This is a genomic window from Ruegeria sp. AK4, from assembly GCF_056541025.1.
This window is the reverse complement of record NZ_JBQFXS010000003.1, coordinates 1-54,599: the sequence shown is the minus strand read 5'-3', so window position 1 is coordinate 54,599 and position 54,599 is coordinate 1. Positions and strand designations below refer to the sequence as shown.

General features: G+C 61.3%; 58 protein-coding genes (1 of these 58 running past the window's edge). 24 read left to right on the top strand and 34 right to left on the bottom strand.

Annotation, left to right across the window (positions count from 1 at the left end; all coding sequences use genetic code 11):
* On the bottom strand, window positions 1-1,138 hold the 5' portion of the coding sequence (locus tag ACR0EZ_RS06650) for an NADP-dependent malic enzyme (RefSeq protein ID WP_480612393.1). It extends 1,118 nt beyond the left edge of the window; only the first 1,138 of its 2,256 coding nucleotides appear in the window; it begins with the start codon at window positions 1,136-1,138; the stop codon falls past the left edge of the window.
* A 161-nt stretch (window positions 1,139-1,299) separates the two neighbouring features.
* On the opposite strand from ACR0EZ_RS06650, the gene mutS reads away from it, so the two are divergent.
* On the top strand, window positions 1,300-3,912 hold the full coding sequence (gene mutS / locus ACR0EZ_RS06645) for a DNA mismatch repair protein MutS (RefSeq protein ID WP_480612391.1): 2,613 nt from the start codon (window positions 1,300-1,302) through the stop codon (window positions 3,910-3,912).
* 58 nt (window positions 3,913-3,970) lie between these two features.
* On the opposite strand, the gene ACR0EZ_RS06640 is transcribed toward mutS, so the two are convergent.
* Window positions 3,971-4,534: a nucleotide exchange factor GrpE gene (locus ACR0EZ_RS06640; protein WP_480611867.1), complete on the bottom strand. Its 564-nt coding sequence runs from the start codon at window positions 4,532-4,534 to the stop codon at window positions 3,971-3,973.
* Between the two features lie 10 nt (window positions 4,535-4,544).
* The gene (hrcA, locus tag ACR0EZ_RS06635) at window positions 4,545-5,609 is read right to left on the bottom strand and encodes a heat-inducible transcriptional repressor HrcA (RefSeq protein ID WP_480611866.1); all 1,065 of its coding nucleotides are present in this window, start codon (window positions 5,607-5,609) and stop codon (window positions 4,545-4,547) included.
* A gap of 112 nt (window positions 5,610-5,721) precedes the next feature.
* Between hrcA and rph the strand changes: the two genes are divergently transcribed.
* The 4 genes from rph to ACR0EZ_RS06615 are packed head-to-tail and all read left to right on the top strand — an operon-like array spanning window position 5,722 to window position 8,547.
* Window positions 5,722-6,435 carry a ribonuclease PH gene (gene rph, locus ACR0EZ_RS06630; RefSeq protein WP_480611865.1) on the top strand — a complete coding sequence of 238 codons (714 nt, stop codon included), beginning with the start codon at window positions 5,722-5,724 and terminating at the stop codon, window positions 6,433-6,435.
* On the top strand, window positions 6,432-7,046 hold the full coding sequence (gene rdgB / locus ACR0EZ_RS06625) for an RdgB/HAM1 family non-canonical purine NTP pyrophosphatase (RefSeq protein ID WP_480611864.1): 615 nt from the start codon (window positions 6,432-6,434) through the stop codon (window positions 7,044-7,046). Before rph ends, rdgB begins: the two co-directional genes overlap by 4 nt.
* Window positions 7,036-8,190 (top strand): radical SAM family heme chaperone HemW, encoded by a 1,155-nt coding sequence (gene hemW, locus ACR0EZ_RS06620; RefSeq protein ID WP_480611863.1) that lies wholly within the window; start codon window positions 7,036-7,038, stop codon window positions 8,188-8,190. The genes rdgB and hemW overlap by 11 nt, the downstream gene beginning before the upstream one ends.
* A gap of 3 nt (window positions 8,191-8,193) precedes the next feature.
* Window positions 8,194-8,547, top strand: coding sequence for a YbaN family protein (locus ACR0EZ_RS06615; protein ID WP_480611862.1), 354 nt, complete (start codon window positions 8,194-8,196; stop codon window positions 8,545-8,547).
* Here ACR0EZ_RS06615 and ACR0EZ_RS06610 read toward each other — a convergent pair.
* The 7 genes from ACR0EZ_RS06610 to hemJ form a co-directional block, all read right to left on the bottom strand.
* The gene (locus ACR0EZ_RS06610) at window positions 8,537-9,433 is read right to left on the bottom strand and encodes a ParB/RepB/Spo0J family partition protein (RefSeq protein WP_480611861.1); all 897 of its coding nucleotides are present in this window, start codon (window positions 9,431-9,433) and stop codon (window positions 8,537-8,539) included. The two genes, ACR0EZ_RS06615 and ACR0EZ_RS06610, sit on opposite strands and share 11 nt — an antisense overlap.
* 20 nt (window positions 9,434-9,453) lie before the next feature.
* Entirely contained in the window at window positions 9,454-10,257 is an 804-nt protein-coding gene (locus ACR0EZ_RS06605) for a ParA family protein (RefSeq protein ID WP_480611860.1), read from the bottom strand.
* Window positions 10,250-10,870 (bottom strand): 16S rRNA (guanine(527)-N(7))-methyltransferase RsmG, encoded by a 621-nt coding sequence (gene rsmG, locus ACR0EZ_RS06600; RefSeq protein ID WP_480611859.1) that lies wholly within the window; start codon window positions 10,868-10,870, stop codon window positions 10,250-10,252. Before rsmG ends, ACR0EZ_RS06605 begins: the two co-directional genes overlap by 8 nt.
* Window positions 10,867-12,735: a tRNA uridine-5-carboxymethylaminomethyl(34) synthesis enzyme MnmG gene (gene mnmG, locus ACR0EZ_RS06595; protein ID WP_480611858.1), complete on the bottom strand. Its 1,869-nt coding sequence runs from the start codon at window positions 12,733-12,735 to the stop codon at window positions 10,867-10,869. The genes rsmG and mnmG overlap by 4 nt, the downstream gene beginning before the upstream one ends.
* A 12-nt stretch (window positions 12,736-12,747) precedes the next feature.
* On the bottom strand, window positions 12,748-14,034 hold the full coding sequence (mnmE, locus tag ACR0EZ_RS06590; protein WP_480611857.1) for a tRNA uridine-5-carboxymethylaminomethyl(34) synthesis GTPase MnmE: 1,287 nt from the start codon (window positions 14,032-14,034) through the stop codon (window positions 12,748-12,750).
* A 31-nt stretch (window positions 14,035-14,065) separates the two neighbouring features.
* Window positions 14,066-15,337, bottom strand: a complete 1,272-nt coding sequence (rho, locus tag ACR0EZ_RS06585) for a transcription termination factor Rho (protein ID WP_480611856.1) — start codon at window positions 15,335-15,337, stop codon at window positions 14,066-14,068.
* 120 nt (window positions 15,338-15,457) lie between these two features.
* Window positions 15,458-15,907, bottom strand: a complete 450-nt coding sequence (gene hemJ, locus ACR0EZ_RS06580) for a protoporphyrinogen oxidase HemJ (protein ID WP_480611855.1) — start codon at window positions 15,905-15,907, stop codon at window positions 15,458-15,460.
* A gap of 405 nt (window positions 15,908-16,312) precedes the next feature.
* Here hemJ and ACR0EZ_RS06575 point away from each other — a divergent pair, with 405 nt between their 5' ends.
* The 4 genes from ACR0EZ_RS06575 to dnaQ are packed head-to-tail and all read left to right on the top strand — an operon-like array spanning window position 16,313 to window position 19,047.
* Complete coding sequence (locus ACR0EZ_RS06575; RefSeq protein WP_480611854.1) at window positions 16,313-16,912, top strand: Maf family protein; 600 nt, start codon at window positions 16,313-16,315, stop codon at window positions 16,910-16,912.
* On the top strand, window positions 16,909-17,742 hold the full coding sequence (locus ACR0EZ_RS06570) for a shikimate dehydrogenase (protein WP_480611853.1): 834 nt from the start codon (window positions 16,909-16,911) through the stop codon (window positions 17,740-17,742). Before ACR0EZ_RS06575 ends, ACR0EZ_RS06570 begins: the two co-directional genes overlap by 4 nt.
* Window positions 17,739-18,332, top strand: coding sequence for a dephospho-CoA kinase (coaE, locus tag ACR0EZ_RS06565; protein ID WP_480611852.1), 594 nt, complete (start codon window positions 17,739-17,741; stop codon window positions 18,330-18,332). Before ACR0EZ_RS06570 ends, coaE begins: the two co-directional genes overlap by 4 nt.
* Window positions 18,325-19,047 (top strand): DNA polymerase III subunit epsilon, encoded by a 723-nt coding sequence (gene dnaQ, locus ACR0EZ_RS06560; RefSeq protein ID WP_480611851.1) that lies wholly within the window; start codon window positions 18,325-18,327, stop codon window positions 19,045-19,047. Before coaE ends, dnaQ begins: the two co-directional genes overlap by 8 nt.
* Window positions 19,048-19,071: 24 nt before the next feature.
* On the opposite strand, the gene secB is transcribed toward dnaQ, so the two are convergent.
* Together secB and ACR0EZ_RS06550 are read right to left on the bottom strand one after the other, a co-directional pair.
* Entirely contained in the window at window positions 19,072-19,572 is a 501-nt protein-coding gene (gene secB / locus ACR0EZ_RS06555; RefSeq protein WP_480611850.1) for a protein-export chaperone SecB, read from the bottom strand.
* 64 nt (window positions 19,573-19,636) lie between these two features.
* On the bottom strand, window positions 19,637-20,128 hold the full coding sequence (locus tag ACR0EZ_RS06550) for an FxsA family protein (protein WP_480611849.1): 492 nt from the start codon (window positions 20,126-20,128) through the stop codon (window positions 19,637-19,639).
* A gap of 108 nt (window positions 20,129-20,236) precedes the next feature.
* Between ACR0EZ_RS06550 and ACR0EZ_RS06545 the strand changes: the two genes are divergently transcribed.
* Genes ACR0EZ_RS06545 through ACR0EZ_RS06535 form a run of 3 tightly spaced genes read left to right on the top strand, consistent with a single transcriptional unit; the run spans window position 20,237 to window position 22,520 of the window.
* Window positions 20,237-20,896 (top strand): Tim44/TimA family putative adaptor protein, encoded by a 660-nt coding sequence (locus tag ACR0EZ_RS06545; RefSeq protein WP_480611848.1) that lies wholly within the window; start codon window positions 20,237-20,239, stop codon window positions 20,894-20,896.
* Window positions 20,893-21,933: a murein transglycosylase A gene (gene mltA / locus ACR0EZ_RS06540; protein WP_480611847.1), complete on the top strand. Its 1,041-nt coding sequence runs from the start codon at window positions 20,893-20,895 to the stop codon at window positions 21,931-21,933. The genes ACR0EZ_RS06545 and mltA overlap by 4 nt, the downstream gene beginning before the upstream one ends.
* Complete coding sequence (locus ACR0EZ_RS06535) at window positions 21,933-22,520, top strand: Smr/MutS family protein (RefSeq protein ID WP_480611846.1); 588 nt, start codon at window positions 21,933-21,935, stop codon at window positions 22,518-22,520. Before mltA ends, ACR0EZ_RS06535 begins: the two co-directional genes overlap by 1 nt.
* Here the strand turns inward: ACR0EZ_RS06535 and ACR0EZ_RS06530 are convergent.
* The 3 genes from ACR0EZ_RS06530 to hslU all read right to left on the bottom strand — a co-directional run bounded on the left by ACR0EZ_RS06530 (window position 22,517) and on the right by hslU (window position 26,242).
* A complete protein-coding gene (locus tag ACR0EZ_RS06530) occupies window positions 22,517-23,737 on the bottom strand; it encodes an MFS transporter (RefSeq protein ID WP_480611845.1) in 1,221 nt (406 codons plus the stop codon). The two genes, ACR0EZ_RS06535 and ACR0EZ_RS06530, sit on opposite strands and share 4 nt — an antisense overlap.
* Complete coding sequence (locus ACR0EZ_RS06525; protein ID WP_480611844.1) at window positions 23,734-24,834, bottom strand: alpha/beta hydrolase; 1,101 nt, start codon at window positions 24,832-24,834, stop codon at window positions 23,734-23,736. Before ACR0EZ_RS06525 ends, ACR0EZ_RS06530 begins: the two co-directional genes overlap by 4 nt.
* Window positions 24,835-24,934: 100 nt before the next feature.
* Complete coding sequence (gene hslU, locus ACR0EZ_RS06520) at window positions 24,935-26,242, bottom strand: ATP-dependent protease ATPase subunit HslU (RefSeq protein WP_480611843.1); 1,308 nt, start codon at window positions 26,240-26,242, stop codon at window positions 24,935-24,937.
* A gap of 198 nt (window positions 26,243-26,440) precedes the next feature.
* On the opposite strand from hslU, the gene ACR0EZ_RS06515 reads away from it, so the two are divergent.
* Together ACR0EZ_RS06515 and ACR0EZ_RS06510 are read left to right on the top strand one after the other, a co-directional pair.
* Window positions 26,441-26,842, top strand: coding sequence for a DM13 domain-containing protein (locus tag ACR0EZ_RS06515; RefSeq protein WP_480611842.1), 402 nt, complete (start codon window positions 26,441-26,443; stop codon window positions 26,840-26,842).
* Window positions 26,843-26,947: 105 nt separating this feature from the next.
* Window positions 26,948-28,189, top strand: coding sequence for an MFS transporter (locus ACR0EZ_RS06510; protein WP_480611841.1), 1,242 nt, complete (start codon window positions 26,948-26,950; stop codon window positions 28,187-28,189).
* 96 nt (window positions 28,190-28,285) lie between these two features.
* On the opposite strand, the gene hslV is transcribed toward ACR0EZ_RS06510, so the two are convergent.
* Entirely contained in the window at window positions 28,286-28,837 is a 552-nt protein-coding gene (gene hslV, locus ACR0EZ_RS06505; RefSeq protein ID WP_480611840.1) for an ATP-dependent protease subunit HslV, read from the bottom strand.
* A 197-nt stretch (window positions 28,838-29,034) separates the two neighbouring features.
* Here hslV and ACR0EZ_RS06500 point away from each other — a divergent pair, with 197 nt between their 5' ends.
* Window positions 29,035-29,229 carry a DUF1127 domain-containing protein gene (locus ACR0EZ_RS06500; protein ID WP_480611839.1) on the top strand — a complete coding sequence of 65 codons (195 nt, stop codon included), beginning with the start codon at window positions 29,035-29,037 and terminating at the stop codon, window positions 29,227-29,229.
* 60 nt (window positions 29,230-29,289) lie between these two features.
* On the opposite strand, the gene ACR0EZ_RS06495 is transcribed toward ACR0EZ_RS06500, so the two are convergent.
* On the bottom strand, window positions 29,290-29,652 hold the full coding sequence (locus ACR0EZ_RS06495; RefSeq protein ID WP_480611838.1) for a Lin0512 family protein: 363 nt from the start codon (window positions 29,650-29,652) through the stop codon (window positions 29,290-29,292).
* Complete coding sequence (locus ACR0EZ_RS06490; protein ID WP_480611837.1) at window positions 29,649-29,999, bottom strand: Lin0512 family protein; 351 nt, start codon at window positions 29,997-29,999, stop codon at window positions 29,649-29,651. The genes ACR0EZ_RS06495 and ACR0EZ_RS06490 overlap by 4 nt, the downstream gene beginning before the upstream one ends.
* A 192-nt stretch (window positions 30,000-30,191) precedes the next feature.
* On the opposite strand from ACR0EZ_RS06490, the gene ACR0EZ_RS06485 reads away from it, so the two are divergent.
* The gene (locus tag ACR0EZ_RS06485) at window positions 30,192-30,548 is read left to right on the top strand and encodes a hypothetical protein (RefSeq protein ID WP_480611836.1); all 357 of its coding nucleotides are present in this window, start codon (window positions 30,192-30,194) and stop codon (window positions 30,546-30,548) included.
* Window positions 30,549-30,630: 82 nt separating this feature from the next.
* On the opposite strand, the gene trxA is transcribed toward ACR0EZ_RS06485, so the two are convergent.
* The 8 genes from trxA to regB all read right to left on the bottom strand — a co-directional run bounded on the left by trxA (window position 30,631) and on the right by regB (window position 42,445).
* On the bottom strand, window positions 30,631-30,951 hold the full coding sequence (gene trxA / locus ACR0EZ_RS06480; protein WP_480611835.1) for a thioredoxin: 321 nt from the start codon (window positions 30,949-30,951) through the stop codon (window positions 30,631-30,633).
* Window positions 30,952-31,011: 60 nt separating this feature from the next.
* Window positions 31,012-34,371 carry a double-strand break repair helicase AddA gene (gene addA / locus ACR0EZ_RS06475; protein WP_480611834.1) on the bottom strand — a complete coding sequence of 1,120 codons (3,360 nt, stop codon included), beginning with the start codon at window positions 34,369-34,371 and terminating at the stop codon, window positions 31,012-31,014.
* A complete protein-coding gene (addB, locus tag ACR0EZ_RS06470; RefSeq protein ID WP_480611833.1) occupies window positions 34,368-37,292 on the bottom strand; it encodes a double-strand break repair protein AddB in 2,925 nt (974 codons plus the stop codon). Before addB ends, addA begins: the two co-directional genes overlap by 4 nt.
* Window positions 37,285-37,971 (bottom strand): nucleotidyltransferase family protein, encoded by a 687-nt coding sequence (locus ACR0EZ_RS06465; RefSeq protein ID WP_480611832.1) that lies wholly within the window; start codon window positions 37,969-37,971, stop codon window positions 37,285-37,287. The genes addB and ACR0EZ_RS06465 overlap by 8 nt, the downstream gene beginning before the upstream one ends.
* Window positions 37,968-38,972, bottom strand: a complete 1,005-nt coding sequence (locus tag ACR0EZ_RS06460) for an aminoglycoside phosphotransferase family protein (protein WP_480611831.1) — start codon at window positions 38,970-38,972, stop codon at window positions 37,968-37,970. The genes ACR0EZ_RS06465 and ACR0EZ_RS06460 overlap by 4 nt, the downstream gene beginning before the upstream one ends.
* Window positions 38,969-39,442, bottom strand: a complete 474-nt coding sequence (tsaE, locus tag ACR0EZ_RS06455; RefSeq protein WP_480611830.1) for a tRNA (adenosine(37)-N6)-threonylcarbamoyltransferase complex ATPase subunit type 1 TsaE — start codon at window positions 39,440-39,442, stop codon at window positions 38,969-38,971. Before tsaE ends, ACR0EZ_RS06460 begins: the two co-directional genes overlap by 4 nt.
* 41 nt (window positions 39,443-39,483) lie before the next feature.
* A complete protein-coding gene (locus ACR0EZ_RS06450) occupies window positions 39,484-40,980 on the bottom strand; it encodes a PAS-domain containing protein (RefSeq protein WP_480611829.1) in 1,497 nt (498 codons plus the stop codon).
* Between the two features lie 67 nt (window positions 40,981-41,047).
* Window positions 41,048-42,445, bottom strand: coding sequence for a sensor histidine kinase RegB (gene regB / locus ACR0EZ_RS06445; protein WP_480611828.1), 1,398 nt, complete (start codon window positions 42,443-42,445; stop codon window positions 41,048-41,050).
* Between the two features lie 91 nt (window positions 42,446-42,536).
* On the opposite strand from regB, the gene ACR0EZ_RS06440 reads away from it, so the two are divergent.
* Together ACR0EZ_RS06440 and ACR0EZ_RS06435 are read left to right on the top strand one after the other, a co-directional pair.
* A complete protein-coding gene (locus ACR0EZ_RS06440) occupies window positions 42,537-43,154 on the top strand; it encodes an SCO family protein (RefSeq protein ID WP_480611827.1) in 618 nt (205 codons plus the stop codon).
* An 85-nt stretch (window positions 43,155-43,239) separates the two neighbouring features.
* On the top strand, window positions 43,240-43,794 hold the full coding sequence (locus tag ACR0EZ_RS06435; RefSeq protein WP_050604676.1) for an ActR/PrrA/RegA family redox response regulator transcription factor: 555 nt from the start codon (window positions 43,240-43,242) through the stop codon (window positions 43,792-43,794).
* 89 nt (window positions 43,795-43,883) lie between these two features.
* Here the strand turns inward: ACR0EZ_RS06435 and ACR0EZ_RS06430 are convergent, their stop codons facing one another.
* Entirely contained in the window at window positions 43,884-44,426 is a 543-nt protein-coding gene (locus ACR0EZ_RS06430; RefSeq protein WP_480611826.1) for a hypothetical protein, read from the bottom strand.
* 79 nt (window positions 44,427-44,505) lie between these two features.
* Window positions 44,506-45,099 carry an HD domain-containing protein gene (locus ACR0EZ_RS06425; protein WP_480611825.1) on the bottom strand — a complete coding sequence of 198 codons (594 nt, stop codon included), beginning with the start codon at window positions 45,097-45,099 and terminating at the stop codon, window positions 44,506-44,508.
* A gap of 208 nt (window positions 45,100-45,307) precedes the next feature.
* On the opposite strand from ACR0EZ_RS06425, the gene ACR0EZ_RS06420 reads away from it, so the two are divergent.
* From ACR0EZ_RS06420 to ACR0EZ_RS06410, 3 genes are all read left to right on the top strand, one after another.
* Window positions 45,308-45,622 (top strand): hypothetical protein, encoded by a 315-nt coding sequence (locus ACR0EZ_RS06420; RefSeq protein ID WP_480611824.1) that lies wholly within the window; start codon window positions 45,308-45,310, stop codon window positions 45,620-45,622.
* Between the two features lie 104 nt (window positions 45,623-45,726).
* On the top strand, window positions 45,727-47,115 hold the full coding sequence (ahcY, locus tag ACR0EZ_RS06415; RefSeq protein ID WP_480612389.1) for an adenosylhomocysteinase: 1,389 nt from the start codon (window positions 45,727-45,729) through the stop codon (window positions 47,113-47,115).
* A 13-nt stretch (window positions 47,116-47,128) separates the two neighbouring features.
* On the top strand, window positions 47,129-47,875 hold the full coding sequence (locus ACR0EZ_RS06410; RefSeq protein ID WP_480611823.1) for an extensin-like domain-containing protein: 747 nt from the start codon (window positions 47,129-47,131) through the stop codon (window positions 47,873-47,875).
* Between the two features lie 7 nt (window positions 47,876-47,882).
* Here the strand turns inward: ACR0EZ_RS06410 and ACR0EZ_RS06405 are convergent, their stop codons facing one another.
* On the bottom strand, window positions 47,883-48,530 hold the full coding sequence (locus ACR0EZ_RS06405) for a DUF899 family protein (protein ID WP_480611822.1): 648 nt from the start codon (window positions 48,528-48,530) through the stop codon (window positions 47,883-47,885).
* 214 nt (window positions 48,531-48,744) lie between these two features.
* On the opposite strand from ACR0EZ_RS06405, the gene ACR0EZ_RS06400 reads away from it, so the two are divergent.
* Complete coding sequence (locus ACR0EZ_RS06400; protein ID WP_480611821.1) at window positions 48,745-49,086, top strand: DUF2853 family protein; 342 nt, start codon at window positions 48,745-48,747, stop codon at window positions 49,084-49,086.
* Window positions 49,087-49,300: 214 nt separating this feature from the next.
* On the opposite strand, the gene ACR0EZ_RS06395 is transcribed toward ACR0EZ_RS06400, so the two are convergent.
* The 5 genes from ACR0EZ_RS06395 to tsaD form a co-directional block, all read right to left on the bottom strand.
* Entirely contained in the window at window positions 49,301-50,584 is a 1,284-nt protein-coding gene (locus tag ACR0EZ_RS06395; protein WP_480611820.1) for a hypothetical protein, read from the bottom strand.
* A 165-nt stretch (window positions 50,585-50,749) separates the two neighbouring features.
* Window positions 50,750-51,172: an EVE domain-containing protein gene (locus ACR0EZ_RS06390; protein WP_480611819.1), complete on the bottom strand. Its 423-nt coding sequence runs from the start codon at window positions 51,170-51,172 to the stop codon at window positions 50,750-50,752.
* Window positions 51,172-51,441, bottom strand: coding sequence for a YciI family protein (locus tag ACR0EZ_RS06385; protein ID WP_480611818.1), 270 nt, complete (start codon window positions 51,439-51,441; stop codon window positions 51,172-51,174). The genes ACR0EZ_RS06390 and ACR0EZ_RS06385 overlap by 1 nt, the downstream gene beginning before the upstream one ends.
* A 1-nt stretch (window position 51,442) precedes the next feature.
* Entirely contained in the window at window positions 51,443-52,402 is a 960-nt protein-coding gene (locus tag ACR0EZ_RS06380) for an NAD(P)H-dependent glycerol-3-phosphate dehydrogenase (RefSeq protein ID WP_480611817.1), read from the bottom strand.
* Window positions 52,399-53,496, bottom strand: coding sequence for a tRNA (adenosine(37)-N6)-threonylcarbamoyltransferase complex transferase subunit TsaD (tsaD, locus tag ACR0EZ_RS06375; protein ID WP_480612387.1), 1,098 nt, complete (start codon window positions 53,494-53,496; stop codon window positions 52,399-52,401). Before tsaD ends, ACR0EZ_RS06380 begins: the two co-directional genes overlap by 4 nt.
* Before the next feature lie 96 nt (window positions 53,497-53,592).
* On the opposite strand from tsaD, the gene ACR0EZ_RS06370 reads away from it, so the two are divergent.
* Both ACR0EZ_RS06370 and ACR0EZ_RS06365 read left to right on the top strand, forming a co-directional pair.
* On the top strand, window positions 53,593-54,306 hold the full coding sequence (locus ACR0EZ_RS06370) for a uroporphyrinogen-III synthase (protein WP_480611816.1): 714 nt from the start codon (window positions 53,593-53,595) through the stop codon (window positions 54,304-54,306).
* 54 nt (window positions 54,307-54,360) lie between these two features.
* Window positions 54,361-54,599, top strand: a 239-nt coding sequence (locus tag ACR0EZ_RS06365) for a hypothetical protein (protein ID WP_480611815.1), incomplete at its 3' end; no start/stop codon positions are given.

The following is a 54,599-nucleotide window of genomic DNA, read 5'->3' as shown; positions in this document are numbered from 1 at the left end:
TGATGTAGTCGCGGCCAAAGGTCAGCGTCTTGCCATAGGCCAGCGCCACCTCGTCTGGTACATCCTCGCGCGCCAGCCGTGCCAGCGCGTGGGCGCAGGCAATTTTCATCTCGTCATTGATCGCCCGGGCATGGATGTCCAAAGCGCCCCGGAACAGGTAGGGGAAGCCCAGCACGTTGTTGACCTGATTGGGATAATCGCTGCGCCCGGTGGCCACGATGGCATCGACGCGCACCTCATGCGCCTCTTCCGGGGTAATCTCGGGGTCGGGGTTGGCCATGGCAAAGATCACCGGATTGTCCGCCATACTGGCAACCATATCCTGCGTGACCGCGCCCTTGACGGATACGCCCAGAAACACATCCGCACCCTTCATCGCCTCGTCCAGCGTGCGCAGATCGGTGGTGATGGCGTGGGCCGACTTCCACTGGTTCATCCCCTCGGTCCGGCCCTGATAGATCACGCCCTTGGTATCGCAAACGATGCAGTTCTCGTGCTTGGCCCCCATCGCCTTGAGCAGTTCGATACAGGCAATCCCCGCGGCGCCCGCGCCGTTCAGAACGATCTTCACATCCTCGATCTTCTTGCCCGAGATATGCAGCGCGTTGATCAGACCCGCCGCACAGATCACCGCCGTGCCGTGCTGGTCGTCATGGAAGACGGGAATATCCATCTCTTCCTTCAGGCGCTGTTCGATGATGAAACATTCCGGCGCCTTGATGTCTTCCAGATTGATGCCGCCAAAGGTCGGCCCCATCAGGCGCACGGCACGGCAAAATTCGTCCGGGTCCTCGGTATCCAGTTCGATATCGATCGAGTTCACATCGGCAAAGCGTTTGAACAGGACCGATTTCCCCTCCATCACCGGTTTCGAGCCCAGCGCGCCCAGATTGCCAAGACCCAGAACCGCCGTCCCGTTCGAGATCACGGCGACCAGATTGCCCTTGTTGGTATAGTCATAGGCGGTCTCGGGGGCTTCGGCGATGGCTTGGCAGGGGACCGCCACGCCGGGGCTGTAGGCCAGCGACAGATCGCGCTGCGTGGTCATGGGGACGGTGGCCTGCACCTCCCACTTGCCGGGGGTCGGGTCCAGGTGAAAGGCCAGCGCCTCTTCTTTGGTGATCTTGGCTTTGGGCATTTTGACGGTCGTTTCCATGGCTTCGGGGCCTCTGCCTCATAGCGCAGGCGGGCCGACGCCTCAACGACAATACGTTTTCGCCTTTCGCCGCCCGTGCCGGGTTTGTAAGGTCGCGTCCGGAATACGCCGGAAGGGGGCCGCTTTTGTCCACAGTCACGCCGATGATGGCGCAATATCTGGAAATCAAACAGGCCCATGCCGACGCCCTGCTGTTTTACCGCATGGGCGATTTCTACGAGATGTTTTTTGAGGACGCGGTGAACGCCGCCGAGGCGCTGGACATCGCCCTGACCAAGCGCGGCAAGCACAATGGCAATGACATCCCAATGTGCGGCGTGCCGGTGCATTCTGCCGAGGGCTACCTGCTGACGCTTATCCGCAAAGGCTTTCGCGTCGCCGTCTGCGAACAGATGGAAAGCCCGGCCGAGGCGAAAAAAAGAGGCTCTAAATCAGTCGTAAAGCGCGATGTTGTGCGTCTGGTCACTCCCGGCACGTTGACCGAGGACGCGCTGCTGGAAGCCCGTCGCCACAACTTTCTGGCCGCCTATGCCGAGGTTCGGGATCAGGCCGCACTGGCCTGGGCCGATATCTCGACCGGTGCATTTCACGTGATGCCCTTGACCGGCGCACGGCTGAGCCCGGAACTGGCGCGGCTGGCCCCGTCGGAACTGATCGTGGGCGACGGGATGGAACCGGCGTTGAACGAAACCGCCCGCGATCTGGGAATTTCGCTGACCCCCATCGGACGCGCCAGTTTCGACAGCACGGCGGCGGAAAAACGCATCTGCGGGCTGTTTCACGTGGGCGCCTTGGATGCGTTCGGCTCTTTTGGCCGGGCCGAGATTTCCGCCATGGGCGCGCTGATCGACTATCTTGAGATCACGCAGAAGGGCAAACTGCCTCTGCTGCAAACACCGCTGAAGGAATCCGAGGACCGCGTCGTCCAGATCGATGCCGCCACCCGCCGCAATCTGGAACTGACCCGGTCGCTCTCGGGTGGCCGCGCCGGGTCGCTGCTGTCCGTGGTCGACCGCACCGTCACCCCCGGCGGCGCGCGGTTGCTGGAACAGCGGCTCTCCAGCCCCTCGCGCAATCTGGACGTGATCCACGGGCGGTTGGATGCGGTGACATTCGCCGCCGAGGACAGCCTGATCGCCTCGGACCTGCGCGAGGCGCTGCGCAAGACCCCCGATCTGGACCGCGCCCTGTCGCGCCTGTCGCTGGAGCGCGGCGGCCCCCGCGATCTGGCCGCCATCCGTAACGGGTTGACGCAGGCGGCGGCAATTGCCGAGCTCTGCGCCGGTCAGGACCTGCCCGTCCTTCTCGCCACCGCTGTACAAAACCTGACCGGCTTCGACGACCTGCTGACCCTGCTGGACGAAGCGCTTGTCGCCGAACCGCCGCTACTGGCCCGCGACGGCGGTTTCATCGCGCAGGGTTACGACACCGAACTCGACGAGGCCCGCACCCTGCGCGACGAAGGCCGATCCGTCATCGCCGGGTTTCAGCAGAAATATGCGGAACATACCGGCATCGCCTCGCTGAAGATCAAGCACAACAACGTGCTGGGTTATTTCATCGAGACCACGGCCACCCACGCCCAAAAAATGCTGAACCCGCCGTTTTCGGAAACCTATATCCACCGTCAGACCACCGCCAATCAGGTGCGGTTCACCACCGTCGAACTGTCCGAGATCGAAACCCGCATCCTGAACGCCGGAAACCTAGCGCTGGAGGTCGAAAAGCGGCTCTATCAAAGGCTTTCTGACGAAATCCTCACCCTCGCCGCCCGCCTGAATCAAGCCGCCCAGGGGCTGGCCGAACTGGACCTGACCACCGCGCTGGCCGATCTGGCGCGAGGCGAAAACTGGTGCCGCCCCCAAGTCGATACCTCACGCGCCTTCAACGTGACCGGAGGCCGCCACCCGGTCGTCGAACACGCCCTGCGCCAGCAAAGCGGCGACGCCTTCATCGCCAATGACTGCGATCTCAGCGCCGATCAGGGCGCGGCGATCTGGCTGCTGACCGGCCCCAACATGGCTGGTAAATCAACTTTTCTGCGCCAGAACGCCCTGATCGCCCTGCTGGCGCAGATGGGCAGCTATGTCCCGGCGGAACAGGCCCATATCGGTGTGGTCAGCCAACTATTCAGCCGCGTCGGTGCCTCGGACGATCTGGCAAGGGGCCGCTCGACCTTCATGGTCGAAATGGTCGAAACCGCCGCCATCCTGAACCAAGCCGACGACCGCGCGCTGGTGATCCTGGACGAGATTGGTCGCGGCACCGCCACCTATGATGGCCTCTCCATCGCCTGGGCGACGCTGGAACATCTGCACGCCGCCAACCAATGCCGCGCGCTGTTTGCCACCCATTACCACGAACTCACCGCCCTGGCCGGCAAGCTCGAAGGCGTCGAAAACGCCACCGTCGCCGTCAAGGAATGGGAAGGCGAAGTCATCTTCCTGCACGAGGTTCACAAAGGCGCCGCTGACCGCTCTTACGGCGTGCAGGTCGCGCAACTGGCAGGCCTGCCCGCCTCGGTCGTGGACCGCGCCCGCGTCGTGCTGGACCAGCTGGAAAAAACCGAGCGCGAGGGCGGCAAGCAAAAGGCGCTGATCGACGACCTGCCTCTGTTCTCAGCCGCCCCACCGCCGCCGCCCGCGCCAAAAACCTCGCCCGTCACCGAGATGCTCACCGACATCCTGCCGGATGAGCTCACCCCGCGCGAGGCGCTCGACCTGATCTACAAACTGAAAGAGGCGGCCAAACCCTGACCGCCCCTTCATCTTTTCAAAAATACTCTCGCCGAAGGCTTGGCCTCGCAGAGGCCAATCAGTTCGCTGGCGTCGACGACACCCCAACCTGCGCCGGTCGCAGCAACCGGTCATGCAGCATGAACCCTTCGGCAGAGACCTGAATGATGTCACCCGCTTTGGTCCCCGGCACCGGCGCTTCAAACATCGCCTCATGCACGTTCGGATCAAACCGGTCGCCGACCTCGGGCGTGATCACCTCGATCCCGTGCTTCTGGAACACGTCCTTCAGCGCCCGCATGGTCAGTTCGACCCCTTCGATCAGTCCGGCGGCGACCTCCTTCTGCTCATCGGTCGCCGATTCAAGCGCGCGTTTCATGTTGTCGTAAACCGGAAGCATGTCGCGCGCCAGTTTCGAGCCGCCATATTGTTCAGCATCGCGGCGCGCCTTGTCGCCCCGTTTGCGCGCGTTTTCAGCATCCGCCAGCGCGCGCATGAACTTGTCCTTGTAATCGTCCCGCTCGGCCCGCAGGGCGTCAAGCTCCAACGCCTCTTCGCTGATGTCGATCAGCTCCTCGGCCAGTTCTTCCGCCTCGGCGGTTGCGATGTCATCCAGAAAATCTTCGTTCTTGGGCTTTGCCATCTCTTACCCTCTAGCTCCGGTCGGATATCAGCTTGCCGACCAGTTGCGCCGTATAATCCACGATCGGCACGATCCGTCCGTAATTCAGACGTGTGGGCCCGATGACCCCGACCGCACCGATTATCTTACGATCAGCGTTCATATATGGAGACACCACCAAAGAGGAACCCGAAAGTGAGAAAAGTTTGTTCTCAGACCCGATAAAAATGCGCACACCTTCGCCTTCTTCGGTCAATTCAAGGAATTCAGCGATGTCGCGCTTGCGTTCAAGGTCATCAAACAGGGTACGGATCCGGTCAAGCTCTTCGGCCTGACCCGGTTCGTTCAACAGATTCGCCCGTCCGCGCACGATCAGACGGGCCGAGTCGCCGTCATCGCCGTCCCACGCAGCAATCCCGCTGTCCACCATCTGCCGGGCCAGCACGTCAATCTCCTGCTTGCGCGCATCGATCTGAGACAACATCTGACGGCGCACTTCGCTGATCGTCCGCCCCTCGATCAGCGCATTCAGGAAATTCGCCGCCTCGCGCATGGAACTGGGCGTCTGCCCCGGCGGCGGCGTGAACAGGCGGTTTTCCACATGCCCGTCCGAGAACACCAGCACCACCAAAGCCCGGTCATGGCCCAATGAGACAAACTCGATATGCTTGATCTCGGCTTCGTGCTTGGGTGTCAAAACCAGCGAGGCCCCTTGTGTCACGTGGGACAGGGCCGAGCCCACACGGTCCAGCATTCCGCCCACATCGCCCGCGTTAGAGCCTAATGTCTCGTCCAGTTTCTGCCGGTCATCAGCACCCAGATCGCCGACTTCCAGCAATCCGTCCACGAACATCCGCAGCCCCTGCTGCGTAGGAATGCGGCCGGCGCTGACATGCGGGCTGTCCAGCAGGCCCAGAAATTCCAGATCCTGCATCACGTTGCGCACGGTCGCGGCGCTGACCTTTTCCGACAGCGTGCGGGTCAGCGTGCGGCTGCCGACCGGTTCGCCGCTGTCCAGATAGCTTTCGACGATCAGCCGGAACACCTCACGCGACCGGTCGTTCATCTCAGCCAGAATTTTGCTCGCTTCGCTCATCGGCGGTCCCCTGCTGAAACGCCATTAAATCGCAGGCAAATGAAAGGTCAATCGGGGTTGCATCGTATCGCTGCGGGACGGTATCCCCAAGCCAGCAGATAAAGGAAATTCCATGCGACCCTCTGGACGTGATCTAAACGAAATGCGCGCCGTTTCAATCGAGACGGGATTCACCAAACATGCCGAAGGCTCTTGCCTGATCAAGATGGGCGACACCCATGTGCTGTGCACCGCCACGATCGAAGATCGCGTGCCGCCCTTCATCAAAGGGTCCGGGCTAGGCTGGGTCACGGCCGAATACGGTATGCTGCCCCGCGCCACGAATACGCGGATGCGGCGCGAGGCTGCTTCGGGCAAGCAAGGCGGCCGCACCGTGGAAATCCAGCGCCTGATCGGCCGCGCCCTGCGCGCCGGGGTCGACCGGGTCGCCCTGGGTGAGCGCCAGATCACCGTCGACTGTGACGTGATCCAGGCCGATGGCGGCACCCGCTGCGCCTCGATCACCGGCGGTTGGGTGGCGCTGCGTCTGGCGGTGAACAAGCTAATGAAAGCGGGCGACGTGATCTCTGACCCGCTGGTCGATCCTGTTGCCGCCGTGTCCTGTGGCATTTACGCGGGCCAACCGGTGCTGGATCTGGACTATCCCGAGGACAGCGAGGCCGGGGTCGACGGCAATTTCATCATGACCGGTTCCGGCAAGCTGATCGAAGTGCAGATGTCAGCCGAGGGCTCCGTGTTCAGCCGTGCCCAGATGGATCAACTGATGGATCTGGCCGAAAAGGGCATCGGCGAACTGGCCGCCGCGCAAAAGGCCGCCACCGCATGACCCGCAAATTCACCGGTGACCGGCTGCTGGTCGCCACCCACAACACAGGCAAGCTTGAGGAGATGGCACATCTGCTCGAACCCTTCGGCGTGAGCGTTGTGGGCGCGGGTGAGATGAACCTGCCGGAACCGGAAGAGACCGAGGATACCTTTGTCGGCAATGCCCGGATCAAGGCCCATGCCGCCGCACAAGCCACCGGCCTGCCCGCCCTGTCGGACGATTCCGGCATAACCATCGACGCGCTGGACGGCGCGCCCGGCGTTTATACCGCCGATTGGGCCGAAACCGGCAATGGCCGCGATTTCCTGATGGCGATGACCCGCGCGCATAATGAGCTTGAGGCGAAAGAGGCGGCCCACCCGCGCAGGGCCCAGTTCCGCTGCACGCTGGTTCTGGCCTGGCCCGATGGCCATGACGAAGTGTTCGAAGGCATCGCCCCCGGCCATCTGACCTGGCCGATCCGGGGCAAGGACGGGTTCGGCTATGACCCGATGTTTGTCCCCGACGGTCACGACATTACCTTTGCGCAGATGGATCGCTGGGAAAAGAACAAGATCAGCCATCGCGGCCGCGCGGTGGAGATGTTCGTGAAAGGCTGCTTTGGCGGATGATTGGCGCAACGGGGGCTTTGGCCTGTACGTGCACTGGCCCTTTTGCGAGGCCAAGTGCCCCTATTGCGACTTCAACAGCCATGTGTCGCGTAATATTGATCAAAAACAATGGCTTGCCGCTTACCTTACCGAACTGCGCCGCTCGGCAACCGAAACGCCCGACCGGGTTCTGAACACGATCTTCTTTGGCGGCGGCACGCCATCGCTTATGGACCCTGACACCGTGGCTGCGGTGATCGACGAGGCCCGCGCGCTTTGGTATCCCGCCAATGACATGGAAATCACGCTCGAGGCCAATCCCGGCTCGGTCGAGGCTGGACGCTTCGCCGCCTATCGCGACGCGGGTGTGAACCGGATTTCCATGGGTGTTCAGGCGCTGAATGACGAAGACCTGCGCCGTCTGGGCCGCATTCACACCGTGGCCGAGGCCCGCGCCGCGTTCGACATTGCCCGCACCTGCTTTGAGCGCGGCAGTTTCGACCTGATCTATGCCCGCCAGCACCAAACCCTGGACGCATGGCGCGCGGAACTGACCGAGGCGCTGTCGATGGCGGTCGATCACCTGTCGCTCTATCAGCTGACCATCGAAGAAGGCACCGCCTTTGGCGACCGCTATGCCGTGGGCAAACTGCGCGGCCTGCCCGAGGATGACCACGCCGCCGATATGTATCTGGCCACGCAAGAGATCTGCGAGGCGCATGGATTGCCCGCCTACGAGATTTCGAACCACGCCCGCCCCGGTGCGGAATCGCAGCACAACCTGATCTATTGGCGCTACGGCGACTATGTCGGGATCGGGCCCGGCGCCCACGGGCGGATTACGGTGAAGGGTCAGAAAGTTGCAACTGAAACTTATCTGTCCCCGCAAAAATGGCTGACGGCAGCCCTTGGCGGTTCAGGCGAGAAGCAACGCAGCGCGTTGTCCGCTTCAGATCAGGCAAGTGAATACCTTATGATGGGGATGAGAGTAAGCGAAGGACTAGATGTTGATCGATACCGTGCACTCTCAGGCACGGTGCTACCGCAGCCCAAGATCGACCACCTGACCGAGATCGGCATGACCGCGCAGCAAGGCAACCGACTGTTTGCAACCAAGGACGGGCGAGCGGTCCTGAACGCCGTGATCCGGGAGCTGTTGGGATAGAGCATGCACTATGTCTGGGCCACTCTGGGATTGCTCTGCGTCGCGCTTGCGATGATTGGCGTGGTTCTGCCCCTGCTGCCGACCGTCCCGTTTCTGCTGCTGGCTGCGTTCTTCTTCGCCCGGTCCTCATCCCGCCTGCACAACTGGCTTGTCAGTCACCGCACCTTCGGGCCGATGATCCTCGACTGGCAAAGCTCGGGAGCCATCCGGCCCGCAGCCAAAAAAGCGGCCACCCTGTCGGTCGCCGCTGTCTTTGCCTTGTCTCTGGCGCTTGCCCTGCCCTCGCACGTGCTGATCATTCAGGCCATCGTGCTGGGCGGGGTCATGGTGTTTATCTGGACCCGCCCTAACGGCTGAGCTTGGCACACAGATCGTCCAGCTGATCGAGGTTTTCATAGGTCAGGATCACCTGCCCGGTCTCGGATCCCGGCTTGTGATTGATCGACACTTTCATCGCCAAAATCGCCGAAAGGTCCTTTTCCAACGCCCGCGTATCCGCGTCCTTACCTGCATCTAGGTTTCTGGATCGCGGGGCCGCCTGCGGGGTGTCGCCCTGCTGTTGCTTTTTGACCAGCGCTTCAGTCGCGCGCACCGACAACCCGTCCTTGACGATGAGTTTTGCCAGGTCTGACGGGTTCTCTGCAGTAATCAACGCCCGCGCATGGCCTGCGGACAGTTTCCCTTCGATGACCAGCGCCTGCACATCCAACGGCAGGGACAACAGGCGCAGCAAATTCGCGATATGGCTGCGGCTTTTCCCCAGCGCCTCGGCCAGTTTTTCCTGTGTGTGGCCGAAACGGTCCATCAATTGCTTGTAGCCCGCCGCCTCTTCCACCGCGTTCAGATCTGCGCGCTGGATATTTTCGATGATAGCGACTTCAAGAACTTCGGTATCGTCGAAATCCCGCACAATCACTGGAATATCGTGCAGCTGCGCCATCTGCGCGGCCCGCCAGCGGCGTTCGCCAGCAACGATCTCATAGTCCCCACCGCCAATTTCGCGCACGATCAGAGGCTGGATGATGCCTTTTTCCTTAACCGATGCGGCCAGTTCATCAAGCTGCTCGGGCAGAAATGTCCGGCGCGGCTGGTTCGGGTTTGCGCGCAACTTCTCGATCGGGACCTTCAGATCGGGCCGCCGGGGCTCGGTCGGGGATCGCTCTGCAACGTCCTGCGTAACATCGGCCATCAGCGCCGACAACCCGCGCCCCAGCCCTCTTGGTTTTGTTTTTTTGGAGTTCACGTGACTCTCCTTAGTGCCACTTATGCGGCGGCTTTATTGTTTTTGTGCATGACCTCGCGGGCCAGGTGCCGATAGGCCATCGCCCCCAAAGACCCCGAGTCATACTGCAAGACCGGCAGCGCATAAGACGGCGCCTCGCTGACCCGCACATTTCTGGGTATCTTGGTTTTAAATACCATCTCACCCAGATTGTCACGTGCATCCTTTTCGACCTGACGGGACAAGTTGTTGCGGTTGTCATACATGGTCAACACAACACCTTCGATTCTCAGGTCCGGATTCGCTGTCTGGCGCACCTCGCGGATCGTCAGCATCAGTTGCGACAGACCTTCCAGCGCAAAGAACTCGCTTTGCAGCGGAACAAGCACGGAATGCGCAGCCACCATTGCATTGACGGTCAGCAGATTCAGCGATGGCGGGCAGTCGATCAGCACAAAATCCAGATCAAACTGGTCAATCGCTGTCTGGCGCAACGCATCATGCAGCAGATAGCTGCGTTTTTCATTGGAAATCAACTCGATATCCGCTGAACTCAGGTCGACAGTGGCGGGAACGACAAACAATCCGCCAATCTCGGTCTCCTGCACCACCGCCTCCAGCGGCGCGTCGTCCAGGATCAGGTCGTAGGTCGTCCAATCCCGATCCTCGACCCCCAGCCCTGTCGATGCGTTGCCCTGCGGATCCAGATCCACCACCAGGACTTTACAGCCGGCTTCGGCCAGCCCTGCTGCCAGATTGATCGCCGTTGTGGTTTTTCCGACTCCGCCCTTTTGATTGGCGACCGCAATAATCCGGGGCCCGGTGGGGCGAGACAGATCAACCACGTGATACTCCTTTAATCTTAAGGATTACGGCTTGAGGTTCAGTTAAACTTGTAATCGGCTCGGCTTGGAAATTCCATTCCTTGCGCGCCTCTGCCAGTTCTTTTTTCCAGCTTGCGCCTTTCGGCAACAACGCGGTGCCGGTCTTGCTTAAATGTCTGTCACAAAAGGACAATAGCGTAGGTAAATCTGCCAGAGCACGGGCGCTCAGGATATCCGCAGTCAGGGGTTCAACAGCTTCGATGCGCTGGGATACCACCTTGCAGGAGACGCCGCATTCCCTTGCGACAGTGCGCAGAAAAGCAGATTTACGCTGATCGCTTTCGACGAAGGTGAACTGCGATGTGGGGGAGTCCTCAACCGCCATGATTGCGCAGACCATACCGGGAAACCCGCCGCCGCTGCCCAGATCAGCCCAAGTGTCAAACCCCTCGGCACACCGATAGACCTGCACGGAATCCAGGATATGCCGGGTCCAAATGTCGGTCAGGCTATTGCGGGATACCAGGTTGATCCGGGGATTCCAGCGCTTGACCTGCTCAACATACATCTCCAGACGCGCGAATGTTTCACGTGAAACATCCAACCGCTCAAAACTGGCATAATCAACTGTCATGCCTTGCGGACTTTCTGGTCCCGCCGCAGTTTTGCCAGAACCAATGTCAGGGCGGCCGGCGTCACACCCTCAACCCGGCTTGCCTGCGCAATGTTGGCGGGTTTGGCCTGAGACAGTTTTTGCTTCATTTCAGATGATAGCCCGTCCAGCGCGAAATAGTTGAATTCTCGTGGGATTTCATAGGATTCATCCCGCTTCATCGCCTCAACATCGCGCTGTTGCCGGGCGATGTAGTTTGCATAAAGGGCGTCACGCTCGACTTGCAGGCGGATATTGGGTTCGACATCTTCCAGATCCGGTATCAGGGGTAGCAAATCCTCGAAAGAGACATCCGGAAACGCCAAGATCGCCATACCGTCCCGCCGATTTCCATCCTGATTAACATTGATACCCGCCGCGCGGACCTCTTTCGGGGTATAAGTGCGCTCCGTCAGCTTGGACTTTGCTGCATCCAGTTGCTCGGTTTTTGCCTCAAAATGGCGCCGCCGGGTGTCGCCGACGCAACCAATCTGCAATCCAACAGGCGTCAAACGCTGATCCGCGTTATCCGCGCGCAGGGACAGGCGGAATTCGGCGCGCGACGTGAACATCCGATAGGGTTCCGCCACACCCCGCGTCGTCAGGTCGTCGATCATCACACCGATATAGCTGTCGGCGCGGGTGAAATGTATGGGATCGCGGCCCTGAACGGCCAGAGCCGCGTTCAGACCAGCGACCATACCCTGCGCCGCAGCCTCCTCATATCCCGTGGTTCCGTTGATCTGTCCTGCGAGGTATAACCCCGGGGCATCCGGCAGAGACAGCGAGGCCGTCAAAACTCTGGGATCAATGTAGTCATATTCAATGGCATAGCCGGGCTGTAGAATGTCAGCCTGCTCCAATCCCTTGATAGACCGGACATAATCCAGCTGAACGTCTTGCGGCAGTGAGGTCGAAATGCCGTTCGGGTAAATCGTGTGATCATCGACACCTTCGGGCTCCAAGAACACCTGATGGGAGTCCTTGTCCGCAAAACGCACGATCTTGTCCTCGATCGACGGGCAATATCGCGGGCCCACCCCATCGATATGGCCGCCATACATCGCGGATTTGGACAGGTTCTGTTCGATGATCTCATGCGTTCGGGCATTGGTATGGGTAATGCCGCAAGAGATCTGTGGCGCCACGACCGAGGTGGACAGAAAGGAAAACAAGGTGGGTTCTTCGTCCCCGTGCTGCTTTTCCAGATCACTCCAGTCGATTGTGCGCCCATCCAGACGCGGCGGGGTTCCGGTTTTCAGACGCGCCATGGGCAGGTTGTAGCTATCCAGACGCTCCGCCAGTTTGACGGACGGACGATCGCCCATGCGTCCACCGGGCCGCGATACATCGCCGATGTGAATAACGCCGCGCAAGAAGGTGCCCGAGGTCAGGATAACCGAACGCGCCGGGACTTCCGAACCATCGGCGAGTTTTACCCCGGCGACACGGTCGCCTTCCATCAGGAAATCAACAACTTCACCGACAAGTACCGAAAGGTTCGGCTGGTTTTGAGTTTCCTGCTGCATTGCCGCGCGGTATAGGGCGCGATCCGCCTGCGTTCTTGGCCCCTGAACGGCAGGTCCCTTGCGCCGGTTCAGCAACCGAAACTGAATTCCCGCCCGGTCCGCGACGCGCCCCATGACGCCGTCCAGCGCATCAATCTCGCGCACAAGATGCCCTTTGCCCAGGCCACCTATGGCCGGGTTGCAGGACATGACGCCAATGTCGCTGGCTGACAAGGTGACCAAAGCCGTCGTCGCCCCCATGCGGGCCGCGGCATGGGCGGCCTCGGTCCCGGCATGGCCAGCTCCGATGACGACGACATCAAATCTTGAATGTTTCACGTGAAACACTCCTTACTTACCCAGGCAAAAACTGGAGAATATTTCGTCCAGCAGGTTTTCGACATCTATGCGACCGACCAGTGATTCAAGCGCCCGAATAGCTGTCCGAAGCTCTTCGGCAGCGATATCATACAGGTCCGGGCCTGATTCCAGAACCGTCATTGCCGCCTGCAGTGCATCAGCCGCATTGATGATCGCAATGCGGTGGCGTTCGCGGGTTGCAATACCATAGCTGGTGGATCTCTCACTCAAGACATACGAAATCTGGGAAATCAGAGCGTCAATCCCCTGCCCCGTCCTTCCGGAAATCCCGCCAGAAGCCTCAGGCCGGAGGTCCGCTTTCGGCAAAACCTGAATGTCTCCGTCTTGCATCGCAACACCCAGCTGGTCGGGTGCGTCGGTCAAAAACACCCGAAGATCCGCCTGATCTGCGCGTTTGCGGGCCAGTTCGATCCCCAGATTTTCGACATAATCCTCGGTCTGCCGCAAGCCTGCCGTGTCCAAAAGGGTCACCGGAAGGCCCGCCAGATCCATCCGCACTTCGATCACGTCCCGCGTGGTTCCCGCGTATTCTGATGTAATCGCAGCTTCGCGCCCGGCGAGCGCGTTCAGTAAGGTGGATTTTCCCGCGTTGGGCAGGCCGACAATCGCGACTTCGAATCCGGTGCGAATCCGTTCGGCGATTTTGACGCCATCTGCCTCGCGTTGGAGATCAGCAATCACTCCGGTGACAAGCATGCGCGCTTCCGGTGTCACATCCGTGGGCACATCCTCATCCGCGAAATCGATCACGGCTTCCAACAACGAGGCTGCCCGGATCAGGTCGCGCCGCCACCGTTCCGCCAACGTGCCCAACCCGCCTGCCAGAATGGTCTGCGCCTGTTTGCGTTGTGCTTCGGTTTCCGCGTCGATGAGGTCCGCCAGACCTTCGACCTGCGTCAGGTCCATCTTGCCGTTTTCCAGCGCCCGCCGGGTGAATTCGCCTGGCTCTGCCATCCGCAGGCCCTCGGTCTCGGACAGGCAGCGCAAGACCGCATTGACCGAAGCCGTGCTGCCGTGGATTTGCAGCTCGGCGACATCTTCCCCCGTAAAGCTGGCCGGAGCCTGAAATGTCAGGACCAGCCCGTCGTCCAGGCGCGATCCGTCCCGGTCCCGCAGGGTGCGCAGGTTCAGCCCGCGCGGCGGCAGGGCGCTGCCGGTCAGACCCGCCGCAGCCGCATGCGCATCCGGTCCGGACAGGCGGATAACAGCAACGCCAGCTTTGCCCTGCGCGCTGGCCAAGGCGAATATTGTATCCATTCGAAGGCCTCGCTTGGGTTCAAGACCTGTGTCAGGTGTTCATCGAATCGAAGAACTCACCGTTTGTCTTGGTCTGTTTCAACTTCGACAGCAGGAACTCGATCGCGTCGGTCGTGCCCATCGGGTTGAGGATGCGGCGCAGGACAAAAGTCTTGGCCAGATCGCCCTTGTCGACCAGCAGGTCCTCTTTCCTTGTGCCGGACTTGAGGATGTCGATGGCCGGGAACACGCGCTTGTCTGCAATCTTGCGATCCAGCACGATTTCCGAGTTACCGGTGCCTTTGAATTCTTCGAAGATCACCTCGTCCATCCGGCTGCCGGTGTCGATCAGCGCGGTGGCGATAATGGTCAGCGAACCGCCCTCTTCGATATTCCGCGCGGCACCAAAGAACCGCTTGGGCCGTTGCAGGGCGTTTGCGTCCACACCACCGGTCAGAACTTTGCCCGAGGATGGCACGACGGTGTTAAACGCTCTACCAAGTCTTGTTATCGAGTCTAGAAGAATAACAACATCTCGTTTGTGTTCGACCAAACGCTTGGCTTTTTCAATCACCATCTCGGATACGGCCACGTGGCGTGTTGCCGGTTCGTCGAAGGTGGAGGACACAACCTCACCCTTCACCGAGCGCTGCATATCCGTCACCTCTTCCGGGCGTTCGTCGATCAGCAGGACGATCAGATAGCACTCGGGGTGGTTCTGTTCGATCGAATGGGCGATGTTCTGCAGGATCACGGTTTTACCGGTCCGCGGCGGCGCCACGATCAGCGACCGCTGACCTTTCCCGATGGGCGCGACAAGGTCGATCACACGGGCGGATTTGTCCTTGATGGTCGGGTCTTCGATTTCCATCTTCAGACGCTCGTCGGGATACAGAGGCGTCAGGTTGTCGAACAGGATCTTGTGCTTGGCTTTCTCGGGGTCTTCAAAGTTGATCTTTGTGACCTTGGTCAGCGCAAAATAGCGCTCATTCTCATCGGGTGCCTTGATCTCACCTTCGACGGTGTCCCCGGTCCGCAGCGAGTGCAGACGGATCATGTCGGGTGACACGTAGATGTCATCGGGACCGGGCAGATAGTTCGCCTCAGGCGAGCGCAGGAAGCCGAACCCGTCCTGCAGCACCTCGAGCACCCCATCGCCGCCAACGGTCCAGCCCTCATCCGCGCGTTCGCGCAGGATCTGGAACATCATCTCGCCCTTGCGCATGGTCGAGGCGTTTTCGATCTCCAGATCTTCGGCCATCGCCAGAAGGTCTTTAGGGCTTTTGGCCTTCAGATCGGCCAGATTCAGGGATTCAGTGGACATGATAGATACCTTCACCGCTAGCTGCGGCACGAAGTGGAATTTCAGTACGGAAGATACGCCGCCCGGACGGGCGTGTTGATCCCTACATAAGCGCGACCGCCTGCGGAGTCAAACAAGCCCTCAGAACTTCAGAACGACCGCCAGAACGATGATAACCATCAAAACGGTCGGAACCTCATTCATCATGCGATACTGCCGCCCAGTGAGCTTGTTTCGCCCCTCAAGGAAATCCTTGCGCCGGGCCATCAGCCAGTGATGGAACCAGGTCATGCCGATGACCGCAGCCCCCTTCACCCAGGGCCAGGCCCAGTCCCAGGCAACGATGCCTGGCGTGAACACCATGATCAGCCCGCAGACCCAGGCGACGATCATTGCCGGGCGCATGATCACCCGCAGTAACTTCTCCTCCATTTCAAAGAAGATAGTCTGAGCGCCTTCGACCGTTTGCGCCTGTTCCACGTGATAGACGAACAGCCTGGGCAAATAGAACAGACCGGCCATCCACGAGATTACGGCCATGATGTGAAAGGCCTTCACCCAAGGGTATAGCGAGAAAAGAAGATCGGTCATTCCGGCCTCGGGGTGTTGTTCGGAACCCTCCCTAATAAAAAAATAAGAAAAGAAAAAGGATGATGGTTTTGTAGGGTGCAGGATTTCCGTGGATAATTTTTTTACCCGTCACTTTTCCCCAGGTGGACAGAATTCCCGGATTTTCTGGCGATTCTGTTGGTTTTCTGGAAAATCATTTAATTTCATACGCTTATCTTATAATTTTCCATCTCGTTTTGGGGATAACTCACGGGGTATCTGCGGAAATCCCGGTTATCCTGGCTGGGCAACTTATCCTTGTCCCGGATGGACAGAGTTCGGGCGACTCGGGGAAGTTTTGCGCGAAAATCCCGGGGTTGCGTGTCAACCGGAAAACCATACAAACCGTTCAGGAACACTCAATGATTTGCACACGGGGTTGTCCACATGTCTGTCCCCATCATCCTGGCCTCGGGGTCATCGATCCGCGCGCAGTTGCTGGAAAACGCGGGCGTGCCGTATTCCGTTCAGGTCGCGCGCGTCGATGAAGAGGCGGTAAAGGCCGCCCTGCAGGCCGAAGGCGCGCCACCGCGGGATGTTGCCGATGCTCTGGCGGAAATGAAGGCCCGCAAGATCAGCGACAAGGTGCCGGGTGCGATGGTTCTGGGCTGTGATCAGGTGCTGGATTTCGAAGGCCGTCTGCTGTCCAAGCCGGAAACGCCGGAACAGGCGCTGGCGCAGCTCAAGACGATGCGGGGTAAGCGGCATATGCTGCTGTCGGCGGCGGTGATCTATCAGGACGGTGAGCCGATCTGGCGGCATGTCGGGCAGGTGCGGTTGCGGATGCGCGCCAGCTCGGATGCGTATCTGCGCGATTACGTAGCGCGGAACTGGGACAGTATTCGCCATGCGGTGGGGGCGTATAAACTCGAGGAGGAAGGCGTGCGGCTGTTTGCGACCATTGACGGCGATTACTTTAACGTTTTGGGTATGCCCCTGTTGGAACTGCTCAACTATCTGGCTGTCAAAGGGGTGATCGATCAATGACGGACTACCGGGTTCCTCTGGCCGGGGTGATCGGGCATCCCATCGGGCATTCGCGGTCGCCCAAGCTGCACGGGCACTGGCTGAAAACCTATGGGCTGCCGGGGCATTATGTTCCGATGGATGTTGCCCCCGCCGATCTGGAAACCGTCCTGCGTACCCTGCCCAAGGCCGGGTTTGTCGGCACCAACGTAACCGTTCCGCATAAAGAGGCGGCGTTGCCCATCGCAGATCATGTGTCGGACCGGGCGACCGTCATTGGGGCGGCGAACACGCTGGTGTTTCGCGAGGATGGCTCGATCCATGCCGACAATACCGACGGTTATGGCTTCATGGAAAACCTGCGCAGCGGTGCGCCTGACTGGAACGCGCAGGATGGGCCTGCCGTGGTGTTCGGCGCGGGTGGGGCCGCGCGGGCGGTGCTGCAATCGCTAGCCGATGCCGGCGTGCCCGAGATTCTGCTGACCAACCGCACCCGCGCGCGGGCGGATCATCTGAAAGAGGAGTTCGGCCAGCGCATCACTGTGATCGACTGGGTGCAGGCGGGCAATGTCATCGAAAACGCGGAACTGGTGGTCAACACGACCTCGCTGGGGATGCAGGGCCAGCCGGACCTGCGGGTGCCGCTGGACGGTCTGCAGCCGGGCGCAGTTGTCACCGATCTGGTCTATACGCCCGTGAAAACAAGGCTTTTGCAGCAGGCGGAAGAGGCCGGGTGCACCACCGTGGATGGCCTCGGCATGCTGCTCTATCAGGCCATTCCCGGTTTTGAACGCTGGTTCGGCGTGCGGCCCGAAGTGGATGAGGATCTACGCGCGGCGGTCCTGGCATGAGCTTCGCGCTTGGCCTGACCGGCTCCATCGGCATGGGCAAAAGCACCACGGCGCGGATGTTTGTGGACGAAGGGTGTGCGTTGTGGGATGCGGATGCGGCGGTGCATCGGCTCTATGCGCCGGGCGGCGCGGCGGTTGCGCCGATGGGCGCGGCTTTCCCTTCGGCCATTCGGGACGGTGCCGTCAGCCGCGATGCGCTTAGAAGAATTATTGCCGACGATCCGGCAGCGCTGCAGGTGATCGAAGGTATCGTGCACCCTTTGGTGGCCGCAGACCGGGCCGCGTTTCGCGAAACCGCCAGGGCGGATATTCTGGTCTTCGACATCCCCCTGCTGTTCGAGACCGGCGGCGAGGTGGCGATGGATGCGGTCGCCTGTGTCTCGATCCCTGCCGCGGAACAAATGCGCCGGGTGATGGAACGCGGCACGATGACCGGGGCGCAGTTCGAACAGATCCGTGCCAAACAGATGCCCAACGACGAAAAATGCGCGCGGTCGGATTATGTGATCGTGACGGATACGCTGGACCACGCCCGCGCGCAGGTGCAGGATGTGGTCAGGCAGATACGGGCGGGGCTGGCAGATGCGTGAGATTGTACTGGATACCGAAACCACCGGGTTCGACCCCGAAAGCGGCGACCGGATTGTCGAGATCGGCGCGGTCGAGCTGTGGAACCACGTGGCGACCGGTGAGACTTACCATGTCTATATCAACCCCGAACGCTCGATGCCCGAAGAAGCGTTCGGCGTGCACGGCATCGGCCCGGACCTGCTGGAAACCCCGCGCCCAGCGGAAAAGGGCGAGGTGACGCTGAAGGACAAGCCGGTCTTTGCCAAAGTCGGTCAGGGCTTTCGCGATTTCGTGGGCGATGCGAAACTGGTGATCCACAACGCGTCCTTCGACATGAAATTCCTGAACGCGGAACTCAAATGGATGGGCCTGCCGCCCATTCCGACGGATCAGGCGCTGGATACGCTGGCGATTGCGCGCAAACGGTTTCCGGGCTCTCCGGCCTCGTTGGATGCGCTGTGTCGCCGGTTCAACATCGACAACTCGAACCGGGTGCTGCACGGGGCGCTGTTGGACTCGGAGATTCTGGCCGAGGTCTATCTGGAACTGATCGGCGGGCGGCAGCCGAATTTCGGGCTGTCTGCCTCGGCGTCTTCGGGCAGCGGGGGCGGCGATGACTGGCGTCCGATGCCACGTGAAACGGCACTGCCGTCGCGGATCACCGACGAAGAACGCGCAGCGCATGAGGCGTTTGTGAAAAAACTGGGCGAAAATGCCCTGTGGACCCGCGCCTGATCCGGTCAGGCGCGGGTCAGACACTCAGGCGTCGGTCTTTTGCGCCTGCTCGGCCTGACGGCGCATCAATTCGTTGCGGTACAGAGCCACAAAATCGATATTGTCCAGATTCACCGGCGGGTAGCCGCCATCGCGGGTGATGTCGCTGACGATGCGGCGCAGGAACGGGAACAGCATGCGCGGGCATTCGATCAGCAGGAACGGATGCATCTGATCTTCGGCAACGCCTTCCACGTGGAACAGGCCGCAATAGTCGATCTCGCACAGGAACAGCACGTCTTCCAGGCCTTTGGCCTTGGATTTCAGGTTCAGCTTGATCGAAACCTCGAATTGATGCTCCTGCTGGCGCTTCTTGGCATCCAGGTTCACCTGAACCTGAATTTCGGGCTGCACTTCGCCCGACACACCCTTTTGCGCCATCACGTTTTCAAACGACATGTCACGGATGAACTGTCCCAGAACACGCATCTGAACCTGAGGGGCAGCTTGGGCCGCAGTGTTTTCTGCGGCGTTTTCTTCGGCCATGGATCTACTCCAAAAATGAAATTCGCCACTGCTTAGCAAGTTGGGCGCGGCACCTCAATGCAGGTCACGGGCCTTCGACCCATTTCGAAGGTTTCGACGGGTCCCTGCGCGGGCGGACTTCGGTGAATTCGCCATCAATGATATCGCCCTGATCCTGCGCCGCGCCGCGGCTGTGAAAGCCCGGCCCCGGCCCCATCTGGCACTGGGCCACGGTGACTTTGGACTTCAGATAGCGGAATACACCCATGCGCACGGCCGGAATAAGCAGGGCAAAACCAACGGCATCGGTGAAAAAGCCCGGCGTCAGCAGCAATGCGCCCGACAGCAGGATCATTGCGCCATGGGCCAGCGGTTCGGTCGGGTCGTCCAGCTCGGCAAAGGACCGCTGCAGTTGTCCCAGCGCCATGCGACCTTGTGTCCGCACCAAAAAGGTCCCCAAAACCGCTGTCAGAACGACAATTGCAAGGGTTGGCCACAGGCCGATCAGGCCGCCGACCTGAATGAACAGGGCAATTTCGATGATCGGCACCAATAAAAATGCCAAGAACAGATACATTTGCGCTATCCTTTCCATAAGGCCGGGCTGTGGACTTGCCGCCCCCTGTCACCTACATAGTGGCATGAGGCCGCGTACACAAAGTCTCGGTTCTGAAAAGAGGATGAAATGAACTCACCCATGATCCAGCTTTTGGTGCTTCTTGGCATAGCTGTTTTCCTGATCCTGCGCCTGAAAAGCGTATTGGGCACGCGCGAGGGGTTCGAAAAACCGCCTCTGCCGCAACAGCCCGATACCAGCTCTGCGCGGCGCGATTTCGAAGTGATCGAGGGCGGCCCGGATCACGACATCACCGACCATGTCCCCGAGGACAGCGAACAGGCGCAGACGCTTGCGGCGATGAAACGGGTCGAGCCCGGATTCTCGGTCAGCGAATTTGTGCAGGGCGCGCGCGGCGCTTATGAAATGATCGTGATGGGCTTTGAAAAGGGCAACCTTGACGAAATCCAACCCTTCCTGTCGGAAGAGGTGTTTGACACATTCGTATCCGTCGTGGCCGACCGCGAAGACAAGGGCCTGACGATCGAAGCCGAATTCATCGGCGTGCGCGAAACCGCCCTGTCCGATGTGCGGTTCGACAAGGACAGCAACGAGGCCGAGATCACCATGCGCTTCGTCGGCGAACTGACCTCGGTTGTGCGGGATCGCGGCGGCGACATCATCGAAGGCAACCCCAACACCGTCAAACGCCAAAAGGACAGCTGGACCTTTGCCCGTGTCATGGGCAAGGACGATCCGAACTGGCTGCTTGTTGCCACGGACGCATGATTGCCGCGCTCCGGTCGCTTTTTCTGGTGGGCGTCATGACCACCTCCAGCGCCGCCGGAGCCGAGGTGACGCGATCCATTCTGTCGTTCGATGACCTGCAGGGCTGGGCCGGGGATGATCACGGCGCGGCCCTTTCGGTTTTTCTGAACACCTGCGGCGATCTGGATAACCCGGACTGGCGTGCGCTGTGCGGCGTGGCCCGGACCTATGAGCCGGACGCGGCGCGGTCGTTCTTTGAACTGTTCTTCCGCCCTGTGCTGGTCGAAGACGGCAAAGATGCGCTGTTCACCGGCTATTTCGAGCCAGAACTGGACGGGTCCAGAACCCGCACGGAGCGTTTCAAATACCCGCTCTACAAAATGCCGCCCGAGGCGCGCGCTTCGGACATATGGCTGAGCAGGAGGGAAATTCTGACCGGTGACGCGATGCAGGGTCGGGGTTTGGAAATCGCCTGGGTCGATGATCCGGTCGAGCTGTTCTTTCTGCAAATTCAGGGCTCGGGCCGCATCCGCCTGCCCGATGGCACCGGCATGCGGGTCGGCTATGGCGGGGCCAACGGGCATCCCTATCGCTCAATCGGTGCGGAACTGATCCGGCAGGGCGCGCTGGGCGCGCATCAGGTCAGCGCGCAGATGATCCGGTCCTGGGTGCGTAAGAACCCCGAGGCGGGGGCGGAACTGCTGTTTCACAACCCGTCCTATGTGTTCTTTCGCGAGGTGACGCGGGTTGCCCCGGAACTTGGGCCGCTGGGGGCCATGAACCGATCCGTCACCACGATGCGCAGTATTGCCGCCGACCCGGCCTTTACACCGCTGGGCGCGCCGGTCTGGGTGGAAAAGGACGGTAAATCCCCGCTGCGCCGGTTGATGATCGCGCAGGACACCGGGGCTGCCATCAAGGGCGCGCAGCGCGCCGATATCTTTTTCGGTACCGGAGATGAGGCCGGAGAGGCCGCCGGAAAACTCAAGGACCCGGGCAGGATGGTGATCCTGCTGCCGATCCAGCGCGCCTATGCCCTGTTGCCGGATGAGTTCTGATGAGCCGGCGCAAACTGACCAGTGATGAGATCGATCTGTGGCGCAAGGTCGCCAAACAGACCGAGCGGCTGCATCCCGAAATCCCGCAGACGGTCCACCCGATCTCGCTGCCCAAACCCAAGCCCAGAAAACTGCCCAAAACGCGGATCGAGGCGTTTGAGCTTGGGCAGGCCGGGACCGGGAAACCCGGCGGCAACAGTCTGAAACCCTCGGTCACGGATACGCTGCGGTCGATGCCGGTGCAGATGGACACCAAGGCGTTTGGCCGGATGAAACGCGGCAAGCTCAAGCCCGAGGGCAAGCTGGACCTGCATGGCATGCGGATGGACAACGCGCATCCCGCCTTGATCCGGTTCATTCTGACAGCGCAGGCGCAGGGCAAGCGGCTGGTTCTGGTGATCACCGGCAAGGGCAAAGACCGGGATGAGCCCGGCCCGATCCCAACCCCCCGCGGGGTGCTGCGCAATCAGGTGCCGCACTGGTTGTCGATCCCGCCTTTGGTGCAGGCGGTGATGCAGGTCGCGCCCGCCCATATCAGCCATGGCGGCGACGGGGCCTATTACGTCTATCTGCGGCGCACCCGCTAAAACGCGCGCAGGGCGCGGGAGACGCCGGTCCAAATCAGGGCACAGACCATCACGAAAAAGCCTCCGATGCACAGAAACTGGGTGTCCAGCGACACGCCCCGATCGATCAGGAATCCGGTCAGCCCCGGCCCGATGGCCGAGCCTAGCACCATGACCGCCGTTGCCATTGCCTTGATCGCGCCAATGTGGCGGGTGCCGTAGAATTCCGCCCAAAAGGCGCTTGGCAAGGTGCTGTTGGCCCCCACGGTCAGACCCAGAAACACCAGCCCCAGCAGCGCCCCGCTGATCGAGCCTGTGGTTCCGAGGATGACAAAGCCAAGCGCGATGGGAAGCTGGTAAAACGGCATCATCCGCGCCGTGCCCCATTTATCCAGCGCCCAGCCGGCGGCGAACATCGACAGCAGCGAGACGCCGGTAAAGACCGGAAACAGGGCGACCAGTTGGAGATGTTGCCAGCCTTTGACCTCGGCCAGATGCACCTGATGAAAGAAGAACGCGGTGATAAAGGCCGACGGTCCCAGAACCGCCGGGGCCATGAACCAGAACAGCGGGTTATGCAGGGCGTCGCGGCGGCTCCAATGGCGGTTTTGCATGCCCGTGGCGGAAAGCGCGTCCGACAGGGCCTGTGGCGTCCGTTCCTGACGCAGCAGACGCATCAGCACAGGAATGCCCAGCAAGGTGATGGCCGCCGCCAGAACCCACAGCCAGCGCCAGTCCAGCAGCGTCATCAGGGCGACGAAGGTCAGCGGCAACAAAGCCTCGCCCACCGCGTACCCGGCCGAAGCGATGGAAAGCGCCTTGCCGCGTGTTGCGGTGAACCAGCGGGCCATGGCGACCTGCGCCAGATGGGTGCTCATCCCCTGCCCGAACAGGCGCAGCAGGAAGATCACCAGCGGCAGCAGGATCAGCCATGTGTTCAGGGCCATGGCCAGTGCGGCCAGCACCAGCCCGGACAACACCGCCGGGCCCAGAACGCGGACGCGGAAGATATCGGTCAGCCCGCCCGCCCAGATCATCACAATCGCGGCGGCGGTGGTGCCCAGCGTATAGAGCCCGCCCCATACGCCGTGGCTCAGCCCGAATTCGGCGCGGATTTCACCGGCGAAGACCGAGATGAAAAAGGTTTGCCCAAAGCTTGACAGGAAGGTCAGCAGAACCCCCGCGCTCAGCCAGCTTGCATTCCGGGCCAGATACCGGCGCAGGCTGAACTGCGTCACGGGGTGCTGACCTCTGCCTGCCCTGTCCCGGTCAGAACGATTTCGGTGGCCCCGTCGGGGTTGCGCTGGCTCGGCGGTACCAGAATGTCGATGCCGGGCCGGTCATCCGGGCCGAACGTGTTGCTGACCCGGCGCACCGAACTGAGGATCGCCAGCAGCGCCGGAGAGGTCGCTGCGACGAAATGCGACGATCCCGCATCGCCGCTGAACGCGGTCGTGTCGATCACGCTGATCGGAAATTCGGCCAGTTCATCAATGGAACTGATATTGCCCAACCTCTCGCTGTCGGCGGTGCCGCGCAACCGGCCCGAGATGTTCAGAATCTTGTCTTTCTGCGACACCATCACGATGAACGGATCAGGCGGGTTGTCGATCCGCGCCATTTGCGAGCGGAACAGGTCGATATCCAGATCGGGCGATATCAGCACCACGCCTTCCAGATTTCGTTTGGCCCAGCCCGGTTCGGCAAGTTCCGCCTGCCGCATCATCTCCATCGACAAGGCGCTGCCCATGGAATGCGCCACCAGCAGGACCCGGCGAACGCCCATGGATTTCAACTCACGTATGGTTTGTTCCAGCCCGTCGCGGGCAAACAGCATGCTGTCCAGATCGTAAGCATAGCCATAGCCCGTCGCGCGGCTGGGCCAGGAATAGACCAGGATCGAACCCGGAATGCCGATGTCATGGGTCAGTTGCGCGGCGCGGAACAGGGTTTCGGTCTGGGTCGAGTTGTAGCCGTGCACAAAGATGGTCACTTCCTCGGTCCCGCGCAGACGGGCCCTGAAATCCTGTGGCCCGCTGAATTCGGTCACGCCCGCCAGCACGAACTCTTTCTTCGGGTTGGGATTGGCATAGGAAAACTTCAACGTCCCCGGCGTATGGGTCGGCGGGACCGAAACGGTGGTTTCCAGAAACTGCAGCCTGTCGCCGCGCCGGAACCCATATGTCCCGTCGGCTTCACGGGCGCGGGTGGTGGTCGCGAACACGGTTTCCGGCGTGCCGATGGTCAGCGCCGAGGGCACGGTCTCGGTCACGGACCGGTCCACGCAGGCGGACAGGCACAGGGACGCAAGCAGAAGGATCAGATAGCGCAGCACGGCGGGTTCCCGAAACGGTTCGCGGCTACGCTATCGCATTTTGACCCCGCGTCCAGTCGGACATTGCAGGTCAGAGTGCACAATCGGCAGGTTTTCGGGCCTACAGAACGTAGCGGCTGAGATCCGCGGATTTGGTCAGCTCGCCCAGATTGTCGTCGACAAACTGCGCATTCACCGTGATCTGCGCCCCGGCCTGATCGGGGGCGGTAAAGGAAAGCTCCTCGAACACCCGTTCCATCACGGTGTAAAGCCGCCGGGCACCGATATTCTCGACGTTTTGGTTCACATCCGCCGCAATCTTGGCCAATGCGGCGATACCATCCTCGGTGAAGCTGACCGTGACCTCTTCGGTGCCCATCAGCGCGGTGTATTGCAGGGTCAGCGCGTTGTCGGTTTCGGTCAGGATGCGCACGAAATCCTCTTCGGTCAGCGCCCGCAGCTCGACCCGGATCGGCAGGCGGCCCTGCAATTCCGGCAACAGGTCCGAGGGTTTGGCGATGTGGAACGCGCCCGAGGCGATAAACAGGATATGGTCGGTTTTCACCGGGCCGTGCTTGGTGCTGACGGTGGTGCCTTCGATCAGCGGCAGCAGGTCGCGCTGCACCCCTTCGCGGCTGACATCGCCGCCGCGCGCTTCCTGGCGGGCGCAGACCTTGTCGATCTCATCCAGAAACACGATGCCGTTCTGTTCGACCGAATCCAGCGCTACCCGGTTGACGGTTTCATCATCCAGTAGCTTGTCGGCCTCTTCCCCGATCAGGGCTTCATAGCTGTCGGCGACGGTCATGCGTTTCTTGACGGTGCGTCCGCCGAACGCCTTGCCGAAGATATCGCCCAGATTCATCATCCCCATCTGGCTGCCCGGCTGCCCGGGCACGTCAAACATCGGCATCGGGTTCGAGGTATCGGACAGTTCCAGTTCAATCTCGGTATCGTCCAGTTCCCCGGCTTTCAGCTTCTTGCGAAACATCTCGCGCGTGCCTTCGCGGGCGTCCTCGCCTGCGATGGCAGCAATCACCCGATCCTCGGCGGCCTGATGGGCGCGGGCTTTCACATCCTCGCGCATGAACTCGCGGGTCTGCAGGATGGCGGCGTCGGCCAGATCGCGCACGATCTGCTCCACGTCACGGCCGACATAGCCGACCTCGGTGAACTTGGTGGCCTCGACCTTGATAAAGGGCGCGCGGGCCAGTTTCGCCAGACGGCGGCTGATCTCGGTCTTGCCGACACCGGTGGGGCCGATCATCAGGATGTTCTTGGGATACACCTCATCCCGGATATCGTCGGGCAACTGCTTGCGCCGCCAGCGGTTGCGCAGGGCCACGGCTACGGCGCGCTTGGCGTCTTTCTGCCCGATGATAAAGCGATCCAGTTCCGAGACAATCTCGCGCGGGGTCAGGTCGGTCATATGCGTTCTATCCGTCTGTTTCGCAGCGGAACCTAATCATACGGCGCGAAAACACAAGCCGATCACGGAAAGATCACGATAACTCACGGATCGCACACGGGTTTTCGTGGTGTTGTGAATCGCCATCCCCGCAGCACCTGCGGCATAACTTTTTGCGACGGGCACCCAGTCCGCATCAATTTATGGAGATACCTCATCATGATGACTCGTCGTTCGCTTTTTGCAAAAGCCGCAGCCACAGGCGTGGCCCTGACCCTGGCAGGCACGACAACTGCCGTGGCTGGTGGCGCCAAAAAGAAAGGCTCGTTCGAGGGTCGCTCGAACCACATCACCACCGGTTCGGTGAAGCTGGTCAAGGATGGCGACCGCTATATCGTCGAACTGGGCGAGGATTTCTCGCTGGACAACGGCCCCGATCCGCGCGTGGCCTTCGGCAAGGATGGAACATACGCCCCCGACAGCAAACTGGGCGCGTTGCTGCACCTGACGGGCAAGCAATCCTACGCCGTGCCGCCGACCATGGATGTGTCCGGCTATAACGAGGTCTACATCTGGTGCGAGGTCGCCGGCGTGCCGCTGGGCGTTGCGTCGCTGAAGTAATCGAAATGGTCAGGGGCCGGTTTTTCCGGCCTCTGACACGCCGTTAGGTAACAGGGCAGCAGTCTGTTACACTTGCCCCAAGGCATTGGAACCGGGGGCGTTTTTATGACCAAGATTGCCAAGATCACCTTACTGTTCGTGGTGTTTGTCGACCTGATCGGACAGGGGCTGGTCTTTCCCATCATCAACTCGCTGATCATGGAGACGAAATCCGGGTTCCTGCCGGACAGCACCCCGATGGGGCGTCGTCATTTCTACTATGGGCTGGTGATCGGGTGTTTCTTCCTGTCCTGGTTTCTGGGGGTGGTCTACGTCTCGAAAGTGTCGGATTCCATCGGCCGGAAAAACGCCCTGCTGATCTGTCTGGGCGGCGCTTTGGCGGGCTATGCCCTGACCATCGCGGCGCTTTACATGAACAGCCTGCTGCTGCTGATCATAGGCCGGTCGATCACCGGGTTCACCGCTGGCAACCAGCCCATCGCGCAGGCGGCGATGATCGATGGCAGCACCGATGCCGCCGACCGTGACCGCAACATGGGCTATATCGTCACCGGCGTCAGTTTCGGTCTGGTCGGCGGACCCATCATCGGAGCCGTCCTGTCCGATTCTGCGCTGCTGGGCGGGTTTGCGACGCTGAAAACGCCGTTCTACGGCGCTTTTGTTCTGGTCCTGATCGCCATCTTCCTCGTCACCACGTTCTTCAAAGACACACGGACCGAGCGTGCGCCTTTTGTCTTTCGTCCCCGTGACATCACCGACAGCCTGATTGCCGTGCGCGGGCATCCGATGGTTCTGAAAATTCTGCCCGTCTATGCGCTGTTCATGATTGCCAATGTCACCTTCTACGTCTTTGTCGACAATTTCCTGACCAGCGCATGGGGCTATGGCGTGATCGGCGGCAGCATGGCGATGGTCGTCATTGGCTTTGCGCTGGCCTTTTCCAGCACCTTCCTTGTCAAACCCGCGCAAGAGAAGTTCAGCAAGCACCAGATCATCTACACCTCGCTGGTGGTGATGGTGATCTGCGGTTTTGGCTTCGCCTTCAGCCCCAGCGGCGTGATCAGCTATGTGCCGGTGTTCTTCTTCTACTTCTTCTTCGGCGTGTCCTACCCGACCCTGCTGGGCCTGTTCTCGTCCTCGGTCAGCGAGACGGATCAGGGCTGGGTCATGGGCGTCACCACGGCGGTGTTCTGCCTTGCGGGCGGCATCATGTCCCTGATCGGCGGCGGGCTGATGAGCATCGACATTCGCCTGCCCTATTACATCGTGATCGTCACCGCGATCATGGGTCTGATCGGAATGCACCTGCGCTGGAAAGGCAAAGAGATCAGGGCGTTATTAGCCTGAGACAGTTTTGCGTTTGATTTGAACCGAAATACGCTGCCTCACCCTTCGGTTGAACGCGCATTTCGATGCACTTTTCTGAGTTAAACGCAGAACGTCTTAAATACTCTCAACCGTCAGATTGCCGTTGGTATAGACGCAGATGTCAGCGGCAATCGCCATCGCCTCGCGCGCGACCTGTTCGGCGGTTTTGTCGCCATCCATCATCGCCCGCGCGGCGGCGAGCGCGAAATTGCCGCCCGAGCCGATGGCCGCCACGTTATGTTCGGGCTCCAGCACATCCCCGGCCCCGGTTATCACCAGCAGGTCCTTGCCATCGGTGACAATCAGCATCGCTTCGAGCTTTTGCAGATATTTGTCGGTGCGCCAGTCTTTCGCGAGTTCAACCGAGGCGCGGGCCAATTGCCCCGGTGTGGCCTCAAGCTTGGCCTCCAGCCGTTCCAGCAGGGTAAAGGCGTCGGCGGTCGATCCGGCAAAGCCTGCCACAACCTCAAACCCGCCGGGCGACAGGCGGCGCACCTTGCGGGCGGTGCCCTTGATCACGGTCTGGCCCAGGCTGACCTGTCCGTCCCCGGCAATGACGACCTGTCCGCCCTTTTTGACGCCAATGATCGTTGTGCCGTGCCAACCGGGAAAGTCGCTGTCTGCCATAGGGGCCTCCGTATCTGTCGGCGTTATATATGGGCCGGGCGCGGGATCGGCGCAACCCGTTCTAAAACTGCCCAAAAGATATGCACGGAACGCAATTCGGGGCTGTTGAAGCAGCAATTGTAGGTTTCGGCCATTGGTCCTACATCAGCCTCACAACCGACACCGGGTCGGCTGTTTCATTCAAAAGGACTGCGCACATGGCAACCACTGCAAACATCCATGCGCCGCTCGGAGCAGCTACCATCCTGCACGTAGTGGACGCGATCAAGGCAACCATCGGCAAAATCGCCGACTGGAACGAAGCCCGCAAAACCCGCAATCTGCTGTCGGAACTCAGCGACGCACAGCTGGAAGATATCGGTCTGGTCCGTGCGGACATCGCCAATATCTGATCTGACCCCGGATCACTGACCCGAAACAGCCGCCCGGAACCCCGAGCGGCTTTTTCTTTTTCAGCGCAGCACGAACTTGCCGGTCTGATCCGGCACATATGCCTCGACCGCGGCGGTTGCCACCACGTGGCGCGTGCCTGCTGCGTCATCGACGACATCCAGCCCGCCTTTGACCGCGCGCACCTCGGCCCGGCCCCGCGGCAGATCGGCGGCGACCAGATCGCAATCCACCGCCTCGGGATGCTGCACGCCGATTGTCACCTGGACCCGCATGTCCATATGGTCGATCCCCAGAGCAGAGAACAATGTGATCGAGGAATGATGCAGCGCGTCCTGCACCGCGCGGCGGGCGGCTTTGGTATAGTCCTGCCCGTACAGGTCATTGCCCGTGCCCATCTCAAGAATGATACGTTTCTCGCTCATTGCGCCGGCTCCATGTCGAATGAGACGATGACCGCCGCGTTGGCAATGACCGTGCGGCCCCTGTCATCCGGCTTGTCGATATCCAGCCCGCCCTGCGTGACCGTTATGTTCGGTTGCCCATAGGGGAAGATCGATTCCAGCGCCGCCACATCCACCTGATCCGGCTGCTGCACGGCAATCTCGGCGTCGATGATCATCGCCTCTTTGGGAAATCCGAACAGTTCGGCCATATTGACCGAGTTGTGCCACAGCGCATCCTTGATCGCCCGCCGCGCCGCCTCGGTATAGTCCCTCCGCCGCAGGGATGTGCCCATGCCGAATTCTACCAATACGCGTGTCTTGGTCATGTCCCCTCCTGTCATCGTTCCAGCGAAACCGAGCATGAGTCGCGGCGAAAGGAAAGTCCCAAAGTTCTCAGGCGCGTTCCGCCGGGTACTTTCGTAGCGAAGCCTGCGGGCAGACGGCGCATGTTTCTATTTCGCCAAACTCAATTAAGATCGGAATGGTAATCTGCGACATCCAAAAAAAGGATTGCTGCGATGAAAGTCTTGCAACTTATGTCGATGGCGGTGGTGTCTTGCTTTGCGATGACATCGGCCTCGGCCGAGGAAATAAAGAGCAAAACCAGGTTTCTGGACCTGGTAGCGGGCAAGAAGCTGTTTCAGGAAAACGCCTGGGTGAGGATCCTCAAGGACGGCGTGGTCGAGGGCCAAGGCCCCGAGGCGGGCGACATCAGCGGGTCCTGGCAGTGGAAAGACGGGCATTACTGCCGGGATATCGTCATCGACGATGTGCCCCTGCCCCATGATTGTCAGGCGGTTTCGATCGACGGCGATACCGTCACCTTCGCCCATCGGGACGGCAGCGGTATTTCGGTCAGCTGGCGGATCGAATAGCGCGGCGCTGTCAATTTACCCGGACCGGAATGAAAAAAGGCGCCCGATCCGGGCGCCCTTTGAACCTTTCGATCCGTTCGGATCAGATCGATTCGTCGATCCAGCTCTGCAAAGCGGCCTTCGGGGCTGCGCCCGCGCGGTTCGACACCACCTGACCATCCTTGAAGATGAACAGCGCCGGGATGCCGCGTACGCCCATGGCGGCGGCGGCGTTGGGGTTGCTGTCCACATCAACCTTGGCGATTTTCACCTTGCCGCCATATTCCGAGGCCAGTTCTTCCAGTGCGGGACCGATCTGCTTACAGGGTCCGCACCATTCGGCCCAGAAATCCACAACAACGGGAACGTCCGAGTTCTTAACTTCGGCGTCAAAGGTTTCGTCAGTGACGGCTACGGTCGACATATTATGTCTCCTGAATGGAATGCGCTTGGGCAGTGAAAGTAGGTAGCCTTTGGGGGGAGGTCAAGATATCTGGGTGCGCGACAGGGCATCCGTCACAAGATCGTGTGGCAGCCACATAAGCTGCGCCGTGCGGGTCCACAGGATCGCGGTGCGAATTTCCCTGCCCGGATAGATCTGCGACAGCGCATGCACATAGGCCCCCATCTGCCTCAGCAGGCCTTCGGGGCAGGCTTCGGGCGTTGCTGGCACCGTCGCGTTCGATTTGAAATCAATCACTTGAACCTGCGTATCCGACACGATCAGCCGGTCGATCACCCCATGCATCCGCCGCCCGTTCAGGTCGGCTGAGACCGGAACCTCGGCCAGGGCCTGCCCGGAAAAAACGGGTTTCAGGTGCTCGGCGGTCAACACCTGTGCCGCTTCGGCCAACAGGTCTTGCCGGTCTGTTTTTTGCATATCGGGCAGAAGCCGGGCGCAAAGCTGCGGCCATATGTCTTGCGCGGCGTCGGGCAAATGTTCCAGCAGCAGATGCAGGCGGGTTCCGCGCAGCTTGGCGGCCTCCTCATCCTGCCCGGCATCCCCCGGCAGCGCTTTGGTCCCGCCTAGATTCGACGGGCTGAGCGTTTCTGCCGCCTCGGGCGCGGGCGGCGCGGGCTGATGGAACAGGTCCGGCAACGGGTCGCCCGAAGGCACCGGTTGTGCCGGGTCGACCAAGGGCAACGCATCCCAGTTCCCATGCGCCAGCCTGCGCGTGCCGGACCCGTCCAGTTGCGTCGCCCCGGCCTGCTCCATCGCCGCTTCGACCATCTGGTACCAGCTGTTCCCGTCCTTGCCGACATCCCCCGCGGCCGCCACGATCAGCCACTTTTCCGCCCGTGTTAGAGCCACATAGAGCAGTCGCAGCCGCTCATTTTCCTCGCGGCGGCGCGCCTCGTCCCGCGCTTGCGCGACAAGCTGCGGCGACGCGTCGGCGGGAACCTTCCACAGCGGTGTGCCATCGGTGGTCATGATCTCGGCGTCGCGCGGGGGCTGGCGTTTTCCGGTGTCCGGCAGGATCACGATGGGCGCTTCCAGCCCTTTTGAACCATGTACGGTCATCACCCGGATCATATTGCCGACGCCGCTCATCTGCCGCTTGATTTCCAGATCGTCGGTCTGCATCCAGACCAGAAAGCCGGTCAGGCTTGGGATATCCGTGCGTTCATAAGCCAAAGCCTGCGACAGCAGCGCGTTGATTCCATCCTCGGCCTCGGCCCCCAGACGCCCCAGCAGCTTTCGCCGCCCGTCATGGCGGGTCAGGATGCGTTCGATCAGGTCATAAGGGCGCAGAAAGTCGATCTGGCCGCGCAGATCGTTCAGAACCTCTAGCGTTTCGGGGAAGTCATCCGCGCGGGTGCGCAACGCGGCCCAGAGGAATCTTTCTTGCCGCCGATGGGCCAGATCGAACAGGGCTTGCTCACTCCACCCGAACAGGGGCGATTTCAGCACGGTTGCCAATGACAGGCTGTCTTCGGGCGTGGCCAGAAAGCTGAGCAGCGCGGCAAGGTCTTTCACCGCCAGTTCCGCCCCCACCTTCAGACGGTCCGCCCCGGCGATGGGCAGGCCAGCGGCCTTGCAGGCGCGGATGATTTCGGCAAACAGGTCGGAGCGGCGCTGGACGAGGATCAGAAAATCCCCCGGCTGCACCTTGCGGCGCACGAACGTACCGGGCGTTTCGCCATCCTTGGGAATGGTTTCACCCCGGTCGATCATCGCCTTGATCGAGCATGCCACCTGCTCGGCCAGAATCACAGTGTGATGGCGCGCGCCGGGCCGGTCGACGGGATCGGTCCAGTCGGCATCCTCATCCTCTTCGACCTTTTCCACGACCGGCCACAGATCGACGCGCCCCGGCAGGTTGGTCTTGAAGGCTTGGTGCAATGCCTTGTCCTGAAACCCGGCTTCGGCATGATGTTCGAACAGAATATTGACCAAGGAGAGGATCGCGCTGGACGAGCGGAAGGAATACTCAAGCTCCAAACTCTCCAATTTAGAGCCTGATTCTGCCAGTTTCCGCCCAAACTCAGCCTGCATCCAGTCGAACGCCTGCGGGTCGGCGCCCTGAAAGGAATAGATCGACTGTTTCTTGTCACCGACCACAAAGATCGTGCGCTCGACGCCCGACCGGGCGCCCTCGCCGCTGGTGAATTCCTGCGCCAGTTTTTCGACCACATCCCATTGGTCGGGGCTGGTATCCTGTGCCTCATCCACCAGAATGTGGTCGATGCCACCGTCGAGCCGGTAGAGCACCCATTCCGCCACTGCCGGATCGTTCAGCACCTGCCGCGCGCGCAGGATCAGGTCGTCGAAATCCAGCCAGCCCCGCAGCTGTTTGCGCCGTTCGTATTCCGGCAGGAAGGCGGCGGCAAAGCGATGCAGCACGGCAGTTTTCTGCGCCGCGACCAGGGCCAGACGCTGTTCCCGCGCGGCTTCGACCCGCAGCATCAGCGCGTCAAGCTGAGGCATCCGGTCGGCCAACGCCCCTTCGCGCAGCGCTTTGGTCGGGAAGCTGCACACCTTCGCGGTGAACGGTTCCTTGGCGCTTTTGCCGGTCAGCAGGACGCTTTCCAGAACCGGCAGTTGCCCCACCCGCGCCTCGGCAAACCCGATTAGTTTCGCCGCGGCCTTGGCATTGTTGCCCCCGCTTTCAGTCAGCGCGGGCAACATGGAGCGCACCAGGTCGACCTCACCCCCCAGAAAGACCAGTTCCAGCAGGCGGCTTTCGTCAAACCCGTCGGGCAGGCCAAAACGGCGCAGCAGGTCAGCCCAGTGCAACCCTTGCGCAAACAGGTTTCGTTTCTGCGCTACGGCGGCGGTCAGCTTGTCGAACCCTGTATCGGTGACGAACCGCGCGACATCCTCGATCAAATCGGCCTGCGGACCTTCGGCAAAATCCTCGACAATCTCCTCGCGCAGCAGGGCGGCGGCGCGGTCTTCCATCTCGGCAAATTGCGGGCTGACACCGGCCTCAAGCGGGAAGCGGCGCAGCAGCGCGGCGCAGAATGAATGGATGGTCTGGATTTTCAACCCGCCGGGTGTCTCAATCGCCCGGGCAAACAGGGTGCGGGCCTGCGCCAGTTGCGCGGGGTCGATGACGCCGGCAACGCCCAGATCGGTCAACTGCTGCTGCAAGGGATCGTCCCCCAGCATCGCCCATTCGCCCAGCCGTTTGAACAACCGGTTCTGCATCTCGCTGGCGGCGGCCTTGGTGTAGGTCAGGCACAGGATGTGCTGCGGCTGCACCCCGCCCAGAAGTAAGCGCGCCACCCGGTCGGTCAGAACCCGCGTCTTGCCCGACCCCGCATTGGCCGCCAACCAGGTCGAGGCATCTGGCCGCGCCGCCTGCACCTGCCGTTCGGTGGCATCGTTGCGCGGGCTCATGTCAGATCCTCGGGGCTGGTTTCGGCGGTGCGGTCCCATTCGCCGAACCGGGCAAGGTGATCATAGTCGCCGATATCAGTGTCTTTATGCAGCATCCGGCGGGAGGAAAAGCCCTGATCAGGCTCTAAATAAGCTGAAATCAGCTCTTTCAACTCGGCCAGCACCTTGTCTGTGGGTTCTTTGGTCAGCGGCGCGGGCACCTCTTTATAGCTGCCGCCCATGCCGACAAAGACCGCTTCGGCCACCGCCATCGGGTCAATCCCGTCGATGGCCCCCTGCTCGGCCATGGCCGCTTCGATCAGCAGCTGCTTGTCAAATTTTGCCTGCTGGCTTTCGGTCGGCGGCGCGCCAGTTTTATAGTCGATGATCCGCAGCGCGCCGCGGCTGTTGCGGTCGATCCGGTCCGCGCGTCCGGCGATGGTGAAGTCCAGCGGCGTCAGCGCCAGTTTCATCGCCGCCTCAAAGGCGACCGGCCCGCCATCGGCGCGGCGAGAGACCTCGGCGCTCAGGAAGTCATCTGCGATCCGCTCGAGCCGCGCCAGCCAAAGTTGCCGGGCCGTGGGCCAGGCAACGTGCTGGTCCAGCAACTCCTGCGCGCGTTTCAGGAAGTTCTCGCGGGTCAGCAAGGCGGTGTCCAACACGCTGTCCTTGACGAATTGTTCAAGGATTTCGTGAATGACGATACCGCGCAGCAGCGCATCCGGGGCCTGCACCAGCGGGTCCAGCGGTTTCAGGCGCAGCACATGTTTGGCGTAGATCGCATAAGGATCGCGGATCAGCCGCTTGATCTCGGTCACGCTCAGGCGGCGCGGGCGGGCCGAAACCGGCGGGCGGGGTGAGGGGCGATGTGCTGGCGTGATCCGAGGGGCCTGTTCCAGCGTCTCGGACCAGTTCAACCATTGCTGGCCGCGCGCCCGCATGTCGGACAGGGCGTCGTGACCGCCCTGCCCCGGCAAGCCCTGCAACAGGTTGGTCATCCGGTTCAGCCAGCGCGACGGCACGGTTTCGGCATCGTCGGATCGGGTTGCGCGGGTCAGCCAGACCTCGGGCGCGCCGACGGCCTGCTGGAAGTCATGGGCAGACAAGCCGATGCGCCGCTCGGGCAGCAGCAAGCCGGCCTGATCGCGCATCTGACGGTTCAGCCAGGGGTCCGGCGTGGCGGCCTCGGGCCAGCTGCCTTCGTTCAGCCCGCCGAGGATCAGCAGATCGGCCCCCTGCACCCGCGCCTCGAGCGTGCCCCAGATCATGATGTGGGGATGTGGCTTGTCCCGGTCCCGCACCTCTTCCCCGGCCAGCAGAGCCCCCAGCAGGTCGGCAAAATCATGCGCCGTCATCGGGCCACCATGCTGCGACTCGTCGCGCAGCGCGGTCATGACGGTCAGCGCTTTCTGGCCCGCGTTCTTGTCCCAAAGGGTTCCTTGGGTGCCGGTGCTGCCCGACGATATCGCCTGCGCCAGAGAAAACAGGCGGTCCACCCATTCGGTCAGTGGGCGTTCCCCTTCAATCTGCTGGTCGCAGAACTGCGTGGTGACCCAGTTGACCCACCCCTCGGGCACCTCTTTGCGGATCGCAAATGCGGTCAGGCTGGCGCTGTCGGGAAAGGGCGGGCCGTGGCGGCGCAGGTCCAGTTCCAGATCGCGGGTGTGCAGCAGATGGTCGCCGCGTTGGGCCCCGTCATGGCAGAGCGGGTGTTTGAGCAGCGTCAGCAGCGCCTCGCCATCCAGACGGCGGGCAAACAGACCGGCCACGTGGCGCAGGAACCGGCCGGGTGGAGACAGTTGTAGCGGCAGGCCCGCGCTGTCATCGGGCAGGATTTTCCAGCGATCCAGCGCGGCGCTGACCTGCCGCGTCAGCATTCGGTCGGGCGTGATCAGCGCAGCGGTCTGGCCTGATTCAGCCGCTTGCCGCAGGCGCAGGGCGATGGCCAGTGCTTCGGCCCTTGGGGATTGCGCCTCGACCAGGGTCACGCCTTTGGTGGCTTCGGCCAGATCGGTCAGGCGCGGGCCTTCGGTCATCCAGGCATCGGTGATCGGGGCAGGGCGCAAGGCCAGTGAAACCAATCGGTTACGGGCAGGGGACGGGGCTTGGGCATCAGTCCACCGGACGATCTGATCCGGGGTCAGGTCCAGCGCGCGCATCAGTTTGCGGAACCGGTACTGCGGGTGATCTTCTGAACTCAGCGCCTCATCCAGCCGGGTCCACACATCCTCGGGCTGGTCGAAATCATACCCCGGCAGCACCAGTGCGCCCTGCGGCAACCGGGCCACCGCGTTCATCAGCATCAATGTGGTGCCGCGCGATCCGGTCGAACCGGCCAGAATGACCGGATGGCTGGGGGGTGCCGCCTGCCAGCGGGCAATCAGGTTTTCCACCACGCGCCGCTGGCGGGCTTGCACGTCCATCGCCTGCGTGCCGGCGCCGATGAAGTGATCGGCGATGCCGATAAAGGCCTGCGCCCGCGCCCAGTGGCCGGACATGTCGCTGACATCAAGGCCCCGGATCGCGCTGGGGTGAACGCCTTCGCCCTGCATTTCATCAATCAGGGCGGCCAGGCTGTCGGACAGGTCGAACAGCGACGATCGCGCCGCCAGATCCGGTTGCTGGTCGAGCAGTTTCGCGATCAGCTGCGTTAGTTCCAGCCTGCGCCGCAGCGGCGGGATCGCCGGGGGAATATGCGCCAGATCGACGCTTTCCCCCAGATCGGTAACCAGCGAGAGGCGCGGCAGCAAGCCAGGCAGGCCCTGATCGAACAGGTCGCGCACGCGCCGCGCCATGCGGCGGGTGTTGACCACCAACTGGACCCGCGCCATCGCCTCGGGCGGGGCTTGGCATCGGTGCCGCAGCCCGTCCACCAGCGCTTTGGGAAAGTCCGCGCCCGGTGGAACGCCGAAGACACGTGGCAGGGTTTGGGGCTCAAACATCGGCCAGCAGGTCCTCGGCCAATGCGATGCCCTCGGGCCGTCCGACATCGCACCAGCGACCGGGATATTCGATGGCAAACAGGCGGCCCTGGTCGTGCATCCGGTTCCAGAGCAGGTTCAACGAGAACGCGCGTTCGGCAAAGTCACGCAGACCATCGGTCTTCAGAATCTGGACGCCGCCATAGACAAGGCCGGGCCCGCGGGTGATCCGCCCTTCGGCATCGGCGGTGAAATCGCCCCTGCCCGTGTATCCGATGGTTTGGCGCACGGGAATGCACATCAACAGCGCGTCCATACGCGCCGGGTCCCATGCATATTGCAGCAAGGTCAAAGGGTTGGGACCCGCCCAGATCGCATCGGTGTTCAGCGTAAACACCGGGTCGGCACCCAAAAGGGGCAGGGCGGCGCGCAGCCCGCCGCCGGTTTCCAGTATCTCGGGCTGTTCGTGCGACAGCAAAACACCCTTTGGCGACAGATGCGCCTGAAGCTGGTCGGCGTGATAGTGCAGGTTGGCAACTACGCGTTTGGGGGCAAGGTCGTCGACCAGCGCCAGCGCGTGGTCGATCAGCGGTTTTCCGGCAACCGGGATCAGCGGTTTGGGGCGGTCCTTGGTCAGCGCCCCCATGCGGGTGCCGAAACCCGCCGCAAACAGCATGATGGCTTCGGGTTTTGCGGTCATTTGGCCCTCAGCTTCACAAGGTTTTCTGGCGTCGGTTCGGGCAGGGTGTCGCGCAGCATATCGGCCACCGGCACCAGCGCGGGATGTTCCAGATCGCGCATCAGGTGGGACCATGTGACCGGGATCAGGTCCACGTAGCCCGGCTTGCCGTATTCGGTCGCCAGCCGCGCGAAACCGCCAAGGATACGCAGGTTCCGCTGCGCACCCAGAACGCTGTAGGCGGTGCGGAACGCGTGGTCGTCAATGCCCGAGGCCGCAATATAGCGGTTGATCATCTGCATCTCGATCCCGGCCGGAACCGCGCGGCGAACATCCTGCAGCAGGGACATCAGATCATAAGCCGGATGCCCCAGCATGGCGGTTTGAAAATCCAGCAGTCCAACGCGCCGAACGCCGTCGCGGTCTGGCAGCCAGATCAGGTTTTCGGCGTGGTAATCGCGTTGGATCACCACTTTCGCACCGGATGTTTCCCGGTGCAGAACATCGGAAAACCGGTTCCCGAACCGCTCCAGCACGTCTTCATCATACTGCCCGAGGATGCCGCGCGCATATTTGGTAAAGGCCAGCCCGGCAAGTTCGGTCATCAGCGCCGGGTCGTATGAGGGCAGGGACAGCGAGGGCGCATCGTGCAGATGCAGCAGCACGTCTGTCGCGGCTTCATAAAGCGTGCGCTCTTTGTCCGGGTGGCGCTGAAGGACACGGGCGAACAGGTCGTCGCCCAGGTCTTCAAGCAGCAAAAAGCCTTTGTTAGGGTCTTCTGCGTAGATTTCCGGCGCGCTCAGGCCGATCTTGCGCAGGTAATTCGCGACGCGCACGAAGGGCCGCACGTCCTCGCCCCTGTCCGGCGGGGCGTCCATCAAAACGGCGGTCCGGCCGGTGGCCGGATCGGTCAGCCGTTCATACCGCCGGTTCGAGGCATCCCCGGCCAGCGGCGCGCGCGTGGCATTGGCCCATTGCGTTTGCGCGATCAGAGCCTCGGCCAGAGCTGACCGATGTGTCATGAAGAAGTCTCCAGCTTTTTGGCCCATTTCGGGTCCGACCAGGACAGGGTCAGATGGCGGGTGTCCATGGCTTCGGGGTCAGTTGCGAAATCCAGCGTCAGTGCGGTGGCAGGCGTCAGCGGGCCCAGCTTGTCGGGCCATTCCACAAGGCACAGGGCGGTGTCAAACGCCTCGGACAGGCCCAGCTCCTCGATCTCGTCCACATCGCTCAGGCGGTAGAGATCGCAATGCCAGATTTCCCCAGCGGGGATGTCATAGGCCTGTACCAGCGTGAATGTGGGTGACGGCACATCCTCGGGCACCGGCATCAGCGACTGGATCAGGCTGCGGGCGAAATGGGTTTTACCGCTGCCGATTGCGCCCCTTAGCAACAGCGTGTCGCCGGGATGCAGGCAGGCCCCAAGCCGGGCCGCAAAGGTGGCGGTTTCCTCCGGTGAAGTCAGGGTGATCGGCAGGGGCGTCGTCGTCATGGCGCCACAATGTACCCGCGCCTGACCGGCTGCAACCCGGTTCAGGCCGGGACCTGTTGGATCCCGGTTTTTTCGTCGACGGAAAACCGCACGATTGTTGCGCCGTTCTGCATCGGTGTCACCGTGCAGTCCAGCGTCTGCCCGCTGCGCATGCGGATTTCGGCAGACCATTCCGCGCGGTCTTCGCGCATTTCCACGAAATCCCGAATCTCACCCAGAATGGGGGTGGCGACGCAGTGGTCCTGCCATTTCCGTGTCACATCGATCACCGAGTCCATCGCGAACCCGGTTTCATCCGTGTCCCCCCAGAGCTGCTGATAGGCATAGTTGGTCAGCGCCAGCGAGCCATCGTCCGAAAATACGGCAATCGCGTCTGCCAGCTTGTCGAGGATGGATTGCATCAGATCCATCTCGGACCGGAACCGGCGGGTCAGGGTGATCTCGGCGGTGATATCCTCGAACAGAAAGGCCACGGCCCCGTCCGGGTGCGGCCTGCCGCTGACCGAATAGACCGAGCCCGAGGGCAGGGACCATGTTTCCTGATAATTGCCGTCTTCCGCCGCTTCCAGCAGGTCGTTCATCTGATTGCGCCAGCTTCGGTAATTCTTGGGCTCGGGCATCATGTTCTGATCGCGCAACCGGTCGAAAAAGCCCGACAGGCTGGGACGGCAGCTTAGGAAGTCGGGGGGCAGGCTGGTCAGGTCGATCAGGGCCGGGTTGAACAGCGCCAACTGGCGGTTGCGGTCGAAAATGGCCAAGCCGATCGAGAGCTGCGCAAAGGTCTTGGTCATGGTCTGGACAAATTTGCGCTGCGCCGTCTCGGCCTCGACAATGGCGTTGATATCGACGGCGTAGAACAGGCGACCGCCCTGATGATGAACCTGTGTCAGATCGAACCAGAGCTTTTGAGGGCTGCCCGCAACCTGGGCCGCGACGCGGGTTTTTTCGCTGAGCCGCGCGTCGTCGCGGATATCGGGAAACAGCGGGTCCGTCAGATCGGCGTCCTGACCCCGCACTTTCCGGACCAAACCGACATAGGCCGCATTGCACCAGCGGACCTGAGCCTCATCATCCAGCAGCCAGACCGGATACGGGGCCCGGTCCATGGCCAGCCGGGTCGGGTCGTCGCTGTCGCGCCGGGTGTTGGCAGTGGGATTGGCCAGCGCGCATAGCCGCACGCGCACAACCCCGTCGATCCATTCGCACAGCACCTCACGCTCGACCGTGCAATCGATGGCCGAGACCAAAAGCCTGCCCTGATCGCGCACGGTTTCGGGGGTTTCGGGAAAGGCCGGGAAGTCGCGGCGCAGCAGACGCCGCAGATCATCCCAGTTGCCGACGGATTCAAACCCTTCCAGCGCGATGTCCGAATGGCTGATCAGCCGGTCGCGGTCAAACAGGAAAACCGCATCGTCAGATAAAGGTGCGGTCAGCAGACCAAAGCTTTCATCGCGCCGGTGCGGGCGCGGCATCAGCCACAGCACCGCAAGACCGCAGGACATCAGGCTGATCGTGGCCAGAATGATCCAGTCGGCCATAGAACCCTCCTAGCCTGTTTTCGACTGGACGGGACTATGACCTTCAATTGGTTAACGGCGTCTTAATTCAAATCCGGATCTGCTGATTGAGGCCGGAGGGTACCGGAGTGTCGCCCGTCTGAGCGTCGATCAGATTGCGCGGCCACGCGACCTTGACGATCGCGCCCTTGCGGTCGGGGTGGTCCGACAGTCTCTGATAAGGGTCGGCGCCGTTGGCAAAATCCAGTTCCGCCCCGCTGCGTTCCAGCAGCGTTTTGGCGATGAACAGACCCAGACCCATGCCTTCGTATTCCGGGCGGGTGGGCTGATCGGTCTCGGCCCGTCTGCGGCGCACGAACGGGTCGCCGATCCGCCCGATCAGATGCGGCGGATACCCGCGCCCGTCATCCATGATGGTGACGGTGATCCGCTCGAGCGTCCATTCCGCTTCGACCCAGACATTGGCGCGGGCGAAATCCACCGCGTTCTGGATCAGGTTGCGCAACCCGTGAATGATCTCGGGCTTGCGCAGGATCGAGGGTTGCTGCACATCACCGTCCTGTGCGGGGCCTTCGGCAAAATGGACCATCTTGCCCCGGTCGATATGAGGTTCAGCCGCTTCGTGAACAACCGTGGACAGGGGGGCTTGCCGCAGATGCAGGTCGTCTTTGCCGGCCCGCCCCATGTCGCGCAGGATATCGCGGCAACGGTCGGCCTGTTCGCGGATCAGGGCGGCATCCTCTTTCAGGTCGGGCCGGTCGTCCAGTTCCTCGATCAGTTCGGAACTGGTCAGCTTGATCGTCGCCAGCGGTGTGCCCAGCTCATGCGCGGCGGCGGCGACGACGCCACCCAGATCGGTCAGCTTCTGCTCGCGCGCCAGCGCCATATGAGTGGCCGAGAGCGCCTCGGACATCGATTGCACCTCGGAACTGACCCGGTGGGAATACGCGCCGATGAACACAATGGCGATGATGATCGCGGCCCAGTTTCCGAACAGCAGGATGTCGGGGATATCCAGCACAAGGCCCATATCGGTCCGCAGCGGCAGGTGAAACTCGGCCAGCAATGAGGTCACGATGATCGCGACACCGCCGATGATCAGGGTGGACCGGGTGCTCATGACATTGGCCGAGATTGTCACCGGCCCCAGCAGCAGCAAGGCGAAAGGGTTGTTCAGCCCGCCGGTCAGGTACAGAAGAATCGCAAGCTGCAGCAGGTCGAACAGCACCATCAGGAAGTTTTCGAACTCGGACAGGCGCTTGTTCTGGGGAAACAGCAGAATGGCGGTCAGGTTGCCCATGACAGAAACACCGATCACCAGATAGCACAGCACCAGTTCAAGCTGCACATGGTAATATTGCTGGGCCACGGTGATGGCGGTGAACTGGCCGATAATGGCCACCCATCGCAGCAGGATCAGGGTGCGTAACCGAATCCAGCTGCTGCGTCCCTGGCCGCGCCAAAAGCTCTGGTTGGAATCTGCCATCGGTCTATTATGTCCTGTTGCATCGGCTGTTCATCTTGATAGGTGTCCCGGTCGAAACGTTCAACAACCCCTTAAATTTGGGACCCGCGCCATGACCCGCCTTTACGCCATACTTGCAACCGTTGTTCTGGCCGTGGGTCTTGGGGTGATGTGGCTGCTGACGGGTCGTGGCGCGGACGACAAGTACGCGCAGTGCCGGACCGGCCAGATCGCCGGCGGCACGGCTGCCATCGGCGGGCCCTTCGAACTGGTGAACGGCGCGGGCGAGACCGTCACGGACAAGGATGTGATCACCGAACCAACGCTGGTTTACTTCGGCTACACCTTCTGCCCGGATGTCTGCCCCTTCGATATGTCGCGTAACGCCGAGGCCGTGGACATTCTGGCCGAACGCGGCCTGTCGGTCACGCCGCTGTTCATCTCGGTCGACCCGGATCGCGACACGCCCGAGGTGATCGGCGACTATGCCTTCAACCTGCACGAACGCATGATCGCGCTGACCGGCTCGCCCCAGCAGGTCGACGCCGCAAGCAAGGCCTACAAGACCTACTACAAGGCCCATGACAAAAGTGACGAGTACTATCTGGTGGATCACTCCACCTTCACCTATCTCGTCACGCCCGAGGATGGGTTTCTGGAATTCTTCAAGCGCGATGACACCGCCGAGCAGATGGCGGACAAGGTCGGTTGTTTTATTGAACAGATGTAACTTGACGGCCTGTTTGACGTTTGAAATGGCGCTGCTATTACTCATGTTCAAGCCAAAGGCATGAAATAGCGGAAAGACCCAACATATGGCAGACAGTTCCCAGCTTGATATCGGCCCTGACAAATCCCTGCTTCTGGTAGATGATGATGAGCCGTTTCTGAGACGTCTGGCCAAAGCCATGGAAAAGCGCGGGTTCGAGGTTGAAACCGCCGGTTCCGTCGCCGCAGGCCGCGCCATTTCCACCGCCCGCCCGCCTGCCTATGCCGTGGTGGACCTGCGGCTTGAGGATGGCAACGGTCTGGACGTGGTCGAAGTGCTGCGCGAAAAGCGCCCCGACAGCCGGGTCGTGGTGCTGACCGGATACGGCGCGATTGCCACCGCCGTCGCCGCTGTGAAGATCGGCGCGACGGATTACCTGTCAAAACCCGCCGACGCCACCGACATCACCAACGCGCTGCTGGCCAAGGGCGACGAGTTGCCCCCGCCGCCGGAAAACCCCATGAGCGCAGATCGCGTGCGCTGGGAGCATATCCAGCGGGTGTATGAGCTGTGCGACCGGAACGTCTCGGAAACCGCGCGGAGGCTGAACATGCACCGCCGGACGTTGCAGCGGATTTTGGCGAAGCGCAGCCCGCGGTAATGAGCGTTGAACGAGCAAAGATCTGAAGCAGGCTTCTGTTCAGAGGATATTCTTTTAGTCTGCAAAGCGGACCAAGCGGACATCTATCCTCAATGAATGTCGTTCTGGTTTGCGGGAACTCTTGGCACATCTATCGCCAAGGAACTGACCCATTTACATTCGTGGCCGATACGCGCAGCGATGATCCGGTCTTCAACATGACTTGCCTCCCAAACAGCAACGCATTCCAATTCAAGGCACTCGCTCAGAAGCGCTGGCCGTTCCCAGCCTTGCTCAGCAAAGTCTGAATGATAAAGCGAAAGAGCCCCGGAAATTTTGTCCTGCTTGAAACGGTAATCTTCGTTCATCACATCACTTCGAGGCTCAACCCGGCCAACTTTCAGCCAAAAACCTCTACTAATAACGTCACGATAGACAAAGGACTTGAACAATATCGGCAGGTGAATCAAATCTTCGATTGCCGGGCGTTCTGAGAAATATCCTTCAAAAACCGCGACGAAATACTCTTCCCCAAGTTGCCCATATGCCCAACAGTTTTCAGCTATTGGAATCTCAACTAACGCCCCAGCTTGCCAGCGCTGCCGTTTGGTAGCTTGGCCTCTTTGTGCTCGAAGAAAGTTATTCGTGTCCATGCTTCGTGCATCGCACGCTGAGTACCTATTCTCAATGTCAAAGAAAGGCTCACAGCCGCCACTAGATGAAGTTGGATTTCTATAGAAGTTTTATCAGCACCTCATGCCGCTCCATATACGCCCGCCGCACCTCAACCGGTGGGCGCAAAGTAATCCCTAACCCCTCCATCACCACCTTATCAGGGCGACCGAAGAACTTCGTGGCTTCGGCCTCGGAAAACCCCGCGATCTGCGTGGCTTCCATCCAGGCGCTGATCTTGTCGGCTTTCTTTATCTGCCGTTTAACCGTTTTCGGAATCTCCGCAGGCAGGCCGAACCTGATATGGATGGCCGCCGCCAGCCGGTCGTCCAGCGTGCCGTAATCCGGCCCGACGGCGGATTTGACCGGCGAAATCATATCTCCGATCACATATTCCGGCGCGTCATGTAACAAAGCCGCGAGCCGCCATTTGGCCGGGGCTTTTGGCGCGATCCGGCCAAAAAGTTCTTCGACCAGCAGGGAATGTTCTGCCACGGAATAGGCGAAATCGCCGCCCGTTTGCCCGTTCCAGCGCGCCACAAAGGCCAGTCCGTGGGCGATATCTTCGATCTCGATATCAACCGGCGTCGGGTCCAGCAGATCGAGCCTGCGGCCTGACAGCATTCTCTGCCACGCTCGGGGTTGTGTTGCCATTCTGCCATGCCTTGTGAAGTTGGACACATTTTAATCGTATTTTTAGTGCTATGATGTACCTGTCTGGGTCACTCGCTGCCAACGTTTTCTTGAGCATTCGTGCTTTGAATGCGCAGGCTGCGATCCCGACATAAAGGACTGAGGGGGGCGCATACTCCTCCCAGTGTGCCCTCCTCGAACCTGAACCACGGATCGAAAGGAGCATGCTATGTTCAAACGTCTCTTTGCAATCGCCATGACCTTCGGGATGGCCGCTACCGCCCCGCCCGCCTTTGCCCAGAATTGTGCAGAGCGCGAGCATGTGATCACAAAACTGAAAGACAGCTATTCCGAAGAGCTGGCATTCGGTGGTTTGCAGAAAACACGCGGCGCGCAGTCGGTCATGGAGGTCTGGACCTCGGAGGAAACGGGAAGTTACACCGTCCTTGTGACCCACGCGAACGGCATTAGTTGTATTGTCGCCGTTGGCACCGATTTTTTCCAAGCGATCCCGAAGATCAAGGTCGAGGGTACGCCCAGCTGATTTTGGCTGTGTAAACATCCGGTTTTCGGTCATTCACATTGCCACCTGCCCCAAGGAATGCTAGGGGCAGCCCGAACTGTGATTTGCCGTGAATGGAGCACCTGATGGCCGGGGACTATATCGTTAAAGACATTTCGCTGGCCGGGTTCGGCCGCAAGGAACTGGACATTGCCGAAACCGAAATGCCGGGTCTGATGGCCTTGCGTGCGGAATACGGCGAAAGCAAACCGTTGAGCGGCGCGCGCATTGTCGGCTCGCTTCACATGACCATCCAAACTGCTGTTCTGATCGAAACGCTGGTGGCGCTGGGCGCGGATGTGCGCTGGGCGTCGTGCAACATCTTCTCGACCCAGGATCACGCGGCGGCCGCGATTGCCGAGGCGGGCATTCCGGTCTTTGCCATCAAGGGTCAGACGCTGGAAGAGCATTGGGATTACCTGGACAAATCCTTCCTGTTTGCAGACGGCCCGAACATGATCCTGGACGATGGCGGCGATGCGACGCTGTACATCCTGCTGGGTGCACGGGCCGAAGCGGGTGAGGACATCATTCCAGTACCGGGTTCGGAAGAAGAAGAGGTGATCAAAAAGCAGATTGCCAAGCGCATGGCGGCATCGCCGGGCTGGTTCACCAAGATGCGCGACCAAATTCAGGGCGTGTCCGAGGAAACCACCACCGGTGTGAACCGCCTGTATCAGCTGGTCAAAGATGGCCACCTGCCGTTCCCGGCGATCAACGTGAACGACAGCGTCACCAAGTCGAAGTTCGACAACAAATACGGCTGCAAGGAATCGCTGGTCGATGGCATCCGCCGCGCCACCGACACCATGATGGCTGGTAAGGTTGCCGTGGTTTGCGGCTATGGCGACGTGGGCAAAGGCTCGGCTGCCAGCTTGCGCGGTGCGGGGGCCCGTGTGAAGGTCACCGAAGTTGACCCGATCTGCGCCCTGCAGGCGGCGATGGACGGGTTCGAAGTCACCTTGCTGGAGGACGAAGTTGCCAGCGCTGATATCTTCATTACCACCACCGGCAACAAGGACGTGATCCGCATCGAGCATATGCGCGAGATGAAGGACATGGCCATCGTCGGCAATATCGGCCATTTCGACAACGAAATTCAGGTGGCCAGCCTGAAGAACCACAAATGGACCAACATCAAGGAACAGGTGGATATGATCGAGATGCCTTCGGGCAACCGCATCATCCTGCTGTCCGAAGGTCGCCTGCTGAACCTCGGCAACGCCACCGGGCACCCCTCGTTCGTGATGTCGGCATCCTTCACCAACCAGGTTCTGGCACAGATCGAGCTGTTCACCAAGGGCGATCAGTACAACAACGAGGTCTACATCCTGCCCAAGCATCTGGACGAGAAAGTCGCCCGCCTGCATCTGGACCGGATCGGCGTGAAGCTGACCCAGATGGACAGCGAACAGGCGGCCTATATCGGCGTGAAGCCCGAAGGGCCGTATAAGCCGGAACATTACCGCTACTAAGCGCGGGTCGGGTATGACCAAAACGTCTGGACGCCGCCGGATTCTGCATCTGGCGGCGTCTTTCTTTTCGATCATTGTATTTCTATGTCTTATTGGGTCGGCTGGGTATCTGCTGCTGGCGCATCCCAAAACACCGGTGCCATCGCATTGGAACCCGCTGCGCGAGTTGAAAGTGACCGCACCCGTCACGCCAGTCACCCGGTTTCAGCTGAACCGGGCGCTGGCGGATGAGGCGCAGTGCCGGGCCACCTTGTCCGAGGCTGGTGTATCCTTCGCGGCGATGGAGGATCTGGTCGTGGATGAAAACTGCGGTATCACGGGCCGGGGTCTGCTGTCCGGGCTGGTGACTTCGCGTATAGAACCGGTCGAAACCAGCTGCACAACCACATTGCGGCTGGCCATGTGGGACCATCACGTGGTCCAGCCTGCGGCACAAAACCTGCTGGGCACGTCCGCCACCCGATTGCAGCATGTGGGCAGCTACAATTGCCGCCGGATGCGCTCGGCGCAGGGGCAGGACAACGGATGGAGCAGCCACGCCACGGCGGATGCGATTGACATCAAAGGGGTGCAATTCGCCGATGGGCGCAGCCTGACCCTGCTGTCTGATTGGGGTGCGGACGGGCCGGAAGGCGCGTTCCTGCGCCAGATCTGGCGCGGGGCTTGTGACTGGTTCCGCGTGGTTCTGGGGCCGGATTTCAACCGCTTGCATGCCGACCATTTTCACCTGCAAGGCCCCGGCTGGGGCTATTGCCGATAGGCCCGGCTTAGCGCAGGGACGGAAAAAAATCGCCGCGCCCGTTTGGGGTCAGGTCCAGAATGTTCCACAGCGGCCAGGCCGCATCCACATGGCGGGGGTGCCAGTCGCTGGGTTCAAAGAACAGCTCGGAGCTCCAGAAATGCCGGATACCGGCCTCGTCCTTCTGAAAGACGTTCAGAATGGGCAACTGGCTGCCATCCTCGCTCTCGGCCAGATAATCGCGCTGATACGTTGTGCCCAGCGCGGAATAGAGCGGCAGGTCCTGCCATCCCATCCGGGTTTTGAGCGCGCGCAGTTTTTCGGGCGTGTTTTGTGCCACCACGGATATGGCGATGGTCCGCGTAATATGCGCAACCTGCCCGTTCAGCCCGTCCAGAAAGGCGGAACACATGGGGCAGGGCTGGTCGGCATCCGGCCCGTACATCAGCGAATAGATGGCCAGCGTGTCATGCGACCCGAAGAGCGACGACAAGGGCGCGGCACCCCCGTCCGGATCCTGAAAGGCATAATCCTGCGGAACAGTCCCGCCCTGCGGCAATGTACGGCGCAGGGCAGCGACCTGTTCCACCTGCGCGCGCAGTTCGGCCTCGGCGGCCAACAATCGGTTGCGGGCGGTTCGATATTCGGGGCTTTCATTGGGCAAGGAAACGGGCATGGGACTCTCCTGACAGGGGTTTAACAATCAATTTAACACAAATGTTAAATAACAGAGCATCGAAAATCAACCACCATATCGGCGAGTCTCGGGTTTACGGGGAATGCGCGGAATTTTTCCCTTTGTTAAAAAATCCCCACTGATTACCCTGCCCAAACCTTTTTCAGGGATTTTGAGTGAACGCAGCCTGAACTGCTTGTAGGGAGAGACGTTAATGGGAAAACGCGACGAGCTGATCGCAAAATACGCCGATGATTTGAAGACCAAATGCGGCATGGACCCCGATATGGACTTGCTGACCAGTGTCACCATCGGATGTGGTCCGGCTATTTACGATGCGGATGCAGCGACGGTTGCCGCAAGCCAGGAAAGCGAACTGGAAACCGTCAAGAACAACTTCCTGATCAAAAAGCTGGGCCTGTCGGATGGCCCCGAGCTGATGGAAGGGATCAACAAAGCCATGGAAACCTATGGCATGTCCGAGCGGAACAAATACCGCGCGGTTGTCTATTACATGCTGACCAAGCATTTCGGCAAAGAGTCTGTTTACAGCTAAACCCGCTTTGAGGTGTTTGCGCCCGCCGGACCCTCGGCGGGCGATTTCAATTTGAAACAGAGTTTACGTATTTGGCGGTTGAAGCAAGCCGCAGGAGCGGCTAGCTTTTCCCCATGACCAGGACGGTCAGAACCAAGAGATTCCATCTGCGTGTGGTGAGTAGGGAGCACGCGGGGTAGGGAAGGTTCTGCACTGTCAGAGCCTTCCCAAATTCTTATCCGCCATCGTTCAGAAGCCGCGCTAGGAACCGGTCGAACCTTGTCTGTTTCTCGGGCGGCTTGCTTTGTACCGCGCCACCGCTGCCCGCCAGATAAACCTCAATATGTCCGGGGCGGGTTTTGCTGCCGGAGTTGGTGAAATCCCGGGAAATTCCGCCAAGCGCGGCTGCGGCCAGTTCGGCGTTCCTTGCATCGTCGGGATGATAGAACCGAACCTGGGTTTCTCTGACCCTAAAATTCACACGCGCCGTTGCGACCACTTCGGCCTGCTCTCCGGTCAGAACCGCCAGCGCCTTGTTGCTGGCGTCCTCGGACACTCTCGCCGGTACGAATAGGGACACTGCCAACGCTTCGATCTGTTCCTTGGGTATAAGCGGCTTTACCTCGGAAAAGGCCGGGCTGGGAGGTTTCATGCTGTCGCCGGGAAACGGGTCAAGCGCGGTCGGATCGGTTTGCGAGGTGCCGTTCGGGCCGGTTGGGAGGGCTGCCATTGAGACAGAGCTTTGCGGGGAAGGCGGCGGCAACCCAACAGTGTCCTGTGTTTGGGGCGCCGGTACAACACTGAAATATGCCGGAACACTAACTGTGGGCGGTTTGCGAGAATAGGCTGGCTCCGGAACGGTCCGGGCATTCGCCAATGCGACGATCTGGTCCGGCTGCGGCTCGGCGGGGGGTGGCGGGGTGGGAACCGTGTCAGAGGATGCAGACTGCGCCGTTGCGGGCGAGGGGTCCAAGGCCGCATCGGCCTCGGGCAAAAGGGCGGTGTCCTGCGTGCTGGCCAACGGCACATCCAACGGATCCGACGCCTCGGGGTCGGACAGCGAAGCTGACACGACAGCCAAAGGAACGGGCAAATCGTCAACGGGCGCCGCTTCAGATGCCTCTTGCCCCGCGTCCGCGACATCTTCGGCGGTGTTCCAGTTGCTCACGACCTTCGCACCCGCCCAGTGCAGGGCAGCGCCGCAGAACACAGCCGCCGCAAGGGCCGCATATCCGACCCGGATCGGCGCTTTCCGGACAGGTTCCTCTTTGGACTCCACCTCGGGCTCGGGACGCAGTTCTTCCGCGACGATCTTTTCAAGCGTGGTCTGTTCCGGCGATGGCGGAGATTGATCCCAGGCGGGGTCAGACACAGGTTTCCTGGGCGCGTGTCCATTGGCCCCGGCCAGAGCAGCGGCGCGTTGCTTCCGCGCCTCTTTCAGGCGCGCTTCCCAGTTTCTTGCATCTTGCGCAGCAACGGTATCTTCGAACGCCCCATTGCTGCCTGAAACATCAGACATGGGCTCGAACTTCGAAAAAGGACCAACTTGTACTCGGACAACGCCAACAGGTAGGTGTGCAGGTGCGAAATCCGCATCCGACATGCCCCCACATGGCGTAGCCGCAGGATTTATAACATTTTGATATTCATTTGAGAAGATTCGTGCCCGTCAGCACACGCCGCCTCAACCGGGGTCCGTCTGGCCCAGCCTGCAGATCAGCGCCCACTCGGCCTCGGTCACAGGTTGCACCGACAGGCGCGAGTTGCGGACCAGCACCATTTCGGCCAGCCGCTCATCCGCCTTGATCTGGTCCAGCGTTACAGGAGTCGTGAATGGACGCACCGCTTTGATGTCGACGCAGTCCCAGCGGTCGTCATCGGTGGTGCTGTCGGGATGCGCCTCGGCGCAGACCTCGACAATTCCGACAATCGCCTTGTCCTTTTGTGAGTGATAAAAGAACCCCCGGTCGCCCAGTTGCATCTGGCGCATGAAATTGCGCGCCTGATAGTTGCGCACGCCATCCCATTCTTCGCCCGCGTCACCCTTGGCCACCTGCTGATCCCAGCTCCAGGTCGAGGGTTCAGATTTGAACAACCAATACGCCATCAGCCGATCACCCGTTTCCAGGGGATCAACTCGACCGAAGCGAACAACCCGGCCAGCGCATAAGGATCGTTCGCGGCCCAGCCCTGCGCGGCGGCAAGGTCTTCGACGTCCAGAATGATCAGCGAGCCGATCATCGTCTCGCCATCCAGCAGTGGACCGGCCTGTGCAACGACGCCAGTTTCCTCGATATAGGCCAGATGAGCGGCGCGGTTGTCCAGCCGGGTTTGCAGGGCACCGTCCTTGTCACGGGCGATCAGGGCGATCAGCATCTTATTCCTCCTTGAGCGGGCGACCCAGCAGCGATTGAATCGCCTGAGCCACACTGTAGGCCCCATGGCTGAGTTCCGCCACTGTTGTAGAGATGGGCATGTCCAGACCTTCTGCTGCGGCGATCTCCGCCGTGGCGCGGGCGGTGGCGACGCCTTCGACCGTGGTGCTGGCGTCAAAGCTTTGCTGGCGGCCCAGCGACAGGCCATAGCGGTAGTTGCGCGACAGTTCCGACGAACAGGTCAGCACCAGATCGCCCAGGCCGGACAGCCCCATCAGGGTTTCTGGCTGCGCCCGGCGCAGGGCGGCAAAGCGCTGCATTTCGGCGAAACCCCGTGTGATCAGCGCCGCGCGGGCACTGTCGCCGAGGCCTGCGCCGATGCTGGCACCGCTGGCGATCGCCATCACGTTCTTCAACGCACCGCCCAGCTCCGCACCCGCGGTATCCGTGGTGCGGTAGAGGCGCAGATTTGCGGTCGTCAGTTCCGCTTGCAGGGCCTCGCCCAAATTCGAGTCAGCGCAGGCCAGGGTCAGCGCAGTTGGCAGGCCTCGGGCGATATCGTCGGCGAAACTGGGGCCGGTCAGCAAGGCGGGCTGCGCGTCCGGGATGGTCTGGGTGATGACGGCAACCGGACCCATGCCGGTGGAAAGCTCGATCCCCTTGCAGCAGGCGACCAGCGTTTTGCCCGCCAGTGTGTCGGCGTGCCGGGACAGGGCAGACCGCAATTGCTGCATCGGAACCGCCAGCAGCAGCTTGTCCGCCTGCGCGGCAAGGGCAATGTCGGCAGTGACGGAGATACCGGGCGGCAAAGCCACACCCGGCAGGCGCGGGTTTTCGCGCGTTGCGGCCATATGCGCTGCCTGATCCGCATCCCGCGCCCAAAGCGTGACCGGCCCGTTGCCCGCCAGAGAAATTGCCAAGGCAGTGCCAAATGCACCGGACCCCAGAACCGAAACGCTCATGCCTTGGCCCCCTTTTTGCCGCTGCCCAGCATTGCCGGGCTGGTCTGGTCCAGGGGCCAGCGGGGCCGGGCGGTCAGGTCCAGACCGTCCTGCGCGCCGGTGCGAAACCGCTCCATCCCGGCATAGGCGATCATGGCTGCGTTGTCGGTGCACAAGGCCAGAGGCGGGGCGGTGAACCGGGTGTTCGTTTCGTCACAAACAGACTCTAACGCATGGCGAATTGCGGTATTTGCCGCGACCCCTCCGGCCACGGCAATCACCGGTTCAGCCGGGTGTTCCTGCAGATAGAGCGCAATGGCGCGCCGAGATTTTTCGGCCAGCGTGTCGACCACGGCCTGCTGGAACCCGGCGCACAGATCGGCGCGGTCCTGCCGGGTAAGCCCGCCTTTTTCCGACACGATCTGATCGCGCATCCGCATCAGCGCGGTCTTGAGACCGGAAAAGGACAGATCGCAGCCGGGACGGTCCAGCAGAGGTCGCGGAAAGCGGAAGCGCTTGGCATCGCCGGAACGGGCCTCGGCCTCGACCGATGGGCCGCCGGGTTGCGGCAGACCCAGCAGGCGGGCGGTCTTGTCGAAAGCCTCGCCGGGGGCGTCGTCGATTGTGCCGCCCAGCCGGGTGAACTGCTCGGGGCCATGGGCGATCAGGTACTGGCAATGCCCGCCCGACACCAGCAGCATGAGGTAGGGGAACGCAATCCCGTCGGTCAGACGCGGGGTCAGGGCATGACCCGCAAGGTGGTTCACCCCGATCAGTGGCAGCCCGGTTGCGGCGCTTAACCCTTTGGCGCACATCACGCCGGACAGAACGCCGCCGATCAGCCCCGGTCCGGCGGTGACGGCGATGGCGTCCAGATCGGCAAGCGCCAGACCGGCGCCCTCCAGCGCCTGACCCACGCAGACATCCAGCTTTTCCGCATGCGCCCGCGCGGCGATTTCGGGAACCACGCCGCCAAAGGCGCTGTGCAATTCGGTCTGGCCATGCACGACCGAGGACAGGATGTCGGCCCGCGCGCCCTCGGTCTGGCGCACGATTGCGGCGGCTGTATCGTCACAGCTGCTTTCCAACCCCAACACGGTAAGTGTTTGCACCATCGGCCTGATCCGTTGCATCATCGCTGCCAAGCGGGGTATCACCCCGCGCAGACGCAAACAATACCAAGGCCGAGGCGCCGCCCGTTGTATTTGTTGATGACCCGTCCTCGCGCCGCCTCGGAGAGGTTTGTTGCGCAACTGCCGACCCGCACCCGGTCCCGGCTGACGGTGATACATTCCCCCTTGCTGGATATCCGGCCTTTGGACGTGCAGGTGTTGACCGACGGGATGCGGGGCCTGATCTTCACCTCGGCCAATGCGGTCAATGTGGCTGCGTCGCTGCAGGTTTCGCGCAGCCTGCCGGCCTATTGCGTGGGTCCGGCGACGACCGGCACCGCCAAGGGGGCCGGGTGGCAGGCGCAGATGGTCGGTGGAACAGCCGAGGAACTGGTGGCCGCGCTGCTGCAACTCAGACCCCCAAGCCCGCTGCTGCACCTGCGCGGTGAGCATGGCCGGGGCGAGGTTGCCGAACGGCTGACCGAAGCGGGGCTGACCACGATGGAACTGCCGGTCTATCAGCAGCGCCTGTTGCCGCTAACGGACGAGGCGGTCGAAGCGGCAACCGGAAATGCGCCGGTTCTGGCCCCGATATTTTCCCCCCGCACGGCGCGACAATTTGCCGATATCTGGACCGGTTCCGCGCCCCTGTGGCTGGCCGCAATCAGCCACGCAACGGCGGAACCCCTTAAAACCTTGCGGTATGAACGCCTGAGGATCGCCAAAGAGCCGACCCCGAAGAAAATGGGTAAAGCCGTCAAAAAGCTTGTGAAACACGCGATGCGGGTTGAGGGTGAGACAGGCGCGGATTAACCTAGCCGGGTCTGTAGTTCTGGTGATTTTAGAATCGATAAGGGGAATGTGGCGGTGGCTGGTAAGAAGAAATCCGATCAGGAACCGGTGGAAACCCCCGAAACCGATGAGGGTGCCGAAGATGTGACGAACGTCTCGGAACCTGATGTGGCAGAAACCGCTCTTGACCCGGCAGAGCCTGTAGACGAGGCACTTTCCGAAGCCGAAGCCGAAGCCGAAGCCGAAGCCGAAGCCGAAGCCGAAGCCGAAGCCGAAGCCGAAGCCGAAGCCGAAGCCGAAGCCGAAGCCGAAGC

What these genes read in the sequence shown, in the direction of transcription:
- addA (WP_480611834.1), bottom strand. Translation starts at nt 34,371, where the DNA reads ATGAGCCCGCGCAACGATGCCACCGAACGGCAGGTGCAGGCGGCGCGG.
- ACR0EZ_RS06500 (WP_480611839.1), top strand. Translation starts at nt 29,035, where the DNA reads ATGGCAACCACTGCAAACATCCATGCGCCGCTCGGAGCAGCTACCATC.
- mutS (WP_480612391.1), top strand. Translation starts at nt 1,300, where the DNA reads ATGATGGCGCAATATCTGGAAATCAAACAGGCCCATGCCGACGCCCTG.
- ACR0EZ_RS06640 (WP_480611867.1), bottom strand. Translation starts at nt 4,534, where the DNA reads ATGGCAAAGCCCAAGAACGAAGATTTTCTGGATGACATCGCAACCGCC.
- mltA (WP_480611847.1), top strand. Translation starts at nt 20,893, where the DNA reads ATGATTGCCGCGCTCCGGTCGCTTTTTCTGGTGGGCGTCATGACCACC.
- ACR0EZ_RS06380 (WP_480611817.1), bottom strand. Translation starts at nt 52,402, where the DNA reads ATGAGCGTTTCGGTTCTGGGGTCCGGTGCATTTGGCACTGCCTTGGCA.
- ACR0EZ_RS06570 (WP_480611853.1), top strand. Translation starts at nt 16,909, where the DNA reads ATGACGGACTACCGGGTTCCTCTGGCCGGGGTGATCGGGCATCCCATC.
- regB (WP_480611828.1), bottom strand. Translation starts at nt 42,445, where the DNA reads ATGGCAGATTCCAACCAGAGCTTTTGGCGCGGCCAGGGACGCAGCAGC.
- tsaE (WP_480611830.1), bottom strand. Translation starts at nt 39,442, where the DNA reads ATGACGACGACGCCCCTGCCGATCACCCTGACTTCACCGGAGGAAACC.
- ACR0EZ_RS06490 (WP_480611837.1), bottom strand. Translation starts at nt 29,999, where the DNA reads ATGACCAAGACACGCGTATTGGTAGAATTCGGCATGGGCACATCCCTG.
- ACR0EZ_RS06450 (WP_480611829.1), bottom strand. Translation starts at nt 40,980, where the DNA reads ATGGCCGACTGGATCATTCTGGCCACGATCAGCCTGATGTCCTGCGGT.
- ACR0EZ_RS06425 (WP_480611825.1), bottom strand. Translation starts at nt 45,099, where the DNA reads ATGGCAACACAACCCCGAGCGTGGCAGAGAATGCTGTCAGGCCGCAGG.
- ACR0EZ_RS06545 (WP_480611848.1), top strand. Translation starts at nt 20,237, where the DNA reads ATGAACTCACCCATGATCCAGCTTTTGGTGCTTCTTGGCATAGCTGTT.
- rho (WP_480611856.1), bottom strand. Translation starts at nt 15,337, where the DNA reads ATGTCCACTGAATCCCTGAATCTGGCCGATCTGAAGGCCAAAAGCCCT.
- ACR0EZ_RS06435 (WP_050604676.1), top strand. Translation starts at nt 43,240, where the DNA reads ATGGCAGACAGTTCCCAGCTTGATATCGGCCCTGACAAATCCCTGCTT.
- rdgB (WP_480611864.1), top strand. Translation starts at nt 6,432, where the DNA reads ATGACCCGCAAATTCACCGGTGACCGGCTGCTGGTCGCCACCCACAAC.
- ACR0EZ_RS06575 (WP_480611854.1), top strand. Translation starts at nt 16,313, where the DNA reads ATGTCTGTCCCCATCATCCTGGCCTCGGGGTCATCGATCCGCGCGCAG.
- ACR0EZ_RS06370 (WP_480611816.1), top strand. Translation starts at nt 53,593, where the DNA reads ATGACCCGTCCTCGCGCCGCCTCGGAGAGGTTTGTTGCGCAACTGCCG.
- addB (WP_480611833.1), bottom strand. Translation starts at nt 37,292, where the DNA reads ATGTTTGAGCCCCAAACCCTGCCACGTGTCTTCGGCGTTCCACCGGGC.
- ACR0EZ_RS06535 (WP_480611846.1), top strand. Translation starts at nt 21,933, where the DNA reads ATGAGCCGGCGCAAACTGACCAGTGATGAGATCGATCTGTGGCGCAAG.
- dnaQ (WP_480611851.1), top strand. Translation starts at nt 18,325, where the DNA reads ATGCGTGAGATTGTACTGGATACCGAAACCACCGGGTTCGACCCCGAA.
- ACR0EZ_RS06440 (WP_480611827.1), top strand. Translation starts at nt 42,537, where the DNA reads ATGACCCGCCTTTACGCCATACTTGCAACCGTTGTTCTGGCCGTGGGT.
- rsmG (WP_480611859.1), bottom strand. Translation starts at nt 10,870, where the DNA reads ATGACAGTTGATTATGCCAGTTTTGAGCGGTTGGATGTTTCACGTGAA.
- ACR0EZ_RS06405 (WP_480611822.1), bottom strand. Translation starts at nt 48,530, where the DNA reads ATGCCCGTTTCCTTGCCCAATGAAAGCCCCGAATATCGAACCGCCCGC.
- ACR0EZ_RS06465 (WP_480611832.1), bottom strand. Translation starts at nt 37,971, where the DNA reads ATGACCGCAAAACCCGAAGCCATCATGCTGTTTGCGGCGGGTTTCGGC.
- hslU (WP_480611843.1), bottom strand. Translation starts at nt 26,242, where the DNA reads ATGACCGACCTGACCCCGCGCGAGATTGTCTCGGAACTGGATCGCTTT.
- trxA (WP_480611835.1), bottom strand. Translation starts at nt 30,951, where the DNA reads ATGTCGACCGTAGCCGTCACTGACGAAACCTTTGACGCCGAAGTTAAG.
- hrcA (WP_480611866.1), bottom strand. Translation starts at nt 5,609, where the DNA reads ATGAGCGAAGCGAGCAAAATTCTGGCTGAGATGAACGACCGGTCGCGT.
- ACR0EZ_RS06515 (WP_480611842.1), top strand. Translation starts at nt 26,441, where the DNA reads ATGATGACTCGTCGTTCGCTTTTTGCAAAAGCCGCAGCCACAGGCGTG.
- ACR0EZ_RS06430 (WP_480611826.1), bottom strand. Translation starts at nt 44,426, where the DNA reads ATGGACACGAATAACTTTCTTCGAGCACAAAGAGGCCAAGCTACCAAA.
- ACR0EZ_RS06615 (WP_480611862.1), top strand. Translation starts at nt 8,194, where the DNA reads ATGCACTATGTCTGGGCCACTCTGGGATTGCTCTGCGTCGCGCTTGCG.
- ACR0EZ_RS06495 (WP_480611838.1), bottom strand. Translation starts at nt 29,652, where the DNA reads ATGAGCGAGAAACGTATCATTCTTGAGATGGGCACGGGCAATGACCTG.
- hemJ (WP_480611855.1), bottom strand. Translation starts at nt 15,907, where the DNA reads ATGACCGATCTTCTTTTCTCGCTATACCCTTGGGTGAAGGCCTTTCAC.
- ACR0EZ_RS06550 (WP_480611849.1), bottom strand. Translation starts at nt 20,128, where the DNA reads ATGTATCTGTTCTTGGCATTTTTATTGGTGCCGATCATCGAAATTGCC.
- hslV (WP_480611840.1), bottom strand. Translation starts at nt 28,837, where the DNA reads ATGGCAGACAGCGACTTTCCCGGTTGGCACGGCACAACGATCATTGGC.
- ACR0EZ_RS06510 (WP_480611841.1), top strand. Translation starts at nt 26,948, where the DNA reads ATGACCAAGATTGCCAAGATCACCTTACTGTTCGTGGTGTTTGTCGAC.
- ACR0EZ_RS06385 (WP_480611818.1), bottom strand. Translation starts at nt 51,441, where the DNA reads ATGCTGATCGCCCTGATCGCCCGTGACAAGGACGGTGCCCTGCAAACC.
- tsaD (WP_480612387.1), bottom strand. Translation starts at nt 53,496, where the DNA reads ATGGTGCAAACACTTACCGTGTTGGGGTTGGAAAGCAGCTGTGACGAT.
- ahcY (WP_480612389.1), top strand. Translation starts at nt 45,727, where the DNA reads ATGGCCGGGGACTATATCGTTAAAGACATTTCGCTGGCCGGGTTCGGC.
- ACR0EZ_RS06390 (WP_480611819.1), bottom strand. Translation starts at nt 51,172, where the DNA reads ATGGCGTATTGGTTGTTCAAATCTGAACCCTCGACCTGGAGCTGGGAT.
- coaE (WP_480611852.1), top strand. Translation starts at nt 17,739, where the DNA reads ATGAGCTTCGCGCTTGGCCTGACCGGCTCCATCGGCATGGGCAAAAGC.
- rph (WP_480611865.1), top strand. Translation starts at nt 5,722, where the DNA reads ATGCGACCCTCTGGACGTGATCTAAACGAAATGCGCGCCGTTTCAATC.
- ACR0EZ_RS06400 (WP_480611821.1), top strand. Translation starts at nt 48,745, where the DNA reads ATGGGAAAACGCGACGAGCTGATCGCAAAATACGCCGATGATTTGAAG.
- secB (WP_480611850.1), bottom strand. Translation starts at nt 19,572, where the DNA reads ATGGCCGAAGAAAACGCCGCAGAAAACACTGCGGCCCAAGCTGCCCCT.
- ACR0EZ_RS06410 (WP_480611823.1), top strand. Translation starts at nt 47,129, where the DNA reads ATGACCAAAACGTCTGGACGCCGCCGGATTCTGCATCTGGCGGCGTCT.
- ACR0EZ_RS06460 (WP_480611831.1), bottom strand. Translation starts at nt 38,972, where the DNA reads ATGACACATCGGTCAGCTCTGGCCGAGGCTCTGATCGCGCAAACGCAA.
- ACR0EZ_RS06395 (WP_480611820.1), bottom strand. Translation starts at nt 50,584, where the DNA reads ATGTCTGATGTTTCAGGCAGCAATGGGGCGTTCGAAGATACCGTTGCT.
- ACR0EZ_RS06485 (WP_480611836.1), top strand. Translation starts at nt 30,192, where the DNA reads ATGAAAGTCTTGCAACTTATGTCGATGGCGGTGGTGTCTTGCTTTGCG.
- ACR0EZ_RS06420 (WP_480611824.1), top strand. Translation starts at nt 45,308, where the DNA reads ATGTTCAAACGTCTCTTTGCAATCGCCATGACCTTCGGGATGGCCGCT.
- mnmE (WP_480611857.1), bottom strand. Translation starts at nt 14,034, where the DNA reads ATGGATACAATATTCGCCTTGGCCAGCGCGCAGGGCAAAGCTGGCGTT.